57 protein-coding genes, 1 tRNA gene and 1 pseudogene are annotated in these 57,382 nt (G+C 35.8%); 56 read left to right on the top strand and 3 right to left on the bottom strand.

Translation table 11 applies throughout. From position 1 onward, the window contains the following. Positions 1-14: 14 nt before the first annotated feature. Positions 15-218, bottom strand: coding sequence for a sigma factor G inhibitor Gin (locus tag BCI01S_RS22385; protein WP_047944345.1), 204 nt, complete (start codon positions 216-218; stop codon positions 15-17). Positions 219-466: 248 nt separating this feature from the next. Between BCI01S_RS22385 and BCI01S_RS22380 the strand changes: the two genes are divergently transcribed. From BCI01S_RS22380 to rsmI, 10 genes and pseudogenes are all read left to right on the top strand, one after another. After that, positions 467-1,903, top strand: a complete 1,437-nt coding sequence (locus tag BCI01S_RS22380; protein ID WP_061801129.1) for an aminotransferase class I/II-fold pyridoxal phosphate-dependent enzyme — start codon at positions 467-469, stop codon at positions 1,901-1,903. Positions 1,904-1,923: 20 nt separating this feature from the next. Continuing rightward, positions 1,924-2,553 carry a dTMP kinase gene (tmk, locus tag BCI01S_RS22375; protein WP_061801128.1) on the top strand — a complete coding sequence of 210 codons (630 nt, stop codon included), beginning with the start codon at positions 1,924-1,926 and terminating at the stop codon, positions 2,551-2,553. Positions 2,554-2,727: 174 nt separating this feature from the next. Continuing rightward, positions 2,728-3,057 (top strand): cyclic di-AMP receptor DarA, encoded by a 330-nt coding sequence (gene darA, locus BCI01S_RS22370; protein WP_016204713.1) that lies wholly within the window; start codon positions 2,728-2,730, stop codon positions 3,055-3,057. 337 nt (positions 3,058-3,394) lie between these two features. Further along, positions 3,395-3,493 (top strand): annotated as a pseudogene (locus BCI01S_RS26400) (hypothetical protein); the annotation flags it as partial. A gap of 126 nt (positions 3,494-3,619) precedes the next feature. Next, a complete protein-coding gene (gene holB, locus BCI01S_RS22365) occupies positions 3,620-4,627 on the top strand; it encodes a DNA polymerase III subunit delta' (RefSeq protein WP_047944349.1) in 1,008 nt (335 codons plus the stop codon). Continuing rightward, positions 4,620-5,447, top strand: a complete 828-nt coding sequence (locus BCI01S_RS22360; RefSeq protein WP_047944350.1) for a PSP1 domain-containing protein — start codon at positions 4,620-4,622, stop codon at positions 5,445-5,447. The genes holB and BCI01S_RS22360 overlap by 8 nt, the downstream gene beginning before the upstream one ends. Positions 5,448-5,459: 12 nt before the next feature. After that, positions 5,460-5,837, top strand: a complete 378-nt coding sequence (yabA, locus tag BCI01S_RS22355; RefSeq protein WP_047944351.1) for a DNA replication initiation control protein YabA — start codon at positions 5,460-5,462, stop codon at positions 5,835-5,837. 127 nt (positions 5,838-5,964) lie between these two features. Next, positions 5,965-6,708, top strand: coding sequence for a tRNA1(Val) (adenine(37)-N6)-methyltransferase (locus BCI01S_RS22350; RefSeq protein ID WP_047944352.1), 744 nt, complete (start codon positions 5,965-5,967; stop codon positions 6,706-6,708). Then, entirely contained in the window at positions 6,698-6,985 is a 288-nt protein-coding gene (locus BCI01S_RS22345; RefSeq protein WP_047944353.1) for a GIY-YIG nuclease family protein, read from the top strand. Before BCI01S_RS22350 ends, BCI01S_RS22345 begins: the two co-directional genes overlap by 11 nt. After that, the gene (gene rsmI / locus BCI01S_RS22340) at positions 6,963-7,826 is read left to right on the top strand and encodes a 16S rRNA (cytidine(1402)-2'-O)-methyltransferase (protein ID WP_047944354.1); all 864 of its coding nucleotides are present in this window, start codon (positions 6,963-6,965) and stop codon (positions 7,824-7,826) included. Before BCI01S_RS22345 ends, rsmI begins: the two co-directional genes overlap by 23 nt. Positions 7,827-7,995: 169 nt before the next feature. Here rsmI and abrB read toward each other — a convergent pair whose 3' ends face one another. Continuing rightward, positions 7,996-8,280 carry a transition state genes transcriptional regulator AbrB gene (abrB, locus tag BCI01S_RS22335; RefSeq protein WP_047944355.1) on the bottom strand — a complete coding sequence of 95 codons (285 nt, stop codon included), beginning with the start codon at positions 8,278-8,280 and terminating at the stop codon, positions 7,996-7,998. Positions 8,281-8,748: 468 nt separating this feature from the next. On the opposite strand from abrB, the gene metG reads away from it, so the two are divergent. The 28 genes from metG (at position 8,749) to BCI01S_RS22195 (ending at position 37,048) form a co-directional block, all read left to right on the top strand. Beyond that, positions 8,749-10,737 (top strand): methionine--tRNA ligase, encoded by a 1,989-nt coding sequence (gene metG / locus BCI01S_RS22330; RefSeq protein ID WP_047944356.1) that lies wholly within the window; start codon positions 8,749-8,751, stop codon positions 10,735-10,737. Positions 10,738-10,933: 196 nt separating this feature from the next. After that, the gene (locus BCI01S_RS22325) at positions 10,934-11,701 is read left to right on the top strand and encodes a TatD family hydrolase (protein WP_061801127.1); all 768 of its coding nucleotides are present in this window, start codon (positions 10,934-10,936) and stop codon (positions 11,699-11,701) included. A 237-nt stretch (positions 11,702-11,938) separates the two neighbouring features. Next, entirely contained in the window at positions 11,939-13,120 is a 1,182-nt protein-coding gene (locus BCI01S_RS22320) for a resuscitation-promoting factor (protein ID WP_061801126.1), read from the top strand. A gap of 260 nt (positions 13,121-13,380) precedes the next feature. After that, positions 13,381-13,941 (top strand): ribonuclease M5, encoded by a 561-nt coding sequence (gene rnmV / locus BCI01S_RS22315; RefSeq protein ID WP_047944360.1) that lies wholly within the window; start codon positions 13,381-13,383, stop codon positions 13,939-13,941. Next, positions 13,934-14,815 (top strand): 16S rRNA (adenine(1518)-N(6)/adenine(1519)-N(6))-dimethyltransferase RsmA, encoded by an 882-nt coding sequence (gene rsmA / locus BCI01S_RS22310; RefSeq protein ID WP_047944362.1) that lies wholly within the window; start codon positions 13,934-13,936, stop codon positions 14,813-14,815. Before rnmV ends, rsmA begins: the two co-directional genes overlap by 8 nt. 253 nt (positions 14,816-15,068) lie before the next feature. Next, on the top strand, positions 15,069-15,953 hold the full coding sequence (gene yabG / locus BCI01S_RS22305; protein WP_047944409.1) for a sporulation peptidase YabG: 885 nt from the start codon (positions 15,069-15,071) through the stop codon (positions 15,951-15,953). A gap of 325 nt (positions 15,954-16,278) precedes the next feature. Further along, positions 16,279-16,542, top strand: a complete 264-nt coding sequence (gene veg / locus BCI01S_RS22300; protein WP_016204729.1) for a biofilm formation stimulator Veg — start codon at positions 16,279-16,281, stop codon at positions 16,540-16,542. Positions 16,543-16,741: 199 nt separating this feature from the next. Continuing rightward, complete coding sequence (locus BCI01S_RS22295; protein WP_016204730.1) at positions 16,742-16,924, top strand: small, acid-soluble spore protein, alpha/beta type; 183 nt, start codon at positions 16,742-16,744, stop codon at positions 16,922-16,924. Positions 16,925-17,343: 419 nt separating this feature from the next. After that, positions 17,344-18,213, top strand: a complete 870-nt coding sequence (gene ispE / locus BCI01S_RS22290) for a 4-(cytidine 5'-diphospho)-2-C-methyl-D-erythritol kinase (protein WP_061801131.1) — start codon at positions 17,344-17,346, stop codon at positions 18,211-18,213. A 55-nt stretch (positions 18,214-18,268) separates the two neighbouring features. Then, complete coding sequence (gene purR / locus BCI01S_RS22285) at positions 18,269-19,090, top strand: pur operon repressor (RefSeq protein ID WP_047944363.1); 822 nt, start codon at positions 18,269-18,271, stop codon at positions 19,088-19,090. 20 nt (positions 19,091-19,110) lie between these two features. Further along, entirely contained in the window at positions 19,111-19,485 is a 375-nt protein-coding gene (locus BCI01S_RS22280) for a RidA family protein (RefSeq protein WP_061801125.1), read from the top strand. Between the two features lie 184 nt (positions 19,486-19,669). Further along, positions 19,670-19,960 (top strand): septation regulator SpoVG, encoded by a 291-nt coding sequence (spoVG, locus tag BCI01S_RS22275; RefSeq protein ID WP_026574035.1) that lies wholly within the window; start codon positions 19,670-19,672, stop codon positions 19,958-19,960. A gap of 303 nt (positions 19,961-20,263) precedes the next feature. After that, entirely contained in the window at positions 20,264-21,622 is a 1,359-nt protein-coding gene (gene glmU, locus BCI01S_RS22270; RefSeq protein ID WP_047944365.1) for a bifunctional UDP-N-acetylglucosamine diphosphorylase/glucosamine-1-phosphate N-acetyltransferase GlmU, read from the top strand. An 85-nt stretch (positions 21,623-21,707) separates the two neighbouring features. Further along, entirely contained in the window at positions 21,708-22,664 is a 957-nt protein-coding gene (locus BCI01S_RS22265; RefSeq protein WP_047944366.1) for a ribose-phosphate diphosphokinase, read from the top strand. A 169-nt stretch (positions 22,665-22,833) separates the two neighbouring features. Then, positions 22,834-23,475, top strand: coding sequence for a 50S ribosomal protein L25/general stress protein Ctc (locus tag BCI01S_RS22260; RefSeq protein WP_047944368.1), 642 nt, complete (start codon positions 22,834-22,836; stop codon positions 23,473-23,475). Positions 23,476-23,631: 156 nt separating this feature from the next. Next, positions 23,632-24,195, top strand: coding sequence for an aminoacyl-tRNA hydrolase (pth, locus tag BCI01S_RS22255; protein ID WP_047944369.1), 564 nt, complete (start codon positions 23,632-23,634; stop codon positions 24,193-24,195). A gap of 89 nt (positions 24,196-24,284) precedes the next feature. Further along, positions 24,285-24,515, top strand: a complete 231-nt coding sequence (gene fin, locus BCI01S_RS22250) for an anti-sigma-F factor Fin (protein WP_047944370.1) — start codon at positions 24,285-24,287, stop codon at positions 24,513-24,515. Positions 24,516-24,930: 415 nt separating this feature from the next. Continuing rightward, a complete protein-coding gene (gene mfd, locus BCI01S_RS22245; RefSeq protein ID WP_047944371.1) occupies positions 24,931-28,470 on the top strand; it encodes a transcription-repair coupling factor in 3,540 nt (1,179 codons plus the stop codon). A 624-nt stretch (positions 28,471-29,094) separates the two neighbouring features. Beyond that, positions 29,095-29,631 carry a stage V sporulation protein T gene (gene spoVT, locus BCI01S_RS22240; protein WP_047944373.1) on the top strand — a complete coding sequence of 179 codons (537 nt, stop codon included), beginning with the start codon at positions 29,095-29,097 and terminating at the stop codon, positions 29,629-29,631. 168 nt (positions 29,632-29,799) lie between these two features. Next, complete coding sequence (locus BCI01S_RS22235) at positions 29,800-30,183, top strand: GntR family transcriptional regulator (protein ID WP_309325926.1); 384 nt, start codon at positions 29,800-29,802, stop codon at positions 30,181-30,183. Between the two features lie 3 nt (positions 30,184-30,186). Further along, positions 30,187-31,287: a DUF1648 domain-containing protein gene (locus tag BCI01S_RS22230; protein ID WP_235844559.1), complete on the top strand. Its 1,101-nt coding sequence runs from the start codon at positions 30,187-30,189 to the stop codon at positions 31,285-31,287. 362 nt (positions 31,288-31,649) lie between these two features. Then, a complete protein-coding gene (locus tag BCI01S_RS22225; RefSeq protein WP_082810124.1) occupies positions 31,650-33,260 on the top strand; it encodes a putative polysaccharide biosynthesis protein in 1,611 nt (536 codons plus the stop codon). 1 nt (position 33,261) lies between these two features. Next, the gene (gene yabN, locus BCI01S_RS22220; protein ID WP_061801122.1) at positions 33,262-34,719 is read left to right on the top strand and encodes a bifunctional methyltransferase/pyrophosphohydrolase YabN; all 1,458 of its coding nucleotides are present in this window, start codon (positions 33,262-33,264) and stop codon (positions 34,717-34,719) included. Between the two features lie 21 nt (positions 34,720-34,740). Next, a complete protein-coding gene (locus BCI01S_RS22215) occupies positions 34,741-34,998 on the top strand; it encodes an RNA-binding S4 domain-containing protein (RefSeq protein WP_016204747.1) in 258 nt (85 codons plus the stop codon). Between the two features lie 135 nt (positions 34,999-35,133). Then, a complete protein-coding gene (gene yabP, locus BCI01S_RS22210) occupies positions 35,134-35,436 on the top strand; it encodes a sporulation protein YabP (RefSeq protein ID WP_047944382.1) in 303 nt (100 codons plus the stop codon). Further along, positions 35,433-36,056: a spore cortex biosynthesis protein YabQ gene (gene yabQ, locus BCI01S_RS22205; protein ID WP_047944383.1), complete on the top strand. Its 624-nt coding sequence runs from the start codon at positions 35,433-35,435 to the stop codon at positions 36,054-36,056. The genes yabP and yabQ overlap by 4 nt, the downstream gene beginning before the upstream one ends. Before the next feature lie 19 nt (positions 36,057-36,075). Next, a complete protein-coding gene (locus tag BCI01S_RS22200; protein ID WP_061801121.1) occupies positions 36,076-36,471 on the top strand; it encodes an FtsB family cell division protein in 396 nt (131 codons plus the stop codon). 94 nt (positions 36,472-36,565) lie between these two features. Continuing rightward, on the top strand, positions 36,566-37,048 hold the full coding sequence (locus BCI01S_RS22195) for a S1 domain-containing RNA-binding protein (RefSeq protein WP_047944385.1): 483 nt from the start codon (positions 36,566-36,568) through the stop codon (positions 37,046-37,048). A 173-nt stretch (positions 37,049-37,221) separates the two neighbouring features. Here the strand turns inward: BCI01S_RS22195 and BCI01S_RS22190 are convergent. Then, a tRNA-Met gene (locus tag BCI01S_RS22190) sits at positions 37,222-37,295 on the bottom strand. 404 nt (positions 37,296-37,699) lie between these two features. Here BCI01S_RS22190 and spoIIE point away from each other — a divergent pair. The 18 genes from spoIIE to lysS all read left to right on the top strand — a co-directional run bounded on the left by spoIIE (position 37,700) and on the right by lysS (position 57,048). Then, positions 37,700-40,177, top strand: coding sequence for a stage II sporulation protein E (gene spoIIE, locus BCI01S_RS22185; RefSeq protein ID WP_047944387.1), 2,478 nt, complete (start codon positions 37,700-37,702; stop codon positions 40,175-40,177). A gap of 184 nt (positions 40,178-40,361) precedes the next feature. After that, positions 40,362-41,096 (top strand): vWA domain-containing protein, encoded by a 735-nt coding sequence (locus tag BCI01S_RS22180; protein ID WP_047944388.1) that lies wholly within the window; start codon positions 40,362-40,364, stop codon positions 41,094-41,096. Then, complete coding sequence (gene prkT / locus BCI01S_RS22175; RefSeq protein WP_280529754.1) at positions 41,065-42,072, top strand: serine/threonine protein kinase PrkT; 1,008 nt, start codon at positions 41,065-41,067, stop codon at positions 42,070-42,072. Before BCI01S_RS22180 ends, prkT begins: the two co-directional genes overlap by 32 nt. A gap of 150 nt (positions 42,073-42,222) precedes the next feature. Further along, on the top strand, positions 42,223-43,608 hold the full coding sequence (tilS, locus tag BCI01S_RS22170) for a tRNA lysidine(34) synthetase TilS (RefSeq protein WP_061801119.1): 1,386 nt from the start codon (positions 42,223-42,225) through the stop codon (positions 43,606-43,608). 22 nt (positions 43,609-43,630) lie between these two features. Next, the gene (hpt, locus tag BCI01S_RS22165) at positions 43,631-44,179 is read left to right on the top strand and encodes a hypoxanthine phosphoribosyltransferase (protein WP_047944392.1); all 549 of its coding nucleotides are present in this window, start codon (positions 43,631-43,633) and stop codon (positions 44,177-44,179) included. Between the two features lie 107 nt (positions 44,180-44,286). After that, the gene (gene ftsH / locus BCI01S_RS22160) at positions 44,287-46,194 is read left to right on the top strand and encodes an ATP-dependent zinc metalloprotease FtsH (RefSeq protein WP_061801118.1); all 1,908 of its coding nucleotides are present in this window, start codon (positions 44,287-44,289) and stop codon (positions 46,192-46,194) included. A 219-nt stretch (positions 46,195-46,413) separates the two neighbouring features. Continuing rightward, on the top strand, positions 46,414-47,190 hold the full coding sequence (locus tag BCI01S_RS22155) for a type III pantothenate kinase (RefSeq protein WP_047944396.1): 777 nt from the start codon (positions 46,414-46,416) through the stop codon (positions 47,188-47,190). Between the two features lie 60 nt (positions 47,191-47,250). After that, on the top strand, positions 47,251-48,129 hold the full coding sequence (gene hslO, locus BCI01S_RS22150) for an Hsp33 family molecular chaperone HslO (protein ID WP_061801117.1): 879 nt from the start codon (positions 47,251-47,253) through the stop codon (positions 48,127-48,129). 363 nt (positions 48,130-48,492) lie between these two features. After that, the gene (gene cysK / locus BCI01S_RS22140) at positions 48,493-49,425 is read left to right on the top strand and encodes a cysteine synthase A (protein ID WP_047944399.1); all 933 of its coding nucleotides are present in this window, start codon (positions 48,493-48,495) and stop codon (positions 49,423-49,425) included. A gap of 170 nt (positions 49,426-49,595) precedes the next feature. Continuing rightward, positions 49,596-51,017 carry an anthranilate synthase component I family protein gene (locus tag BCI01S_RS22135; protein WP_061801115.1) on the top strand — a complete coding sequence of 474 codons (1,422 nt, stop codon included), beginning with the start codon at positions 49,596-49,598 and terminating at the stop codon, positions 51,015-51,017. Next, entirely contained in the window at positions 51,005-51,586 is a 582-nt protein-coding gene (gene pabA, locus BCI01S_RS22130; RefSeq protein WP_061801114.1) for an aminodeoxychorismate/anthranilate synthase component II, read from the top strand. Before BCI01S_RS22135 ends, pabA begins: the two co-directional genes overlap by 13 nt. 3 nt (positions 51,587-51,589) lie before the next feature. Continuing rightward, positions 51,590-52,465: an aminodeoxychorismate lyase gene (pabC, locus tag BCI01S_RS22125; protein ID WP_061801113.1), complete on the top strand. Its 876-nt coding sequence runs from the start codon at positions 51,590-51,592 to the stop codon at positions 52,463-52,465. Next, entirely contained in the window at positions 52,459-53,292 is an 834-nt protein-coding gene (gene folP / locus BCI01S_RS22120; protein ID WP_061801112.1) for a dihydropteroate synthase, read from the top strand. Before pabC ends, folP begins: the two co-directional genes overlap by 7 nt. Next, entirely contained in the window at positions 53,285-53,650 is a 366-nt protein-coding gene (gene folB, locus BCI01S_RS22115; protein WP_047944404.1) for a dihydroneopterin aldolase, read from the top strand. The genes folP and folB overlap by 8 nt, the downstream gene beginning before the upstream one ends. Further along, complete coding sequence (gene folK / locus BCI01S_RS22110) at positions 53,647-54,174, top strand: 2-amino-4-hydroxy-6-hydroxymethyldihydropteridine diphosphokinase (protein ID WP_047944405.1); 528 nt, start codon at positions 53,647-53,649, stop codon at positions 54,172-54,174. The genes folB and folK overlap by 4 nt, the downstream gene beginning before the upstream one ends. After that, positions 54,123-54,338, top strand: coding sequence for a helix-turn-helix domain-containing protein (locus tag BCI01S_RS22105; protein WP_047944406.1), 216 nt, complete (start codon positions 54,123-54,125; stop codon positions 54,336-54,338). The genes folK and BCI01S_RS22105 overlap by 52 nt, the downstream gene beginning before the upstream one ends. 26 nt (positions 54,339-54,364) lie before the next feature. Then, entirely contained in the window at positions 54,365-55,366 is a 1,002-nt protein-coding gene (gene dusB / locus BCI01S_RS22100) for a tRNA dihydrouridine synthase DusB (protein ID WP_047944407.1), read from the top strand. Between the two features lie 191 nt (positions 55,367-55,557). Beyond that, positions 55,558-57,048, top strand: coding sequence for a lysine--tRNA ligase (lysS, locus tag BCI01S_RS22095; RefSeq protein ID WP_047944408.1), 1,491 nt, complete (start codon positions 55,558-55,560; stop codon positions 57,046-57,048). Positions 57,049-57,382 lie beyond the last annotated feature (334 nt).

Below are 57,382 nucleotides of genomic sequence, written 5' to 3'. Positions count from 1 at the left end.
TTTTTTATTTATATCTAAGCTTGTCGTCTTTCCTGAAGAGTTCGTGCTTTTCCCATTTGATGAACAAAAAATCGATATTTGGGATCATTTGTCTTCGTATTAACAATCTCTCTTTCGCAATCCATACATATAAAGGATTCGAATAGATGAATGCCTTCTAATTTATATTCTTCGCATATGAGACAGGCTTCTGCTCTACTTGATTGATACTTCCCCATTTCTCCACCTCCATAGACATTATTCTAACCATTTTAGTAATCACGCATACCTTTATTCTTGAAAACTACTAAACTAAAATATTACTAATAAGAAAGACTAAAGGGGTATTGATAAATAGCCCAGTATGAATGAATAAGGGATTTATATTATCTAAAATTAAATAAGAAAATAGAAAGAAGCGTAAATTACTTCCTATAAAGAAAAAATGATAAAATAAATAGAGTGAAAAAAGAAAAGAGGAATACAATTGCAAGAAAACACACCGTTATATTCTAAACTTTTGCAATTTCAGTCGAAAAATAATATTTCTTTTCATGTACCTGGTCATAAGAATGGAGAATTAATTTCTCCGGAAGATGAGTGGAAAGGACCTTTATGGAATTTTGATGTGACAGAGCTTAATGGCTTAGATGATTTACATGCACCAACTGGTGTTATTGCAGATGCAGAAAAACTACTAACAGATTTTTATGGAGTTAAGAAAAGTTATTTTCTTGTAAATGGGAGTACTGTTGGTAATTTAGCAATGATATTAGCCACCTTAACAGCGGGTGACAAAGTATTTGTACAAAGGAATAGCCATAAATCAATTATGAATGGAATAAAGTTAGCAAAGGCACAGCCCATTTTACTTAGCCCGGATTATGAGGAAGATTGGAAAGTCGATACAGTCCTTTCGAAAAAAACAATTGAGCAGGCAATTGCACGATTTCCAGAAGTCAAAACGCTTATTTTAACTTCTCCTAATTATTATGGAATGGTTGGAAATTTACCAGAGATTATTGACTTAGCCCATGCTAATGGAATTTGTGTATTAGTAGATGAAGCGCATGGGGCTCATTTTAAAGGAAATTCAAATTTTCCACCTTCAGCAGTTGAGTCAGGTGCAGATATAGTTGTTCAATCAGCACATAAGACGCTTCCAGCATTAACAATGGGTGCTTATTTACATTATAATACGGCATTCGTTCAACAAGAGGATGTTAAACATTACTTAGACATTTTACAGTCCAGCAGTCCCTCTTACCTTATTATGGCCTCCCTAGATAAGGCTAGGCATTATATAGCAAACTATAGCATGGAGGATTGGGAATACCTACATACAATGGTAACTTTTTTTCGGGAACAACTTCATACAATTCCTCAGCTAAACGTACTAAACTATCCTTATGATGGAGATCCTTTAAAAATTACTATTCAATCAACAGAAAATAGAAGCGGATTTGAATTACAAAAAGAATTAGAAAAAGAGGGTATATATACGGAGTTAGCTGATTCAAATAATATATTATTTGTCTTTCCATTGTTAAAGAAAGGAATCTCTTATCCTTTAGAGAAGATTATTTTTAAAATAAAAAGGGCGCTTCTTAAAAATATACATACTCATTCTGCTCAGAGTGAGACAGTTGAATCTATAAAAAAGCGTGAGGATATAGTAGAATTAAAACTTAGTGAAAAAGAACAAGCCACACGAAGTAAGGTGGAAGTTTCATTAAGTGAAGCTTTACATGCAGTTTGTGCAGAAACAATTATTCCATATCCACCAGGAATTCCTATTTTAATGCCTGGAGAGGAAATAACGAACTATCATATTAAACAAATAACGAACTTATTAAAGGATGGAGCAAGATTTCAAGGAAGCCCATCTATATATAAAAATAAAATTACCATTTTTGAGAAATGACAACTTAGGAGGACAATAAGGTGACAAAAGGTATCTTTATTACATTAGAAGGACCAGAGGGAGCGGGAAAGACAACCGTTATTGATATGTTGTTAAATTATTATCAAGAAAAAGAACTACAGATTATAAAGACAAGGGAGCCAGGTGGTATTCCTATTTCAGAAAAAATTAGAAATATTATATTAGATCCTAAGCATACTGAAATGGATGCGCGAACAGAAGCATTGCTTTATGCAGCTGCTAGAAGACAGCATTTAGTAGAGAAGGTCATTCCAGCTTTAAACGACGGAGCGATTGTATTATGTGACCGTTTCATTGATAGTTCATTGGCATATCAAGGGCATGCAAGAGGAATTGATATGGATGAAATTTGGGAAATTAATCAATTTGCAATTGGAGATACCATGCCTGAGCTAACCATTTATTTTGATTTAGATCCAAGGGTTGGTTTAGCAAGAATTAGTAATACGAGTGATAGAGAAATTAACCGTTTGGATTTAGAAAAGATTGAATTCCATGAAAAAGTACAAGAAGGCTATTATAAGGTAATAGAAAGATTTCCAGAGAGAATCATAAAAGTAGATGCATCGAAACCATTAGAACAGGTTTTGGAGGATACAGTAGATATTATTAATCGTTTTTTAAAGTAGAAGTGCGTTGCTATTTAAATAATAGGGTATTATGCATATAGTGATGACAAAATAAAAAATGGATAGGCTCTCAAAGAATTATTTTTTCTTTCAGCTGTTTGTTTTTATATTTATTGCTATAATAGGAACAAGTTATAAAATCATTCGGAAACTATAATAAGGGGCGGGATAAAAATGAAATTAATTCTAACAGTCATTCAAGATAAAGATAGTAACAAATTACTTAATGCACTAGTTGAAAATAATTTTAGAGCGACAAAGCTTGCAAGTACTGGCGGATTCTTGAAATCTGGAAATACCACCTTTATGATAGGAACGGAAGATATACGTGTGGAAAAGGCATTACAAATCATTAAAGAAAATTGTCAATCAAGAGACCAATTAGTAGCACCTGTATCGCCAATGGGAGGAAATGCAGATTCTTATGTCCCTTATCCAGTAGAAGTAGAAGTTGGCGGAGCAACAGTCTTTGTATTACCTGTAGAGCAATTTAAACAATTTTAAGCTGTACATCGGTAACTTCTGTTACCGATGTACTTTCATAGTTAAATGATAAAAGTTAAAAAGTAGGATACGCATATCCTTTTCTAATAAGTAGCAGACCACTCTTCAGGAGGAAAAATAGAAGTTAATAAAGAGATTTGAATCAATCTGGAAAATAGATTAGAAACAAAGGTAGTCTTAGGAGCTTCTAAATTTCAGATATGTCCAACAACAAAATGAGAAATTAAAGGTCGATCAGCTTCAAAATTGTTGAAAAACATCGATGATATTAAAGCAATAGGTTAGGGAAACCCAAAATTTCAAAGACTTAACTAAATATAAATCTCTTGTTAAACAGTTTGTAAAAGAAGCTGTTGAATTTGGGATGAAAGGTAAAAAGTACAACGCGAGGGATCAGTTTGGCCTAGGAAAATTCGCGTGTTGTACAGGTAATTGATGATAAGTTAGTATAATCAACAGAAGAAGTAATCGCGAATGAGAAAAATGGCATAAATACCTTAGATAAAAATGGTAAAATTAAAGGTCTACTAATTAATATATATATGTAAATGGAGTGATTGTCTTGACAAGGACGTGGGAACAGCTTGAAGGGACACAACCCATTGTTTTAAAGATGCTAAAAAACAGCTTGAAAAAAGAGCGATTAGCTCATGCTTATCTTTTTGAAGGAATGAAGGGAACAGGTAAAAGGGAAATAAGTCTAGTTCTCACTAAGAGCATTTTATGTGAAAATACTATAGAAGGATATGTTCCATGTGAAACATGTTCAAATTGCAAGCGGATAAATAATGGTAACCATCCTGATGTGCATTTACTTGAGCCAGATGGATTATCCATAAAGAAGCATCAAATACAAAGCCTACAAGAAGAGTTTTCCAAGACTGGAGTAGAGTCAAAGCAAAAGGTGTATATTCTTGTTCATGCAGATAAAATGACTACAAATGCGGCTAACAGTTTACTGAAGTTTTTAGAGGAACCGAATGCAGAAACAACGGCCATTTTAATAACAGAACAAATTCAGCAAATATTGCCGACTATTTTGTCTCGGTGTCAGGTCCTTTCCTTTACACCATTATCCCCAAATGAAATGGCTAAAGAACTAGTAAGAAATGGAATAAAACCAAATGAAGCCCCTTTACTTGCGCAAATTACCAATAATTTTGAAGAGGCATTGTCACTTAGTACGGATGAATGGTTTGTACAAGCGCAAAAAATAGTGGTAAAATTATATGAGGCTCTTAAAGGAGCTCCTTTAGAAGCATTAGTAGCTCTTCAAAGAGACTGGTTTTCTCAATTTAAAGAAAAGGACCAGTTTGATAGAGGACTTGATTTATTATTGCTGCTTTATAAAGATTTATTATATATACAGCTTGGCAAGCACGATCAGATTGTATACGTTAGCGAAAAGGGACGATTAGATACTTACGCTTTAAGAACTTCTAACAGACGCTTAACGGAACAAATGACAGCTATTTTTGAAGCAAAGCGAAAGCTGCAGGGGAATATGAATCCACAGTTATTGATGGAGCAGCTGGTGCTAGAGCTGCAGGAGGGATCTTCAGTTGTATGATGTTGTAGGAATCCGCTTTAAAAAAGCTGGAAAAATATATTATTTTGATCCAAATGAATTAATCATTCAAAAGGGAGACTTCGTCATCGTCGAAACTGTTCGGGGTGTAGAATTCGGGAGAGTAGTTATTGGACCGAAAAAAGTAGATGAAAATGATGTAGTTTTACCTTTGAAAAAAGTATTAAGAATCGCGGATCATAAAGATCAGATGATTGTAGCCGAAAACAAGGTTGCAGCAAAAGAGGCTTATGATGTTTGTTGTGAGAAAGTGACGCTGCATGAATTAGATATGAAATTAGTGGATGTAGAATATACATTTGACCGTAATAAAATCATTTTTTATTTTACCGCAGATGGTCGAGTAGACTTTAGGGAATTGGTAAAAGATTTAGCTTCCATTTTTCGAACAAGAATTGAACTTCGTCAGATTGGTGTAAGAGATGAAGCGAAAATGCTAGGCGGGATTGGTCCTTGTGGAAGAATGTTATGCTGTTCGACTTTCTTAGGGGATTTCGAACCAGTATCTATTAAGATGGCAAAAGACCAAAACCTTTCCTTAAACCCAACGAAAATTTCCGGATTATGCGGGCGACTAATGTGTTGTTTAAAATATGAGAATGACGATTATGAAGCTGCAAAGGAACTTTTACCAGACTTAGGTGATTGGATTGATACACCGGATGGAAAGGGAAAAGTTGTTGGTTTAAATATTTTAGAACGTGTACTCCAAGTGGAAATTTCTGAACAAGAACGAGTGCTTGAATATACATTAGATGAGATACTGCAAGAGGATGCTGTTTCAGTTCAATCCACAGATTAATGAGGTGGAAGAGTGGATAAAAAAGAAGTTTTTGAATCAGTAATAAATATGGAAAGTCAAATTGGTAATTTATATAAGCAATTAGGTGATCTTAAACAGCATGTAGCAGAGCTTATTGAAGAGAATAATAGGCTGCAGCTAGAAAATGAAAATCTAAGAAGGCACTTAGAGGATATACCAAGAGAAAAGGATTCGAAACAAGATAAAAATAAAAGAAGGAACATAAAACAAGGTAAGATGATAGAGGAGAAAAATATTGATATAGGGGAAGGGTATGACAACCTGGCAAGACTATATCAAGAAGGTTTTCATATTTGTAATCTTCATTTTGGAAGTCCTCGAAAAGATGGAGATTGTCTTTTTTGTTTATCGTTTCTTAATAAAAAATAAGGATGTCTCAAAGAAATTATTGCCCGAGTATGTAAGCAATACAACCAATGTATTGTCAGGGGATGACTCTTCTTCTTGAGACATCTCTTTTTCTATGCAGGAAATAGGAAAGATGGAGGTATAAAGAGTGGTTCCATTAATTGGAGATGAAAGATTAGATTATTTGCTGGATGAACGATTAAGAATTATTCAAAGTCCATCTGTTTTCTCCTTCTCATTAGATGCAGTATTATTAGCGGATTTTGTCTCTATTCCTGTGAAAAGGGGGGCGATTGTTGATTTATGTAGTGGGAATGGAGTAATTCCACTCTTTTTGTCGCTTCGAACAGAGGGAGATATTGTAGGAGTAGAAATACAAGCAAGATTATATGATATGGCAAATAGAAGCATTCAGTATAATCGTTTAGAGCAAAAGATAAAAATGATTCATGGTGATATTAAGGATGCTCCTGGTTTACTTGGGTATGAGAAATATGACGCAGTGACGTGTAATCCACCTTACTTTAAGAAGACTAATTCAGTGGAAGAGATTAATGGTAATGAGCATCTTGCTATTGCGAGACATGAGATCCTCTGTACGCTAGAGGATACAATTAGTATATCCAGTCAATTGGTTAAACAAGGTGGAAAAGTAGCTTTTGTTCATCGACCAGGAAGACTATTAGATATTATTACATTAATGAGGGCAAATCGATTGGAACCAAAGCGTATCCGATTTGTTTATCCAAAGGAAGGAAAAGAAGCGAATATTTTATTAGTTGAAGCGATAAAAGATGGGAAACCAGATTTAAAAGTTCTCCCTCCGTTATTTGTTTATAAAGATGGCAACAATTATACAGAGGAAATGAGCAGAATACTGTATGGAAAATAAGAGTCATTATTTTTATGTATTAATGTGTAAGGATGGCAGCTATTATGCTGGCTATACAAATGACCTTCAAAAGCGCGTAAAAACGCATAATGAAGGTAAAGGAGCAAAATATACAAGAGGACGTTTACCGGTATCTGTTATTTACTATGAGGAATTTCAGACAAAACAAGAAGCCATGAAAGCAGAGTATGCTTTTAAACAGCTAGATAGAAAGAAGAAGGAAAAGTTTTTATGGAAGGAAGTAGGTGAAGGAAATGAAACAACAAAAAAGCTTTAAAGAAAAAGGGGGAGCGTTGTATTTAGTCCCTACTCCTATCGGGAATTTAGAAGATATGAGTTTTCGAGCAATTAGAATTTTGAAAGAGGCAGATATTATTGCTGCAGAAGATACACGTAATACAAAAAAACTATGCAATTATTTTGAAATTGCTACTCCAGTAGTCAGCTATCATGAACATAATAAAGAGGCTAGTGGTCAAAAGCTAATACAAGCTTTGAAAGAGGATAAAATAATCGCATTAGTAAGTGATGCGGGAATGCCAACCATTGCAGATCCAGGATATGAACTAGCTATAGATGCTATTAATCAAGAAATACCAGTTATTCCTCTTCCAGGAGCGAATGCAGCATTAACAGCACTGATTGCTTCGGGGCTTCCGACACATCCTTTCTACTTTTATGGTTTCCTTAATCGCCAAAAGAAGGAGAAGAAAAAGGAGTTGCTTTTTCTAAAGAACGTTCCAGGCACGCTGCTCTTATATGAATCCCCGCATCGTTTAAAAGAAACATTGGTTTTAATAAGGGAGATTCTCGGTAATAGAAAGATTACATTATGTAGAGAGCTGACAAAGATATATGAGGAATTTATTCGTGGAACTCTAGAGGAAGCAATTGCTTGGTCTCAATCAGAAGAAATAAGAGGAGAGTTTTGTTTAGTTATTGAACAAGGAGAATTACAAACAGAAGAAAATAATTGGTGGGAAGACTTGTCTATTGTTCAACATGTAGATCACTATGTGGAAAAAGAGGGAATTACGGTAAAAGAAGCAATTAAAAAGACTGCATTAGATAGAGAAATGCAAAAAAGAGACATATATCAAGAATATCATATTCAATAAGAAAAAGGGCTGCTGCCTTAAATCGGAACATCAAAAATATGATGGTGTTCCCCTTTAAGGCGGCAGTCCTTTAGTTTATAAAAAGAACGAATAAGTATTTCTCTTAATTTTTTTCAAGAAGCTACGAATCAATAAAGAGTGATGTACTTACACATTGCTTACTTTATTTTTATTTTGCAAGTTCAAAATTGCTTTTGATTTCCGCGATTAATTGCTCTGCACCTTCACGGCTAAGGATTAATTTACCACCAGCTAAAGATAGATTATCATCTGATACTTCGCCAGTAACTTGGCAAGTCATGTTTGGTTTATATTTTTTTAAGATGATTTTTTCATCATCTACATAAATTTCTAGAGCATCCTTTTCAGCAATTCCTAATGTACGTCTTAATTCGATTGGAATAACCACACGACCTAATTCATCAACTTTACGAACAATACCTGTAGATTTCATTTTCTTTTCTCCTCCCAAAAGTAAGTATTTATATTTTTTTCGCTAATTTTCGACAAATTTCTTTGTATGTTTATTATAATACCAGCCATTCCCATAAACGTCAATTATTTTATTTTGAAATTATTGTATTTTAAAAACCTTATTAAATTAGGCTTTTCAGGAGAATAAATTGATAAATAAACATAGGATGGGATAAATTGGTATAGTCTTTTTGTTCTATTTTTATTATTTTTTCGACAAAAAACAACATTTTTATTTCTCATTCTTTCTTCCAAAACATCGCTGTTGCATTACTAATTATTTTTAGGTATATTTTGATGGGATAAAAGGAAAAATGGCATTAATTATGCGGTTTATAAATGTTCTTATACTTTTTTGTTTCGATAAAAAAGAAGAATGGTTACAATAGTAATAGCAGTTATCTTACTAAAGGTACATATTATATACATATATATAGGAGGAAATTAAGTGAAGGATCAAGAAAAAACTTTTTATATTACTACGCCAATCTATTATCCAAGTGGCAATTTACATATTGGACATGCTTACACAACAGTTGCTGGAGATGCAATGGCTCGTTATAAAAGAATGAGAGGATATGAAGTTCGTTACTTAACTGGAACGGATGAACATGGGCAAAAAATTCAGCGCAAAGCAGAAGAAGCAGGAATTACACCTATTCAGTATGTAGATGAAATTGTGGCAGGAATAAAGGAATTATGGGATAAGCTTGATATTTCCTATGATGATTTTATCCGTACAACAGAAAAACGACATACAGATGTTGTCGAAAAAATGTTTAAGAAATTAGTGGATCAAGGAGATATTTATTTAGATGAATATCAAGGATGGTATTCTGTTTCTGATGAAACATATTATACAGAACTGCAGTTGGTTGATCCTATTTACGATGAACATGGCAAAATAATTGGAGGGAAAAGCCCCGACAGTGGTCATGCCGTTGAACTAGTAAAAGAGGAATCATATTTCTTTAGAATGGGAAAATATGCAGATCGCTTGTTAGCATTTTACGAGGAAAATCCAGAATTTATCCAGCCAGAATCTCGCAAGAACGAGATGATCAATAACTTTATTAAGCCTGGATTGGAAGACTTAGCAGTATCAAGAACTACTTTTGATTGGGGAATTAAAGTGCCAGGGGATCCGAAGCATGTGGTATATGTATGGATCGATGCCCTTTCCAATTATATTACTGCGCTAGGATATGGCTCTGATGATGAGAGTCTATATAAAAAGTTTTGGCCGGCAAATGTACATTTAGTTGGGAAGGAAATTGTTCGTTTCCACACGATATATTGGCCAATCATGCTTATGGCATTAGATCTACCATTGCCAAAGAAAGTCTTTGCACATGGCTGGATTCTAATGAAAGATGGCAAAATGTCTAAATCAAAAGGAAATGTGGTTAATCCAGTGACGTTAATTGACCGTTATGGATTAGATGCTCTTCGTTATTATTTATTAAGAGAAGTACCATTTGGCTCTGATGGTGTGTTTACTCCTGAAGCGTTTGTAGAGAGAGTAAATTTCGATTTAGCAAATGACTTAGGGAATTTATTAAATCGTACAGTGGCGATGATTAATAAGTACTTTAATGGTGAAATTCCTACCTATAAAAATTCAGAAGGCACTTTTGAAAAGTCACTTGTGGAAGCACATCAAGAAACGGTTAAGAAATATGCGGAGCATATGGAGAATATGGAGTTCTCTGTTGTACTAACAACATTATGGCAATTAGTCAGCAGAAATAATAAATATATCGATGAAACACAGCCATGGGTATTAGCGAAAGAGGAAAAGACAGAAGAATTAGCAGTTGTGATGAATCATTTAGCAGAATCTTTAAGAAGAATCGCCATTTTGTTAAAACCATTTTTAACAAGAACACCTGACAAGATTTTTAGACAGTTGAACATACAAGACGAATCCTTACAGACATGGGACAGCCTGGAACGTTTTGGTGTCATTCCTGCGGGTACTATAGTAGAGAAGGGAGATCCTATTTTCCCTAGATTAGACATTCAAGAAGAAGTGGAATTTATCAAAAGCGAAATGAAGGGACCTCAAATGGAAGAGGAAAAGAAACAAGAGGTTCAAGAAGTTCCGGACGTAGAGGAAATTACAATAGATGACTTTATGAAAGTAGACTTACGTGTAGCACAAGTACTGGAAGCTGAACCTGTAAAAAAAGCGGACAAGTTATTGAAGTTACAATTGGATCTAGGTTATGAAAAAAGACAAGTTGTTTCTGGAATCGCTAAATATTATTCTCCTGAAGACTTGGTAGGACGAAAAGTTATTTGTGTAACAAATTTAAAACCAGTTAAATTAAGAGGCGAGCTTTCACAGGGAATGATTTTAGCTGGAAGTCATGACGGTGAATTGTCTCTAGCGACAATCGCAGAGGCTTTACCACTCGGTGCAAAAGTAAAATAAAATGATATAAAAAACATGGAGATGTTTTAATGGGGAAATCGCCAAGATCTTTTATGGAGAAGAATGGGCGGGGAAATTCCATATTTTAATCATCTCTATGTTTTTTCTTCTTTCATTAAGACTGTGGCGCAAGGATAGAACGGTCTTAAAAAATAAAGTGTAAATATATCTAACAGATGATGGAGGGATGTTTATCATGTTATTTGATACACATACACATATTAACGCAAATGAGTTTCAAGATGATATAGAAGAAGTGATACAACGGGCACTTGATGTAGGAATGGAAAAAATGGTAGTGGTGGGGTTTGATAGACCTACTATTACAAAGGCGATGGAGCTTATTGAGCAGTATGATTTTGTTTATGCAAGCATAGGATGGCATCCTGTAGATGCTATCGATATGGTAGATGAAGATTTGGCTTGGATTGAAGAATTGGCAAAGCATCCAAAGGTCATTGCAATAGGAGAAATGGGACTAGATTATCATTGGGATAAATCGCCAAAAGATATTCAAAAAGAAGTATTTAGAAAGCAAATTCAATTAGCAAAAAAAGTAAAACTCCCGATAATTATTCATAACCGTGAAGCGACTGCTGATATTGTTGAAATCTTAAAAGAGGAGGATGCAAAAGAGGTAGGCGGGATTATGCATTGTTATGGAGGAAGCGTAGAAACTGCACTGGAATGCATAAATATGAATTTTTATATTTCGCTTGGTGGAACGGTTACTTTTAAAAATGCACGAAAGCCAAAGGAAGTTGCAGAAGCCATTTCGTTAGATCATTTATTAATCGAAACGGACTGCCCATATTTGGCTCCGACCCCTTTTAGAGGAAAACGCAATGAACCTAGTTATGTAAAACTAGTAGCAGAAGAGATAGCTGCTATTAAAGGGATTTCCTATGAAGAGGTGGCATCAAAAACAACTGAAAACGCAAAAAAATTATTCGGCATAAACTGATAAGGTTTTTTGTCGAATGCAGAAAGAGCTTGTCCGAACTTCCTCTTATTTTTAATGGTTCTACATTGCTTCCTTTTCTCATAGACTAATTATGTCGAGATTTCTTTCTTTCCTTTCGCTGGTTTTTTTTGCATAATAGGATATACGTTCAGAGATTCTAAAGGGTTGACAGCGGACATGATACTCTATATAATCACTCCGAGAGAAAAGGAGGCGTTTTTCATCGTAATCAAAAACATGAAAAACCTGTTTTCAAAATCTTTGAGCAAGAAGAAAGTGTCTATCTTTTTAGCTAGTTTCATCGTTTTTGCGAGTAGTATTGGATTTATAATTTATGAAACTACTAAAAGTACTGTGGCACTAACGCTAAATGGTAAAGAACAAATCATCGAGACGCACTCATCTACTATACAACAAATATTTGATGATTTAGGCATTACCGTTGGCTCAGAAGATTATGTGTTTCCCTCGTTAAACACAAAGGTGACAGATAACTTAGAAGTTGTCTGGAAAGAAGCTAAACAGGTTGAATTGCAAAAAGACGACGAGAAGAAAACGGTTTGGACAACAGTCGATACTGTTAAGGAGTTTTTAGAAGAACAAAAAATTTCTTTGAACGAGCATGATCAGATCAATCAGAAAGAAAATAACCCTATAGAACATAAAATGGAAGTTGTCGTACATACAGCATTTCCAGTAACACTAGTAGACGCAGGAAAGAAAAAGCAAGTATGGTCCACTTCGACTACGGTCGCTGACTTTTTAACACAACAGAAGATCTCACTTGATAAATTAGACCGAGTTGAACCAGCTCTAAAGGAAAAAGTGAAAGACGAAGCTATTGTTAATATAACAAGAATAGAAAAGGTCACCGATGTAGTGGAACAACCGATTAATTTTGCCGTAATCACCCAAAAGGACGATGATCTTCCACACGGAACAGAAAAAGTACTTAAAGAGGGAACAGAAGGAGTGGTTTCTAAAAAGTATGAGGTGACGAAGGAAAACGGCAAAGAGATTTCCCGAAAATTGCTAAGTGAAACAACAGTGAAAGAAAAGCAGGATAAAATTGTATCTGTTGGAACAAAAGACGACGTCATTCAACTTGCATCACGTGGTGAAGAAAATGGGCAAGAAGTGTTCGTCAATTCAACAGCATATACTGCTAGCTGTAATGGATGTTCTGGCCGAACGGCTACTGGTATTGATCTGAAAGCTAATCCGAATGCAAAAGTAATCGCTGTCGACCCAAGTTTTATCCCTTTAGGAACAAAAGTTTATGTTGAAGGCTATGGCTACGCTGTTGCCGCAGATACTGGCGGAAGTGTAAAAGGGCAGAAAATAGATGTTTTCTTTTCCACGAAAGCCGAAGCTTACCGTTGGGGTAACAGGCAAGTTAAGATAAAAATAATTAATTAGGTAAAATAGAAATCTCGACATTTTATCATCTAATATTGATGATAGAAAGATAGCTGATTTGGCAGAGGAAGCATCTCCTCTGTCTTTTTTATGGTTCAATATCTGTTAATTAACTTGCAAAGAGTCAGCCATTTGTTTAAACATAAATATTAGCTATAATGATAATAATTAAAATATTTCTCTCTCTGTATATATAGACGATTCATGTTACAATTATGTTTCATTTTTTTTTCAAATTTTAAATATTTTTTGGAGGTTCCATGAAGATTAAAGAAATAATAGTAGTGGAAGGTCGAGATGATACCACCGCTATTAAGCGAGCGGTTGATGCAGATACAATTGAAACAAACGGTTCAGCCATTAATCAAGAGACATTAGATAAAATAAAGCTAGCACAAAAAACAAGAGGAGTTATTGTTTTGACTGACCCAGACTATCCAGGTCAAAAAATTCGTCATACAATTGAAATGCATATTCCTGAATGCAAGCATGCCTTTATCCCGAAGGAGCTTGCTATCCATAAGCATGGTAAAGGTGTTGGGGTGGAACATGCATCAGTAGAAGTAATTAGAGAAGCATTAAAAGAAGCACATTTGATGCAGGAAACAATAAAGGAAGAAATTACGAAAGAAGATTTAATTGATGCAGGCTTAATTGGCGGTGCTGATTCTAAGGAGCGAAGAGAACAGTTAGGTAGGCTGCTTAAAATTGGGTATACAAATGGAAAACAGCTTTATAAACGATTACTGATGTTTCATATTACAAAGGCAGAGTTTGCACAAGCGATTAAGGAAATACGCCAGGAGGATAAGCATGTATAAAGATATAGCAACACCCGCGAGGACGAGAGCAATACTAGATAAATATGGATTTTCCTTTAAGAAAAGCTTAGGACAGAACTTTTTAATTGATACAAACATTTTAAGGAATATTGTGGATCATGCGCAGTTAACAGAAGAATCAGGCGCAATAGAGGTTGGTCCTGGAATTGGTGCATTGACAGAACAATTAGCAAAGCGCAGCAAAAAGGTTGTAGCGTATGAGATTGATCAACGTCTATTACCGATTTTAAAAGAGACACTTGAACCATATCCTCATGCAAAAATTATCCACCAGGATATTTTAAAGGCAAATGTAAAGGAAATGTTAGACACAGAGTTTAAAGATATTAAGGATATTATGCTTGTTGCTAATTTACCTTATTATGTTACAACGCCGATTATTATGAAGATATTAGAAGAAAAATTACCCTTAAGAGGCATTGTTGTGATGCTTCAAAAAGAAGTGGCGGAACGAATTTCAGCGAAGCCAGGAACGAAGGAATATGGTTCTCTTTCAATTGCCATTCAGTATTATACAAAACCAGAAGTGGTTATGATTGTACCAAAAACTGTTTTTGTTCCTCAACCAAATGTGGATTCAGCTGTTATTCGTCTTACGATTAGAGAAACACCGTCTGTTGTAGTGAAAAACGAAGCATTCTTCTTTCAAGTAACAAGAGCAAGCTTTGCCCAAAGAAGAAAAACGATTCTCAATAACTTATCGAGCCAATTAGAGGGTGGAAAAGAAAAGAAGGCAGAAATCATAGCAGCGCTGGAACAAGCGGGAATTGAGCCTTCTAGACGCGGAGAATCATTATCTATTGAAGAGTTCGCAAAGCTAAGTGACATACTTTATGAAACGTTTGGAAAATAATGATGATAAATAGGTGTACAGATTAATTTCTCTTCCTTAAAAAATTTCAAGGAAGAGGAAGCTTTCTGTGCACCTTTTTATATGATGCTTTATTTGATAAAGGTTGTTGTTAGAAAGAGAGCAGCAGATGTTTTAATTCTTCTTTTTGAATTGCTCACAACTTTATAGACGTATGCATAATTTATCAGAGATAGATATTGAATAATAATATCCACTCAGGAGAGACATGTTTGGGTTAATTGGAGTGACAAGAGTGACTATAAATATCATGGATATCGTCGGTAGAGAGTCTTATCAATGTGATTTATTGTTTCGAATAATTGACATGAAAGAGGTAAATGGCCAAAAAATTGCCATTCTTTATGGAGAAGATTTTCGCTTGATTGCAGATGCTCCATATGAGGATTTAGTATTGATTAATCAACCGATGCAACGAAAAATTTCCCAAAAGGTTCAGTTGATGGAGGAACAATCTCTCCAATTATTTCGACAAGATGTGAATCTTTTGCGCAGAAAGCAGGAGTATCAAGTAACAGAAGCTTATAGCAAGCCTTCTAACTATTTTCAATTACCAGGTAAGGTACTCCATATTGATGGAGATCCAAACTATTTGAAAAAGTGTCTCACTTTATACGAAAAAATTGGGATACCCGTAAATGGAGTGCACTGCAATGAAAAAGAGATGCCAAGTAAAATAGGCAGTCTTTTGGATTACTATCGCCCTGACATACTAGTTATAACAGGTCATGATGCTTATTCTAAAGCGTTAGGAGATAAAAGTGATATTAATGCCTACCGACACTCGAAATACTTTGTACAGACCGTCAGAGAGGCGAGAAAGAAGCTTCCTAATCTGGATCAGTTAGTTATTTTTGCTGGTGCTTGTCAATCCCACTTTGAATCGCTTATTTATGCAGGAGCTAATTTTGCAAGTTCCCCCTCAAGAGTAAATATTCATGCCCTTGATCCAGTTTATATTGTTGCCAAGATAAGTTTTACACCATTTATGGAAAGAGTAAATGTTTGGGATGTTTTAAGGAATACATTAACGGGTGAAAAGGGGCTAGGTGGAATTGAAACAAAGGGAGTTTTGCGAACAGGCATGCCATATCATGTAGATTCAACAGAAGAGGTGTGACAAAGACAGAAGCATATACTTGGTTTAACTATTACACACAGGATAAGGTAAGCTTTTGCCCTTTAATAAGGGGGTTATGCTAGCTGGATTCTGTGTGTTTTTATCCTGAATAATCTTTATTGCAATTGAAAGATATAAGTATTTGAAAAAAATTGAAATTTTCTACATATTTATGCTCACTTTGTGCAAACTATCTTTGTTGAAAAATTGGAGAAAAATAAGAATAAAAAATATTGACAACTTCTAAAAAAGACTGTTATAATTTATGTTTTTATTTGACTCTGTTGTGTCAGTATGATATACTTTACACAGTGAGGTGGACCGAATGGCAAAAACATTATCAGATATAAAAAAAGCTCTTGATTCAAATTTAGGAAAAAGACTTATGCTGAAGGCAAATGGCGGTCGTCGGAAGACAATTGAACGTTCAGGAGTATTAGCAGAGACTTATCCATCTGTGTTTGTAGTGGAGTTAGATCAGGATGAAAATGCATTTGAACGTGTATCATACAGCTATGCAGATGTTTTAACAGAAACGGTTCAAATTACCTTCTTCGAGGATACATCAGGACAAATTGCTTTAAGCTAACTATTATTGCTTGAAAGCATTAAGCGGCAGTGAACAATTTGTTTGCTGCTTTTTTCATGGAGAAAAATAATGATATGGCAAATAAAGATGCTTATAGATGTATAAATAAGCATATGTTTTGGCAACAAATAGATAACATGAAAAACTAGTGATGGATACATACTAAGCTTACCGTGGGTGATGAAAGGGGAGATTCACTTTGGGTAGACGAAAAGGAATTATGTCCGAAGGATTAAAGGAAGAATTAGCAAAAGAGCTTGGTTTCTATGATGTGGTCCAGAAAGAGGGCTGGGGCGGTATTCGTGCAAGAGACGCAGGGAATATGGTCAAAAGGGCAATAGAAATAGCAGAGCAAAGTCTTCTTACTCAAAATAAAGAGTAACCTGTAACTTCAAAATTCACTTTACGTCCATCTTATTTGTACGATAATCAAATTGGATTTACCCACGGCAATTTATAGAATCTATCATTAGCGAATATCTATATTATCCATTAAATAGTATAGATATAAGGAGTTAATGATAGATTCTTTTTTTATTCAAGATAATGGGGAGTAAGACCGCACCTCAAATGTTGATAAATTATAGGGAAAACACAATCTCGATTGTATGTAAGAGAATAATTTGTGGTAAAATCACTATATCTATATAGAAGATTAGATGAGCATAAAGCTTGTTAGACACGGAATAAGGGTAAGATAAAGTTCGTCTAGCCTACTATTATTATCTCCTTTAAGGAAAATCCTCTTTCGTTAGTTGGAGAAAAAAGTAAATGATGAAATTTGTTAAGTGGGTGGAAATATTGAAGCTTTTGGTGAAAGCGCCAGCTAAAATCAATTTGTCATTAGATGTGCTTCATAAGAGACCAGATGGGTATCATGAAGTAGAAATGATTATGACGACAATTGATTTAGCAGATAGAATTGAGCTAGCATTGTTAAACAACGATGTAATAAAAATAGTTTCTCTTAATAGGTTTGTTCCTGATGACCAAAGAAATCTTGCTTATCAGGCAGCAAGTATATTAAAGGAAAAATTTGATGTGAAAAAAGGCGTAGAAATTAAAATTGAGAAACATATTCCTGTTGCAGCAGGTCTTGCTGGAGGAAGCAGCGATGCAGCGGCAGTATTACGTGGTTTAAATAAGTTATGGGATTTAGGGTTAACATTAGATGAATTAGCTGTCATTGGAGCTGAAATTGGGTCTGATGTGTCCTTTTGCGTCTATGGGGGCACTGCCCTTGCAACTGGAAGAGGGGAAATCATTAAGGAATTGCCTGCGCCACCAGTGTGCTGGGTTATTTTGGCAAAACCGTTTATTGGTGTATCAACAGCTGATATTTATAAAAGACTAGATACTGAGACAATACAGCATCCAAATACGGAAAAAATGATTGAGTCCATTTCAGCGAAAGATTATGATTTAATGTGTGAAAATGTCGGGAATGTGTTAGAGAATGTTACTCTAACCTTATACCCAGAGGTTGCTCAAATTAAAGAACAAATTTGCAAATTTGGTGCAGATGCTGTTCTTATGAGTGGAAGTGGACCTACTGTTTTTGGATTGATTCAACATGATTCAAGGATGAATCGTGTTTATAATGGTTTAAGAGGATTTTGTGATCAAGTATTTGCGGTTCGAATGATTGGACAGCGACATACCCTTGATTAAATCCGTATAATAATGTAAAATTGTCTTTAAATATTCGGATTTTGGGGGTTCAGTTATGAAATTTCGTCGTAGTGAGCGTTTAATAGACATGACGAATTACTTGCTGGAGCATCCTAGGCAGTTAGTATCTCTTTCTTACTTTGCAGAAAAGTACGGTGCAGCCAAGTCTTCAATCAGCGAAGATTTGGCTATTATTAAAGAAACATTTGAGCAAAGAGGAATAGGGACTTTACATACATTGCCAGGAGCAGCCGGTGGAGTAAAGTATCAAGTAAAAGTCAGTGATGAAGCAGCGAAACCATTTGTTGAAGAGCTTTGTGATTTGATAAAAAGTCCAGAAAGACTTTTGCCCGGTGGTTATCTATATATGAATGATATTCTGGGAAATACGACTATCATGCAAAAAGTGGGGAGACTGTTTGCCTCTGCCTTTGCTGATACGGATATTGATGTGGTCATGACAGTTGCTACTAAAGGAATTCCTTTGGCATATGCAGTTGGAACTTATTTAAATGTTCCTGTAGTTATGGTTAGAAGAGATAGTAAAGTAACAGAAGGTTCCACGGTGAGTATCAATTATGTTTCTGGTTCTACAAAAAGAATCCAAACGATGTTGCTTTCTAAAAGAAGTTTAGAAGATGGCTCAAAAGTTTTGATTGTGGATGACTTTATGAAAGCTGGCGGTACCATCAATGGTATGATTAGTCTATTAGAGGAATTTAATGCAAGCGTTGCAGGAATCGCAGTATTAGTAGAAGCCGAGGAAGCCGAGGAAAGACTAGTGGATGATTATTTATCACTAGTAAAATTATCCGGTGTCGATGTAAAAGAAAAGAAAATTTCTGTGGAAAATGGTAATTATTTCGATAAAAAGTAACTCTTAGGGGGAAAAGACAAATGAAAGTTGTTCAAACAAATAACGCACCAGCAGCTATCGGACCGTATTCTCAAGGGATTATTGTGAATAATTTATTTTTCAGTTCTGGTCAAATTCCTTTAACTGCAGAAGGTAACTTAGTAGAGGGAGATGTGCAGACACAGACACATCAAGTATTCAAAAACTTAGCAGCTGTTCTTAAAGAGGCAGGTGCTTCCTTTGAAACAGTTGTGAAAGCGACTGTATTTATTAAAAATATGGAAGACTTTCAAGCAATCAATGAAGTGTATGGAGAATATTTCTCTACACATAAGCCCGCTCGTTCATGTGTAGAAGTAGCTAGGCTCCCTAAAGATGTATTAGTTGAAATCGAAGTCATTGCGCTTTGTAAATAAGTTGCTTCCTGAAGGAGGATAGTCGGAGAATAAGTGGAAAAACAGAAGATTTTATCACTTTTCGGCACTTTTTCTTTATTTTATTCCTAAATATTCTAAAAAATTTCACCTAAAAGAAGGAGTTATGAAAATTCTGTTGAATTTAATAACTAGATTTTATCTTCTAGTAAAGGTGGTGAACAGGATGGAAGTAACTGATGTAAGGCTACGCCGAGTTAACACGGATGGACGTATGAGAGCTATTGCCTCTATTACACTAGATAATGAATTTGTTGTTCACGATATTAGGGTAATTGACGGAAATAACGGACTATTTGTAGCGATGCCAAGTAAACGAACTCCGGATGGTGAGTTTAGGGATATCGCTCATCCAATTAACTCTGGTACAAGAGGAAAAATCCAGGAAGCAGTTTTGGCAGAATACCACCGCCTGGGTGAATTAGAAATTGAATTTGAAGAAGCTGGAGCTTCCTAAAATAATCTGCAGCTAGAGCCTACTTCCTAAGAGTAAGGCTCTTTTTTTTATTTCTATTTCTCTCCTATTTACCCCTTGATTTTCCAATGAAAACAATTTGTTCTTTTAGTATCATAAAATAGATAAGGTTTATCACTTTCTCATGGTTGGTGAAGGTATTCTCTATAGGGAAAAAAGAAAATGTTACAATTAATAAAACAGCTTTTATAAAGAAGCATACATAAAATGTGAATCCTTCCTTGAAATCAAGATGTATTTGAGATATATTTTTTAGTGGATAAAAAGGTTATTGGAGGCCTGTGAATGACAACTCGTTACGCAGTGATTTTAGCCGCAGGACAGGGTACTAGAATGAAGTCAAAACTTTATAAAGTACTTCATCCTGTTTGTGGGAAACCGATGGTACAGCACGTTGTAGATCAAGTGGAAAAGCTACAAGTGGATTCAATCGTAACAGTAATTGGCCACGGTTCAGAAAAAGTAAAAGCACAGCTTGGTAATAGTGTGAAATACGTAAATCAAAAAGAACAGCTTGGAACGGCACATGCAGTAATACAAGCAAAAGATCTCCTTGTAGACAAAGAAGGAGTGACACTCGTTATATGCGGGGATACGCCACTTATGACAAGTGAAACGATAGAAGCACTCTTTTTACACCATGAGAAAGTAGGAGCGAAGGCAACCATTTTAACGGCAAAGGCAAGTAAGCCAGATGGGTACGGCAGAATCATTCGTAATTCAATGGGAGTAGTAGAGAAAATTGTAGAACACAAGGATGCAACGGATGAAGAAAGAAAAATAACAGAAATTAATACAGGTACCTATGTATTTGATAATGCACTGCTATTTCAGGCGTTGGCTAATGTCTCCAATGAAAATGTTCAAGGAGAGTACTATCTGCCAGACGTTATTGAGATTTTAAAAAAGCAGGGAGAAACAGTAAGTGCATTCCAAACCACAGATTTCAATGAAACAATTGGTGTGAATGACCGGATTGCTTTATCTGAAGCAGAATCAATCATGAGAAAGCGAATCAATGAACAGCATATGCGGAATGGCGTAACGATAATTGATCCGTCCAATACTTATATTGAAGCAGACGTAGCAATTAAAGAGGATACCGTTATATATCCTGGAAGTATGATTAAAGGAAATACTGTAATAGGTGCAGATTGTATTATTGGGCCAAATACAGAAATAAATAATTGTACAGTGGGAAATAATACGGCTATTAAACAATCTGTCGCCCATGATAGCAGCATTGGCTCTGATGTGAATATTGGACCGTTTGCACATATTCGTCCAGCATCCATGATTGATGATGAAGTGAAGATTGGAAACTTTGTTGAAATCAAGAAAGCGACATTTGGAAAAGGCAGTAAGGCATCTCATTTAAGTTATATTGGAGATGCGAATGTTGGTAGTGATGTCAATATTGGCTGTGGAACCATTACAGTTAATTATGATGGCAAAAATAAGTTTATGACGACGATAGAAGATGGCGCATTTATTGGATGTAATTCCAATTTGATTGCACCTGTCACAGTTGGAAAAGGTGCTTATGTTGCAGCAGGCTCCACCATTACAGATAACGTTCCTTCTGAGGCACTTTCGATTGCCCGTGCACGTCAAGTTAATAAAGAGAATTATAAACGTAAATAAATAGGTTAAAAGGAAGAATAATTCGTTTAATAGATATGTTTCATTCTTCGTACTATAAGAGGAAAAAGACCAGTGGAGGTTCAGCATGCCAGTTAAGAATTTAGATCCAAATTTGAAGGTATTCAGTTTAAACTCTAATCCAGCTTTAGCGCAGGAAATTGCCGATTCAATTGGAGTAGAATTAGGGAAATGTTCAGTAACACGTTTTAGCGATGGTGAAATTCAAATTAATATTGAGGAAAGTATCCGTGGTTGTGACGTCTATGTTATTCAGTCAACAAGTGCACCTGTTAACGAACATATTATGGAGTTATTAATCATGATTGATGCATTGAAGCGTGCCTCAGCTAAGACGATTAACCTAGTAATTCCTTATTATGGGTATGCTAGACAAGATAGAAAAGCAAGAGCACGAGAACCAATTACAGCGAAATTGGTAGCTAATTTATTAGAGACAGCTGGAGCAACTCGTGTTATTACATTAGACTTGCATGCACCACAAATTCAAGGTTTCTTTGATATTCCGATTGATCACTTAATGGGTGTGCCAATCCTTGGTAATTACTTCAGTCAACGTGAATTCGATGGAGAGCTTGTGATTGTTTCTCCAGATCATGGCGGGGTTACAAGAGCAAGAAAACTTGCAGAACGATTAAAGGCGCCAATTGCTATTATTGATAAAAGACGTCCAAAGCCAAATGTTGCGGAAGTTATGAATATTGTTGGTAATATCGAAGGGAAAATTGCTATCCTTATTGATGATATTATTGATACAGCTGGAACCATTACACTTGGTGCCAATGCTCTCGCAGAAAATGGAGCAAAAGAGGTTTATGCATGCTGTACACATCCTGTTTTGTCAGGACCTGCAATGGAAAGAATTAATAATTCTAAAATCAAAGAATTAGTTGTAACAAATTCTATCGAATTGGGTGAAAAGAAACTTTCAGCTAACGTTATTCAATTATCAGTTGCTGACCTATTAGGTGAAGCGATTTTACGTGTTCACCAAGACCAATCAGTAAGTTTCTTATTTGATTGATAGAACCCTTCATATCATTCAGATTAGTCGCTTGTCTAAAAGGCAGGCGGCTATTGGTATTGTGCCTTTCTTTTAAACAGAAAGCAAATTCTTTATGTTTAAATATCTTCCATTTAGGGCATTTTTTATATAAGAGTGTTCATTTGATAAAATAATGGAAGGTGAAATCATGACAACAACTTTACAGGCAAAAAAACGTACGATGGACAAACATTCAAGCTTAACAAAATTAAGAAATAATGGAGAAATTCCAGGTATTGTTTATGGATCAAAAATAGAAAATACGGCAATTTCCTTGAGTGAGGCTAATTTCTTGAAAACGATTCGTGAAGTTGGGAGAAATGGCGTTATTTCACTAGATATTGATGGGGAAAATTATAATGTCGTTTTAAATGAGTATGATGCTGATCCAATTAAGCGAGGCATTATACATGTGGATTTTTTAGCGGTAGACTTATCAAAGGCTATCAGTGCACCAGTAAAAGTATCTTTAGTGGGGGAAGCTGCTGGAGTAAAAGATGGCGGCGTTATGCAGCAGGCTTTACACGAAGTAACAGTGACAGCAAAGCCTAATGATATCCCATCTAGTATTGATATTGATGTAACAGAGCTTCAGGTAGGAGATACGATTACTGTCGGAGATGTGAAGGGTTATGATAAAATAGAAATTAACCACGAAAAAGAGGAAGTTATCGCATCAATTCTTGCACCAAGACAGGAAGAAGAAATTAGTACAGGAGAACAACAAGAAGAAGGTATGCCGGATAATGTGGAAGGCAGAGAAACAGAGCCAGAAACAGCTGAAGAATAATCCGATTTATCTAAATGTATTCTCCCTGTACTTTTTTAGAAAGGGATTTCTAGAAAAGCAAAAGCAAGAAAAAGGTTTGACCGATTAGCATTCTATTGGCCAAACCTTTTTCTTGTATGATATAGGAGTATAGAATGAAAAAGCAGGGGGATTCATATGAAATTAATTGTAGGTCTTGGTAACCCAGGGAAGCAATATGATAGAACAAGACATAATATTGGATTTGAAGTAATTGATTTTTTATCAAGTCATTATAATATTCCATTAGATAAGGCAAAATTCAAAGGAAATTATGGAATAGGAGTTATTGGCGGTGAAAAAATGATTTTATTAAAGCCGCTTACATATATGAATCTTTCTGGGGAGTCTATTCGTCCAATTATGGATTACTATGATCTAGAGCCAGAAGATTTAGTCGTTATTTATGATGACCTAGATCTGCCAGTCGGAAGAATCCGACTTCGACAAAAAGGAAGCTCTGGCGGACATAATGGGATTAAGTCAACTATTCTTCATGTTGGCACAGAAAAGTTCAATCGTATAAGAGTTGGAATTGATCGTCCTAAAAATGGAATGAAAGTAGTTGATTATGTCCTTGGAAAATTTACTAAAGAAGAAATGGACATATTAGAGGGAACCATAAAAAAATGTGCAGATGCGTGTGTCCAATGGGCAGAAGAACCCTTTTTACAAGTAATGAATAAATATAATATCCAGTAAGATAGAGAACCATCTGCTTATTTTGGTTATATTTACATCCGAATAGGTGAATACTAGCAATATTAATGTGCTAGTAAGGAGGCCTAGGGATGGCTATACATTATCATTGCAGACATTGTGGTGTGCATATGGGAACACTTGATACAGAGTCCATTGCAGCAAATCGCTTAGGATTTGATCATTTATCGGACGAAGATCGATCAGAAATGATTCAATATCATCAAACAGGTGATATTGAGGTAAAGTCTATTTGTGAGGACTGCCAAGAATCATTGTCAAAAAACCCAGGCTACTATGAAAATGATTATTTGATTCATTAGAGGATTGTTTTTTAATTCGGAAAAAGCTTTGGAATAATCCAAAGCATTTTTCCGTTGTCTATATATTTGTTTTCTTGCGGGTAGCAGGAATATAGGCAAGATATCTCGTATATAACAACATTAAGGAGTATTTTCTTTCATCTTTTTTTAAATGATGTCATGATAAGCATGATTCCATTCTGCTTAAGGGGCATGAGCTGAAGGATTAATAGTAACTAGTCATTAATTAGGAAATAAATAGATTGCAATCATAGATATATCGTGTAAGATAAGAACAAATTATCAGGAATGGATGCACGTTGAAAATAAAAAGAGCTAGCAAGCAGGAAGTCATATACTTTACTAAAAAATAAGAAAAAACTAGCTCAACACCATTTTATGGTGTCTTTTGCTTTCGAATGGGAGGGAAAATTTTTTGTTAGGGCTAAAACAATTATTTAAACAGCAAGAAGATATACAAAATGTCATTTCAGGACTAGATGCTGGATTACATGAACAATTAGTTTCAGGACTTTCCAATTCAGCACGTACTTTATATATGACTTCAATTTATGAAAAAACAAAGAAGCCATTATTAATTGTGACTCATAATTTATTACAGGCGCAAAAGCTATACGATGATATTACCAATATAGTGGACGAAAAGGACGTTTTTCTCTATCCTGCAAATGAATTAATTGCAGCTGAAATTAGTATTGCAAGTCCAGAATTAAAGGCTCAGCGTATAGAGGTATTGAATTATTGGGCGAAAAAAAAGTCGGGAATCATGATTGCGCCAGTAGCAGGTCTGAGAAAGCTGCTTCCTCCAAAAAAGTTATGGAAGGAAGCGCAATTAAAACTTGAAATTGGGCAAGATCTTGATTTAGAAGCTTTTTTATTAAAGCTTGTTCATATGGGATATGTACGCTCGGAGATGGTTTCATCGCCGGGAGAATTTAGTGTGCGCGGTGGAATTTTAGATATTTATCCATTAACAGAGGAAGATCCGCTCCGTATTGAATTATTTGATACAGAAATTGATTCGATTAGAGCCTTTTCGCTTGAGGATCAACGCTCGAAGGAAAAAAAGGAAAACGTAAGCATTGGACCGGCGACAGAAATTCTTTATGATGAGAATGCAGTCGGCGACTTGCTGGCTATGCTGGAAAAAGGCTTAGCCCAAAGCTTAAAAAAAATAAAAGATGAAGCGACAAGAACGTTACTGACACAGAATATTAGCAGGGAAATGGAACAGCTAAGAAATGGGCAAAAGCCAGAACAACTATATAAATACTTATCCATTCTCTATGGAGAACATGTCAGTTTAATAGATTATTTACCGAGTAACGGTTTTTTAATTGTCGATGAAATTAGTAGAGTGCAAGAAATGAATGACACGCTTGAGAAAGAAGAAGCTGATTGGTATACAAGCTTGTTAGGTGAGGGAGAAATTATTCATGGGTTAACCTTATCTCAAAGTATCAATCATCTTTTACATCAGGCAAAACAGCCAATTGTCTATTTATCTTTATTCTTACGCCATGTTCCAAATACTAATCCGCAAAATATCATAAATGTATCCTGTAAACAAATGCAGAATTTCCACGGGCAAATGAATGTTTTGAAGACAGAAATGGAAAGATGGAAAAAAAATCATTACACCGTTGTTCTGCTTGGTAATAGTGAGGAGCGCTTAGAAAAGTTAGAGCAAGTTCTTCAAGATTATGATATGGAAGTAATGATTCAAAAAAACGCTAAGAAGATTTCCGAAGGGAAAATTCAATTATTAGAAGGTCATCTGCAGTCAGGATTTGAGCTTCCTATCCTAAAACTAGCGGTAATAACAGAAGAAGAACTATTTAAGACAAAGACTAAAAAGTTATCCAAAAGAAGACAAAAACTAACAAATGCAGAGCGTATAAAGAGTTACTCTGAGTTAAATGTTGGTGACTATGTAGTCCATGTTAACCATGGTATTGGTAAATACCTTGGGATTGAAACACTTCAAATTAATGGTGTCCACAAGGATTACCTACATTTACGATATCAAGGAAATGATAAGTTATACGTTCCTGTTGAGCAGATTGATTTGGTCCAAAAATATGTTGGATCAGAGAGCAAAGAACCAAAGATATACAAATTAGGCGGTAACGATTGGAAGAAAGTAAAGAAAAAGGTAGAGTCTTCTGTTCAAGATATAGCGGATGATCTTATTAAGCTGTATGCGGAAAGAGAGGCTTCTGTTGGTTATGCCTTCTCTCCAGACGGGGAAATGCAGCGAGAATTTGAAGCGGCATTTGCCTACCAGGAAACAGAGGATCAATTACGGTCTATTCATGAAATCAAAAAAGACATGGAAAGAGAAAGACCGATGGATCGTCTTCTTTGCGGAGATGTTGGTTACGGGAAAACAGAGGTTGCAATCAGAGCGGCTTTTAAAGCGATAGCGGATGGAAAGCAAGTAGCTTTCTTGGTTCCAACAACTATTTTAGCGCAGCAGCATTATGAAACGTTGAGAGAGCGTTTTCAAGATTATCCAATTGAAATTGGCTTACTCAGCAGATTTAGAACGAGAAAACAGCAAAATGACACGCTAAAAGGACTTAAAGCAGGAACCATTGATATTGTCGTAGGAACGCATCGGATTTTATCAAAGGATATCTCTTATCGAGATTTAGGTTTATTGATTATCGATGAGGAACAACGCTTTGGTGTAACGCATAAAGAGAAAATAAAACAATTAAAAACGAATATTGATGTATTGACGCTAACGGCTACACCAATTCCAAGAACACTCCATATGTCTATGCTTGGTGTACGTGACTTATCCGTTATCGAGACCCCTCCTGAAAATAGATTCCCTATTCAAACCTATGTAATGGAGTATAATGGTGGACTTGTAAGAGAAGCGATTGAAAGAGAACTTGCCAGAAATGGCCAAATTTATTTTCTGTATAACCGAGTTGAAGACATTGAGAGAAAGGCTGAGGAAATTTCAATGTTGGTGCCTGACGCCAGAGTTACTTATGCTCACGGGAAAATGACAGAAAATGAATTAGAATCAGTAATGCTTGGGTTTTTAGAAGGGGAATATGACGTTTTAGTAAGTACGACGATTATTGAAACAGGAGTAGATATACCAAATGTAAATACACTAATTGTCCAGGATGCAGACCGTATGGGGCTGTCGCAATTATACCAATTACGAGGCAGGGTTGGACGTTCGAATCGAGTAGCTTATGCGTATTTTACGTATAAGAAGGATAAAGTTCTAACAGAGGTCGCAGAAAAGAGATTGCAGGCAATCAAAGAGTTTACGGAATTAGGATCTGGCTTTAAAATTGCCATGCGCGATTTGACTATTCGTGGTGCAGGAAATCTTCTCGGTGCCCAACAACATGGATTTATTGATTCAGTCGGGTTTGACTTATACTCTCAAATGCTAAAAGAAGCTATTGAAGAGAGAAAAGGAACAATTAGTGAAGAACTAAGGCAGACGATTGAAATTGACTTAGATATAGATGCCTATATTCCTGATTTTTACATTAATGATGGACAGCAAAAAATTGAAATGTATAAGCGTTTTAGAGGTGTTACTTCCTTAGAGGATATGGAAGAGCTAAGAGAAGAATTAATTGATCGTTTTGGAGACTATCCAGAAGAAGTTTCGTATCTTTTCAAAATTACAGAAATGAAGATTTATGGAAAGCAAGCAGGAGTAGAGTTGATCAAGCAGACGAAGGATGAAGTACTTATTTTATTATCGGAACATGGAAGCGACCGTATGGATGGCCAAAAAATATTTGAGAAGAGTTCTAAGTATGGTCGAATGATTGGTCTTGGTATGGAAGGAAGAAAATTAAAAATGATCTTCCATGTAAAGGGTGTTGAAAAAGAAAAGTGGCTGAAGGCTTGCCATGAAATGGTAGAAGCATTAAATACATTTAAAAAAGAACCAGAACAAGTTACTAAATAATAGGGATGAGTTTCCTTATATAGTCTTGTGATTGGAATGTAAGTATTCCCACCAAGGAGAAACCCGAATGATTATACGGATGCTAATAACATTTCGTATAATCATTTGGTTTTTTTGTTTTCAAAGATCTAAAATCCTCTAATTTGGAAAGTGTTCTCCACAATTGGCTTATAAATACTATATGAGAAACCAGTCTTTATTGAAATCGTTATATAGATTACCCATCTTTCCACATTAGCTATTTTTTGTGCACCTTCCTTTCCATTTCCCCATTTTTTAAAGAAAATAGCGTGAATAGGATGTTTAATATAGGGGGACAAGGGTATAAACAATATAGATAACAATAGTAGATTTTCTTTGGAATGACATCTAAGTAAACACAAGAATAAATAAATGGTTTATCCCAATCTGGGAAGTAAAATTGATAATATGGTAAATCATCTTTTTCCTTCTTGAAATATTCAAAAAGGAAAATAAAGCTACCTAGAGAAAATTTTGCATGATTAATGTATAGAACTTACCATATGAAAGATACTATGTTTAAATATGGTGAACATTTCATGTATAGTGAGAATGCTTTCGCCAATTTAAAAAAATCATCTGATGAAAGTGAGGCAACACGGAATGAAAGCAACTGGAATTGTGCGTCGAATCGATGATTTGGGTCGTGTCGTTATCCCAAAAGAAATCAGAAGAACATTACGAATTCGCGAAGGGGATCCATTAGAGATTTTTGTTGATCGAGATGGAGAAGTAATTTTAAAGAAATATTCACCTATAAGTGAATTAAGCGATTTTGCTAAGGAATATGCTGAGGCTCTCTATGATAGTTTAGGAAATGCTGTGCTAATTTGTGATAGAGATTCTTACATCGCTGTTTCGGGTGGATCGAAAAAGGACTATTTAAATAAGAACATTAGTAGTGTAGTGGAAAAGGCAATGGAGGATAGAGGGTCCATACTGATGAATCAACAAGACCAAGTATCCTTAGTTGATGGTACTACTGAAACGATTTCTGCCTATACCATTGGTCCTATTATTGCAAATGGTGATCCAATTGGGGCAGTTGTCATTTTCGCAAAAGAGGATTCACTTGGTGATGTAGAGAAAAAGGCAGTTGAAACCGCAGCAGGATTTTTAGCTCGCCAAATGGAATCATAAGGTTTGCCTAACATTTTTACTAAACCATATATTTTAAAAGTCGACAAACTCGGAAAAGAGCTGTCGACTTTTTTGTTTATGGAAAGAATAGCACTCTATGATGAAAATTGTTCTACTAAAAATAGAACAATTCTGTTATAATAAGAATATAACAGTATGAGGTGATTAATGATGTATATACAAATAAATCCTGAATTGGAAATGCCCATCTATGAACAACTTACTATGCAAATCATGATAGGGATAATTAGGCAAGAATTACAGGATGGTGATGTGTTACCATCTGTTCGTTCACTGGCCGCTGATTTAGGTGTCAATATGCATACTGTGAATAAAAGTTATCATGCTCTCGAAAAAAAGGGGCTTATTCAAATTATTCCTAAATCTGGTGCAATCATTCGAACAAACAATGGGATTCCAACCCAAGAAGAGCAGAGCAGAATTTCAAATAGCTTAAAACCAATGATTGTGGAAGCGTTAGTAATAGGAATGAAGGAAAAAGAAATAACAGGGTTAATACAATCCATTATCCATAAATTAAAGGAGGAATAAAAAATGGAAACCATTATTTTTATTAGCATGATTATCATTACTGTTTTTTTTGAAGCGGCTATGCCTTTTCTAGTACGAAAAACAGTTGTATTTGGGGTAACCATTCCCAACAAACAAGTAAATAATCCGCAAATTTCAACCTATAAAAGACGATATTCTATCTTCGTTATCGTTCCTTCTCTTATTGGGATTATAGCTTATTATATTTGGCAAGCTGCGAATAACACTCAAACAGATCAAGTAGCATTTGCTGGAACCATTTTGTTGTTTGCTATTTTGTTCTGGAGCTTAAGTCTCTATTTTTACTTTCACGGAAAAATGATAGCAATAAAAGCAGCGCATAAGTGGGAGGAGGAGTTAAAAGAGATAAGCATAACAGAGATTGGGGTTAGACAAAAAGATGAGATGCTCCCATGGTATGTTTTTCTTATTCCAATAATAATTACGGTAGGATTCCTTCTCTTTATAGCAACACAATATCATGTATTGCCAGCAGAAATACCTGTGCATTGGGGAGTGGATGGTACACCAGATCAATTTACAAAGAAGACGCCCATATCCTCTGTGTCCATGCTGCTGGTGTTATTAACGATGCAGGTTATGTTCTTAGGCATAAACAGCGCCACTAAAAAATCAGGGATTAAAATGATTGCCAATAATAAACAAGCATCCAAACTAAGACAGCTAAAGTACCGCAAATATTCAAGCTGGTTTCTTCTGCTTACGTCTATTGCTATTACGGTTCTTTTTATCGTGCTACAATTAACCACTTTATACCCTAATATTTTCAGTGATCACTTAGTTTTTCTTATGCCACTTCTTATTACCCTATTAATATTAATTGGCACGATGCTATTTACGTTTAAGTTAGAAAGATTAAATCGCGGATTGGAGGGAGAAGAACAGGACACAAAAGAAATCTCATCTTTTGATGGAGATAGCTATTGGAAAGGTGGTTTATTTTATTTTAATAAAAGCGATCCTTCTATTTTTGTGGAGAAGCGTTTTGGAGTTGGCTGGACATTGAACTTTGCTAATCCAATTGGCTATGTTCTTGTTTTTCTTCCATTGCTAATTATTATCGTGCTAAGCATTATGGAATAAAGGAATTTGTTTTTTAGGTGGCTGGGACAAAACGAAATATATAATGAATAAAGATGAACAACCACTAATACGCTACAGACACTCTATGTGCCGAGGAGGCTTGGTGCTCGCCCCATGGAAAGCGAAGTGTATTCAGTCTGCGAGTGATTACGACAACCCCTCTTTCTTAAAATAGAAAAAACCCGGACAATTATACGAATTTTGTTTACGTATAATTGTTCGGGGTTAAATTTGACTTAAACAATTATGTCCCCCTCCTCTTTTTATGTTAATTTATGGAAAAAGTGTTATGTGCAAGGATACATCTTCCATCTAACTATGCTATAATACTAGTGAAAGTAATTATGGAAGGAGCTAGACATGTGAAGACTTCGCAATCAAATGTCTGGTTTAAAGGCGCTTTTATTCTCATGATAGCTGCCTTAATAACTAAAGTACTAAGTGCTGTATATCGAATACCGTTTCAAAATATTGTTGGTGATAAAGGCTTTTATATCTATCAGCAAGTTTATCCTTTTTATGGGGTAATTATTGCTTTATCTACATATGGTTTTCCAGTCGTACTATCAAAATTGTATATGGAAATGAAAGTAGAGGGGAATCAATCAGGTATAAATAGACTTGTGAGTTCCTCTTTTTTCTTATTTGTTCCCATTGGCATGATAGCTTTTCTAGCTCTATTTTTTAATGCAGGAAGACTTGCCTCTTGGATGGGAGATCCTCATCTGGCATCCTTAATGAAAGTTATTTCTTTTGCGTTTCTGTTTTCCCCTTTGATTGCTATTTTGAGAGGGATTTTCCAAGGGGAAGGAAATATGATTCCGACAGCAGTTTCACAGGTGGGCGAACAATTAATCAGAGTAGGGATTATTCTGTTCGTTGCTGTGTTTTTTTCTTATCAAGGTTACTCCTTATATGCCATTGGGGCAGGTGCTATGTTTGGCTCTGTTGTCGGGGGCTTACTCTCCTTGTTCGTCTTAATTTATTTTTATAGGAAATCCGCCCTTTCTTTTTCGCTTTTTCACTTTTCGCTTCTTTTTGAAAGGGAGAATCGTATTCTTTGTAAAAGAGTAATATATGAGGGCATAACTATTTCTATTAGTAGTATGCTTTTAGTGTTATTGCAACTAGCAGATTCATTGAATTTATATTCCTTATTAATGGAAAATGGCATGGCTGATGAAAAGGCCAAAGTGATGAAAGGAATTTATGATAGAGGGCAGCCGCTCATACAAATTGGAAGTATCATTTCTACTTCGATGGCTTTAAGTATTGTCCCGCTTATTACAAAGAATCGCCAAAAGACAAGTAAGAGGGATCTTATGAGAAATATCCATTTCTCTCTTTTAGTCAGTTTTTTTATTGGACTTGGAGCGACTGTAGGGCTAATTGGGATTATTCGAGAGACAAACAGCATGCTGTTTAAGAATGATGCCGGTTCAGAAGTGCTTACTGTTCTGTTTTTTGTAATATTCCTTAATGCTATTATTGCAACGATAATGGCCGTTCTTCAAGGCTTAGGGCAATCTTTCTATCCAGCCCTTTTGATTGTATTAGGTTTTATAGGGAAGTATGTTCTTAACATTGTGCTCATTCCTGCCTTTGGGATAGATGGAGCAGCCTATGCATCGCTTATTGTATTATCTATCATTCTAATTTTAATGGCAGTAAAATTGAAAAAAATAGTCAAAGAACCGCTTATTAGTTTAAAACAGATAATGATTATAAGTGGTGCGAGTCTAGTTATGTTACTTGTACTGAGAGGATATATACCACTTACTTCTATACTGCTTGAAGGGATCGAGCATGACCGGATTAAAAGCGCTATTCAAGCAGTATCCGGGGTAGTAATAGGTGGAATAATATATGTGGCAATCGTGTTGCGAGGAAATGTTTTTAAAGAAAAGGAATTATCATTATTACCATTAGGAAGTAAACTAAAATGGTTTTTACCGAAAAAAGGAAGGAAATAAAATGAGTCAAATAAAAATTATTGGATTAGGAGCTGGGGATATAGACCAGCTGTCGTTAGGTGTCTATCGCAGCTTAATTGATGACAATAAAACTGTATATGTCCGGACGAAGGATCATCCCGTTATCTCAACGCTTAAGCAAGAGGGAATAACCTTTTATTCCTTTGATTCTATTTATGAAAAACATAATCAATTTGAAGCCGTATATGAGGAGATTGTTGAATTCCTTTTAGAAAAAGCAAAAGAGATGGATATTGTCTATGCTGTTCCAGGTCACCCGCTTGTTGCAGAGAAAACAGTACAACTCTTAATAGAAAAAGATAAAGAAGGAATTGCCTCTATCGAAATTGCTGGTGGTCAAAGCTTTTTAGACAGTATTTTTCAGGCATTGCGAATTGATCCAATTGAGGGCTTTCAGCTGCTAGACGGAACTGCTCTTAATCGAGCAAGTATTCAGCTTAGAAATCATTTGATTATTGGCCAGGTATATGATACTTTTTCTGCATCGGAAGTGAAGTTAACCTTAATGGATATGCTGCCATATGATTATCCAATTAAGATTGTCACTGCAGCGGGAAGCAGTCTAGAAAAGATAAAAGAAATAGAGCTGCATGAGTTGGATAGAGAGGTAGATTTAAATAATTTAACAAGCATATATGTGCCTCCTGTTCAGGAAGAAAAATTCTTATATAAAGAATTTTCTCAGCTGAGGCAGATAATAGCAGAGCTTCGTGGACCAAATGGCTGCCCATGGGATAAAAAGCAAACCCATGAAAGCTTACGGAAATATTTACTGGAAGAAAGCTATGAATTAATTGAAGCCATTAATGAAGGAGATATTGACCACATTATTGAAGAGCTTGGAGACGTGTTATTGCAAGTGATGCTTCATAGTCAAATCGGAGAAGATGAGGGTTATTTTTCTATTGATGATGTATTGGAAGGGATTTCCGATAAAATGATTCGTAGACATCCACATGTATTTGGAGAAGAACAAGCAGATTCTGTTGATGATGTGATGAAACATTGGCAAAATGCGAAAAAACAAGAAGCGAAAACGGACAGGGAGTCTGTTTTAGAGGGAATAAATAGTGCGTTGCCTAACTTAATGCAAGCTTATGAACTGCAAAAAAGAGCGGCAAAGATAGGATTTGATTGGCCGAATGTAGAAGGAGCTTGGGAAAAGGTAAAAGAGGAAATTCTGGAGTTTCAAGAGGAATTAAAAGAGGTTAATAATAATGAACAAATAGAAAGTGAATTTGGTGATATTTTGTTTTCGCTTGTAAATATTGCTAGGTTTTATAAAGTGGATCCAGAATTAGCCATCTTCCGGACAAATAAAAAGTTTATACAGCGCTTTTCTTATATAGAAGAAAGGGTAAAAGAGTCTGGGAAGGAATGGAGCCAAATGAATTTAGAAGAATTAGACCAATTTTGGAATGAAGCAAAGAAAAAATAACAATATGAAGGAGCTATTAGGATGAGACTGGATAAATTCTTGAAAATTTCGCGCTTAATTAAACGAAGAACATTGGCAAAGGAAGTTGCGGATCAAGGAAGAATTTTAGTGAATGGACAGCAGGCGAAAGCAAGCACAAATGTGAAGGTCGGCGATGAGCTGCAGGTTCGTTTTGGGCAAAAGCTAGTTACAGCTAAGGTGGAAATGTTGCAGGAATCCACGAAAAAAGAAGATGCTGCCAATATGTATAAAATAATTAAAGAAGAAACACTTTCTTAAGTTTAGTAATCGATATAGATGGCAATAAACAAAGTAGGGTTATTTTCTTCGCTTATAAGGCTTGTTCTAAAATAAGGATTCCTCACATATATTTGTACAAGTAGAGATTGTACTAATGGATTGTGAGGGATAATGATGAGCCAATATCATGAATCAAATATGACCAAAAGTAATACTGTAGACCATGATGTGATTATGAGAGGAAGAAAGCTGCTTGATATTACGGGTGTAAAGCAAGTAGAGAGTTTTGATAACGAAGAATTCATATTAGAAACAGTAATGGGATTTTTATCTATTCGCGGTCAAAATCTGCAAATGAAAAACCTTGATGTAGAAAAGGGAATCGTCTCTATTAAAGGTAAGGTATTTGATTTAGTTTATGTGGACGATCAAAGTGGAGATAAGGCTAAGGGATTCTTTAGCAAGATATTCCGATGACACTATCTACACAATTTATGACCATGCTGGCAATGGTTAGCATGGGTCTATTCTTTGGAATAAGTTTAGATACATATCAATACTTCTTGAAAAGGCCAAAAAGGAAAAGAAGTATTGTTTTTATCCATGATATCCTTTTTTGGGTTTTGCAAGCTCTTCTTATGTTTTATGTTCTTTTTCTAGTAAACAAAGGAGAAGTTCGCATTTACTTGGCTTTAGCATTGCTATTAGGTTTTGCTATGTACAAAAGTTTATTTCAAACTCTTTACCTTCAATTATTAAAAGGAATTATTTCTTTTTGTGTCCATGCTTATCGTTTTCTCCTTAGAATAGGTGTAAATATTGTATATAAGCCAATTAAATCTATCATTTTCTTCCTTTTGTCGATAATAATTGCTCTAGGTAAGGGACTTATGGCACTTGTCAATGGTATAATTAGGACATTAAGATTTATCATAGGAATACTCTTTAAACCAATTGAATGGCTTTTATCCCTGCTGTGGCTAATTGTGCCGAAAAAGGGTAAATTATTCGTCGAGAGAATTTTTAATAAATTGGCAGGATATTACTTTGAAATAAAGAACTATTTGAAACAATGGATGGCTAAAAGAAAAAAATAATGGAAAGGAGGAGCCTCATATGAGTGCCATAAGAAAAACAGATGTTACAACATTTCCAACAGAATATAATTTACAGCATCAAGCTAATAGTCTTAGTGGAGCTAGAAAGAAAAAGCTATTGATGCGCAGGCTGACAACGTTCTTTGTATGTGCTGCTGTTATTGGCTTTATCATGATTTCCACACTCATATCACAAAGCTCCACTTTAAAAGAGAAAAGAGCAGAGAAAGAAAAGTTAGATGGACAACTTGTTGCATTAGAAAAGAAAGAGGCAGACCTAAAAGACCAAATTGCTAAGTTAAATGATGAAGAGTATTTAGCTAAATTAGCAAGGAAAGACTTATTACTTTCACAAAAAGGGGAAATTATTTTTAATATCCCTGAAAAAGATGCAAAAAACACAACTGGAAAATAATAAGGTCAGCAGTAATATTGACACTCTTTTTTTCCATTCTGTATAATATAAGTAAGTACGATTTTTTATATCCTTAAGGAGGCAAAACTTTTTTATGTCAATCGAAGTAGGCAGCAAGTTACAAGGAAAGGTAACAGGAATTACTAATTTTGGTGCGTTTGTTGAGCTCCCAGAAGGCGCAACAGGTCTTGTTCATATTAGTGAGGTCGCAGACAATTATGTAAAAGACATTAATGATCACTTAAAAGTAGGCGATGAAGTCGAAGTGAAAGTGATTAATGTCGAGAAAGATGGAAAAATTGGACTATCTATTAAGAAAGCAAAAGATAGACCAGAAAGACCTGAGAGACCAGAAAGACCACAATACGAACGCGGAGAAAGAAGAGAATCAAGAGGCGGCTATTCCGGAGGGAATTCTCAAAGGTCACGTAATGCAAAATCAAATGAAAATCGTGCTCCTAAGGAGAATTTCGAATCTAAAATGGCTCGTTTCTTAAAAGACAGTGAAGATCGATTAGCTTCTCTGAAACGAAATACTGAGTCGAAACGCGGGGGAAGAGGCGCTAGACGAGGGTAACTTGCTGCTGAATAACCAAATAGATAGCAGGGTTTATCGTTTATATATTCCCATAGCTTAGGCAAGCCAATTTGGCTTGCTTTTTATATTTTTATAGGAAGTTTGTCTGTTCAGCTATGCAGTAAAAAAGAATACAAAAAAACCACGTAAATTTTTTTACGTGGTTTTTTGGATAGCGGCGGAGGGGATCGAACCCCCGACCTCACGGGTATGAACCGTACGCTCTAGCCAGCTGAGCTACACCGCCATAATATTAACAAGACAAGTAATATAATACAAATAAATAATCGCAATGTCAATAGATTTTAGACATTTATTTAATAGGGTAGTTTAATGTATGTTTAAGCACTTGTTAATGAGTAGAAAGACCAAAAAGCATATTGCATTAAATGACAAAAACAAGCAAGAAATATAAAAAAAGTGACAGTAGAAAAGACCATTTATATTAAGCTTGTCTGTTGATAAGGCTCACTAATTATAAAGTAACTACTTTTTCCTGGATAGAAGGAATCTATCGAATTTTGTATTTCCATAAAAAATTGGAGGAAAGAAGTCGAGCGAAAGATTGGAACTGCTTCGTTATTTTGACAAACTTTTAAATAGCTACCTTCTATAATGTGGAGCAACGATACTTGTTAGGGAGTGTGGTTTATGGAGAAAGTGGAAAGGGATATAATCGATCCGATTGGTGAAGTTGATTTTGGGAAGTCACGGGATAGCTTCAGTTCATTAGTTCATAAATTTTATACAAAAGTAGAAAACTTCTTTTTAGTAAAAGGCTTTTTACTATTAATTCTCGGTTTTTTACTTGGACGAGCCTTAATATTAGGACAACTTACTCCTTTTGCTCTTCCATTTTTTGCAGCAGTATATCTATCAAGGAAAGATAAAGCACCACTCGCGCTTATTGGATTAATAGCCGGTGCTGCTACTTTAGGGGTAACAGAGGCAGCTTCTAATTTTGTCTTGTCTTTCTTCTTTTTGATTAGCTATAAAATCATTTTAAATTGGAAAAATAAAGAGCAGCAACTTGTACCATTATTTGTGTTTGGACTAGTCTTTTTAGGCAGCTTAGTGAAAGCCTATCTTTTAACAAATGGTTTTACACTGTATGGTGGAATGTTAGCGTTTGTAGAAGGAAGTCTTGGCTATATACTTACATTAATTTTTTTACAAAGTCTGCCGTTACTCACGGTCAATAAAAGAAGACAAGCCCTTAAAACAGAAGAAATTGTCTGTCTTATCATTATGCTAGCTTCTATTATGACGGGAACAATTGGCTGGGCTGTTTATGGCTTATCGATTGAACATATTATGTCTCGTTATTTAGTTCTCCTCTTTTCCTTTATTGCAGGGGCCACTATTGGCTCGACTGTTGGCGTTGTTACCGGATTAATTTTTAGTCTTGCAAGCATCTCTAGCTTCTATCATATGAGCTTATTGGCTTTTTCTGGTCTTCTAGGTGGATTGCTGAAAGAAGGAAAGAAAATCGGTGTAGCACTTGGTTTATTTATTGCTACTCTCCTTATTGGCATGTATGGAGAAGGTGGGGGCGTCCTATCTGTTTCATTGATGGAAACAACTATAGCTGTTTTCCTATTTCTTATGACACCGAGAAGTTTAACCTCACGCATAGCAAAGCATATACCAGGAACAGCAGAATATTCCCAAGAACAACAGCAATATATGAGAAAAATGAGAGATGTAACAGCTCAAAGAGTATCTCAGTTTTCCAATGTATTTCAAGCACTCTCTAAAAGTTTTTCTCCCACAAATATAAGTGAAATGATAGAGGAAGAAGACAAGGAGCTAGACTACTTTTTAAGCAATGTGACAGAAAAGACGTGTCAGACATGTTTTCGTAAAGAACATTGCTGGGCACGTAACTTTAATACAACCTATGACTATATGAAAGATATTATGACTGAAATGGCTGATACTGGTGGGAATATTTCCTCTAGCCTTCAAAGGGAGTGGGATAAGCATTGTACAAGGTCGAAGAAGGTGACAGATGCAATCCATCAAGAATTGACATTGTATCAGGCAAATCAAAAATTAAAAAAACAAGTACAGGAAAGCAGAAAATTAGTTGCAGATCAATTGCTCGGTGTTTCTGAGGTAATGGGTGATTTTGCGAAAGAAATTCAAAGAGAAAGAGAAAATCACTACAAGCAGGAGGAATTAATCCTAGAAGCTATTCAAGAGTTTGGCATTCATATTGAAAATGTTGAAATATACAGCTTGGAACAAGGAAATGTAGATATCGATATCACTATTCCATACAATACAGGCTACGGAGAATGTGAAAAACTAATTGCACCAATGCTATCCGATATTCTTGGCGAGACCATTATTGTAAATAAAGAGGAGGTTTCTGAGTATTCCAAAGACTATAGTCATGCAACATTCCGGTCAGCAAAAGCTTATACAATAGAGACTGGTGTTGCGCATGCAGCAAAGGATGGCGGGTTTATTTCAGGAGATAGCTACTCTACTATTGAACTAGGTTTAGGTAAATACGCTATGGCAATTAGTGATGGAATGGGGAATGGGAAGCGGGCACATGTAGAAAGTGAAGAGACCCTTCAATTATTGCAAAAAATTCTGCAATCAGGGATTGAAGAACAAGTAGCGATAAAATCAATTAATTCTATTCTTTCTTTGCGAACAACGGATGAAATTTTTTCCACACTGGATTTAGCAATGATTGATCTCCAAAACGCAGCAGTTAAATTTCTGAAAATTGGCTCTACACCTAGTTTCATCAAAAGAGGGTCAAAGGTTATGAAAATACAGGCAAGTAATTTGCCAATGGGAATCCTGCAAGAATTTGATGTGGATGTTGTGAGTGAACAATTAAAGGCTGGAGATCTTCTCATTATGATGAGTGATGGTGTGTTTGAAGGACCAAAACATGTTGAAAACTTTGAGATTTGGATGAAGAGAAAAATTAAGGAATTAAAAACAGAGAACCCTCAAGAGGTAGCAGATTTAATTATGGAGGAGGTTATCCGCTCCCGCTTAGGGTTAATTGAAGACGACATGACCGTATTAGTTGCGAAAATCGACCATAATATTCCAAAGTGGGCGTCCATTCCAGTAAAAGGCTTTAAGCAAATTGCAAACTAAATTTGTCAGTTTAAAATGGTCCTTCTAGTTCTATAAAAATTTAAATGGACTAACATTCAGTAGGAGAAAAATACTGTTTGTTAGTTTTTTATTATACTAATCTGTTTATCCTTCAGAACAGGTATAAATACTTCTCTTTTCGTCGAGAATGGGACTAACTCATAAAGATGGAGGGGAGATATTTATGAAAACAGGTACGTTAAAGCAGATTTTGCTTATCACAGATGGATGTTCTAATAAAGGAGAAGATCCTGTCGCAATGGCAGCATTAGCAAATGAACAAGGAATTACAGTAAATGTTATTGGGGTAATGGAACAAGATACAATTGATGAGCAGGGGATGAAAGAAATTGAAGGCATTGCACTCTCTGGAGGCGGTGTTAGTCAAGTGGTTTATGCACAGCAGTTAAGTCAGACTGTCCAAATGGTAACAAAAAAGGCGATGACCCAAACACTCCAAGGGGTAGTAAATAAAGAGCTTCAGCAAATATTAGGTTCCTCTAAGACGATGGAGGATCTTCCTCCCGAAAAAAGAGGAGAGGTAATGGAGGTTGTGGACGAACTGGGGGAAACTGTTGAGCTGGAAGTGCTAGTATTACTAGATACAAGCGCTAGTATGAAACATAAACTACCAACTGTAAAAGAAGCTTTGCTTGATCTATCTTTAAGCTTGAATGCTCGATCTGGCGAGAATCGCTACTCTGTGTTTGTATTTCCCGGGAAAAAGAAAGATGTCGAAAAATTAATGGATTGGACACCTCGTCTTGAATCTTTAACAAGTATCTTTCCAAAGTTATCGACAGGAGGCATTACACCAACAGGTCCAGCTTTAAAGGAAGCCATTCGTTACTTTAAGCATAAGCGCTCATTAAGGAGCTTGATTTCAAGTGATGATGAATACATCGAAGAGTCAATTTAAAATAAATAGTGGAACAGTAATAAAAGGAAAGTGGCATAACAAGCAATATACAATCTTAAAGGAACTTGGCTATGGAGCGAATGGGACAGTTTTTTTAGCAGATTCCAAAATAGGAAGAGTTGCTTTGAAATTAAGCAACAACAGTGTATCTATAACTTCTGAAGTAAATGTTTTGAAATCCTTCGCAAAGGTCCAAGGTTATAGCCTTGGACCTTCTTTAATAGATGTAGATGATTGGGTAACAAATAGAGGAACTATTTCTTTTTATGTAATGGAGTATATTAATGGACCTGATTTACTAACCTTTATCCATAATAAGGAAGACTTATGGATCGATGTGCTAATGATCCAATTATTAAAGGACTTACAAAATCTTCATGAAAATAATTGGGTGTTTGGAGATTTAAAACCAGAAAACCTGATTATTACAGGACCTCCAACGAGAATTAGATGTATTGATGTAGGGGGGACAACCATAAAAGGGAGAGCGATTAAAGAATTTACCGAGTTCTTTGATAGAGGATACTGGGGGGCAGGCACAAGAAAGGCAGAGCCAAGCTATGATTTGTTTGCTGTTGCGATGATTATACTGAATCTTTATTATCCAAAGCGCTTTAATAAAAAAGAGGGCGGGATCAAACAGCTGCATATGATGATTCGACAAAAGCAGGAATTAATGCGTTTCGAGGGGATTCTACTAAATGCGTTAACAGGAAAATATCTATCGGCAAAAGAAATGCGATTAGATTATTTAAAATTAACAAGTGGAGAATCAAAAAAAACAAGTAGAAGCACGATAACAGCTGGAACAAATAGAAGTAAAGCTCGCCAAGCGAACAGTCAACCTGCTCCATCTGCTCAAACAAGAAGTAAATTGGTTAAAAAGAAGAAAAAGGCAGGATGGGCTGAATCTATACTCATCATTATCCTTATCTCTATTTGTTATATTTTGTATATATATGGTCAATTAACTTGAAAAGAGGATTTTCAGCAATTTTTAGAGAATAGTCTTTGGTATCACTTTTAAAAAAGTGATATCCTTGACTATAGTAACTACAACCTCTGATGAAAAAGTAATAACATCAAGGCCGGTAGAATAGTGATAGTGATAAGGAAGTAATGAAAAATGCTTGAGGATCAAATTTTAAATTACCTGCAAGGAAAAAATATGAACCTAGAAGGTAAGAAAATCTTGGTTGGAGTTTCTGGAGGACCAGATTCTTTAGCGCTTCTTCATTTTTTATGGACAAAACAAAAAGAATGGAAAATCAAGGTTTTTGCTGGACATGTGGATCATATGTTTAGAGGGGAGGAGTCGCTCGATGAAGCTGAGTTTGTAAAATCGTTCTGTGAAGAAAGAAACATTCCTTTTTCTTGGGAGCGAATAGATTTACCAGCATTTATCCAAAAAACAGGAATGAATTCACAAAAAGCAGCAAGAGAATGCAGGTATTCCTTCTATGAAAAAGTAATGAAAAGGCATAACTTAGATTACTTAGCGTTAGGTCATCATGGAGATGACCAAATAGAAACTATCTTAATGCGATTAACGAGAGGAAGTTTAGGGAAAGCAAGGGCTGGAATTCCTTTTATGCGTCCTTTTGGTACAGGGAAAATTATTCGTCCCTTTTTATGTTTAGAAAGGGAAGACATTGAGGAATATTGTAAAGTACATAATCTTAATCCAAGAAGAGATCCAAGCAATGAAAAAGATACCTATAGCCGCAATAGATACAGAAAACACGTTGTGCCCTTTTTAAAAAAAGAAAATATTCATGCGGCGAAGCATTTTCAACGGTTTAGTGAAGAATTAACAGACGATGAAACCTATTTAATGAAGCAGGCTGAAGAAAAGCTTTCTGATGTAATGGTTGAAAAAAAGGCTGCGGAAGTAGTAGTTGATATTAATCGTTTTCTTTTAATAGCTATTCCTTTACAAAGAAGATGTATTCAACTAATATTAAATTATCTCTATGACGAGATACCTATTTCATTATCCGCATTACATACTGAGCAAATGATGATATTACTTAAGAGTCCTCATTCTTCTGGAAATATTGATCTCCCGAATGGTTTGAAAGTGAAAAAGTCGTATCATTTTCTTCATTTTCAACTTAATTTTTCTCCAGCACAATCCTTTTATTATGAATTATCAAAAATGGGAGAGTTATTATTACCAAATGGGTACAATATTAAGGTAGAATATATAGACGGTGAAACGATTATTGATGACCATTGTATTCTTTTGGATGCATCTTCTATTTCCTTTCCTCTTATTATCCGTACTAGAAGAGATGGCGATAGAATTCATTTGAAAGGGATGGATGGGAAAAAAAAAGTGAACCGTATTTTTATCGATGAAAAGATTCCAATCCATAAGAGGGAGAATTGGCCGATCGTTACGGATAGCAAAGGTGAAATTCTTTGGATTCCAGGACTAAAAAAATCGATATATTCTCATAGTAATACGAATAGTGGTAGTAATCTATTAATAACATATAAAAAGCAATGATCTTCTAGGGGGCACACAAGAAATGAAACACGATATTGAAAAAATATTGATATCTGAAGAGGAAATACAAGGTAAAATCAAAGATTTGGCATTTCAGCTTACAGAGGAATATCAAGATAAATTTCCTTTGGCAATTGGAGTATTAAAAGGTGCTATGCCCTTTATGGCAGATCTTTTAAAGCGCGTGGATACATACCTTGAAATGGATTTTATGGATGTGTCAAGCTACGGTAATTCTACTGTATCTTCTGGAGAAGTAAAAATCTTAAAAGATTTGGATACTTCTGTGGAAGGAAGAGACATACTAATTATCGAGGACATTATTGATAGTGGTTTAACTTTAAGCTATCTTGTAGAGTTGTTCCGTTATCGTAAAGCAAAATCAATCAAAATTGTGACACTTCTTGATAAACCAACTGGTAGAAAGACAGATCTTAAAGCTGATTATGTAGGATTTATCGTACCAGACGCTTTTGTTGTTGGCTATGGATTAGACTACGCGGAAAGGTATCGAAATCTACCATATATTGGTGTTTTAAAACCGGAAGTTTATACGAGTGACAGTGAATAAGTACATGAAAAGAGGAATTCTAGCCCGGAGAGGGTAATTCCTTGAATTTACTTAATTTTCTATGTTACTATACTCTATAGTTTGTTTACCGTGGGAGGAGGTAAGGGATGAACCGTATTTTTCGTAATACCATTTTTTATTTATTAATATTTTTAGTAATTATCGGTGTGGTTAGTTTTTTCAATGGAAATAATCAGCCTACCAAGCAATTAACATATACTGAATTAATAAATCACCTTGATGCTGGTGATGTTGCCGAAATAACGCAGCAGCCTGAAAGAGGTGTCCTTGAAATACGCGGGAAATTAAAAGGCTATAAAGAAAATGAAACGTTTGTTTCCTATGTAACTAATAATGAAACAAATGCTCAAGTGATCTTAAAGGCTGCTACAGAAGGTTCCAAAATCGATGTCAAGCCTGCACAAGAAACAAGTGGATGGATCACATTCTTTACTTCAATTATTCCGTTTGTGATTATTTTTATCTTATTTTTCTTCTTGTTAAATCAAGCCCAAGGTGGCGGCGGCGGCCGTGTAATGAACTTTGGTAAGAGTAAAGCAAAACTGTACAATGAAGAAAAGAAAAAGGTTCGCTTTAATGATGTAGCGGGCGCAGATGAAGAAAAGCAAGAGCTGGTAGAAGTGGTGGAATTCTTAAAAGATCCACGGAAATTTGCTGAGCTAGGTGCTAGAATACCAAAAGGTGTCCTGCTTAATGGACCTCCAGGAACAGGTAAAACATTACTTGCTAGAGCTGTAGCGGGAGAAGCTGGTGTACCTTTCTTCTCTATCAGTGGTTCTGACTTCGTGGAAATGTTTGTTGGGGTAGGGGCTTCTCGAGTTCGTGATTTATTTGAAAATGCGAAGAAAAATGCTCCTTGTATTATCTTTATTGATGAAATCGATGCTGTAGGTCGTCAGCGTGGCGCTGGTTTAGGCGGAGGACACGATGAACGTGAACAAACGTTAAACCAACTATTAGTTGAAATGGATGGATTCGGTGCAAATGAAGGGATTATTATCATTGCTGCTACAAACCGTCCTGATATTCTTGACCCTGCATTGTTACGTCCAGGTCGTTTTGACCGACAAATTACGGTAGATAGACCAGATGTTAATGGTCGTGAGGCGGTATTACGTGTACATGCTCGTAATAAGCCGTTAGATGAGTCTGTTAATTTAAAAAGCATCGCTCAACGTACTCCAGGATTCTCTGGTGCGGATTTAGAAAACCTTCTAAATGAAGCTGCACTTGTTGCAGCGAGAGCGGATAAAAAGAAAATCGACATGGAAGACATGGATGAAGCGACAGATCGTGTTATTGCTGGACCTTCCAAGAAAAGTCGTGTTATTTCCAAAAAAGAAAGAAACATTGTTTCTTACCATGAAGCTGGACATACGATTATTGGTGTTGTATTAGATGAGGCGGATATGGTTCATAAAGTAACAATCGTACCTAGAGGCCAAGCTGGTGGATATGCAGTTATGCTTCCTAAGGAAGATCGTTTCTTAATGACGAAACAAGAGCTTCTTGATAAGATTACTGGATTACTTGGCGGTCGTGTTGCTGAGGATATCGTATTTGGGGAAGTAAGTACTGGAGCTCATAATGATTTCCAACGAGCTACAGGTATTGCCCGTAAAATGGTAACAGAATATGGAATGAGTGATAAACTTGGACCATTACAATTTGGTCAAGTGCAAAGTCAAGTATTCCTAGGTCGTGACTTAAATAATGAACAAAATTATTCAGATGCAATTGCATATGACATTGATTTAGAGATTCAACGAATTATAAAAGAATGTTACGAAAGAGCAAAACAAATTCTTACAGAAAACCGTGAGAAGTTGAACTTAATCGCTGAAACACTTCTTGAAATTGAAACGTTGGATGCAGAACAAATCAATAGCTTATACAAAGATGGTGTCTTGCCTGACCGTACGAAAAAGGCCGATACTACCTTAGGCACGGAAGATCTAAAAGTAAATATTAACAAAAAAGATGATAACGAGTAATCGTTGGAAAAAGATGCGCTTTCGAGCGTGTCTTTTTTTTGTCAAAACCTTTACAACCGTATCTTTTCGAAGCAGTCATTGCTTTAGGCTTTGTCTCTTTCTGGTTGTATGTTATGATATTTCCAGTATTGGATAGACTCTAGGTATAGCTTTCCTAAGTAAATAAAGTGATACGAGATAATGACGGGAAAATGAAATTAATAAAAAGTGGTGACTATAATGATTTTTGTCTTTGATATTGGAAATACAAATATAGTATTAGGTGTTTATGATAAAGAAGAATTAAAGCATCATTGGAGAATTGAAACAAATCGTTATAAAACGGAAGATGAATATGGTATGATCATTAAATCCCTATTTGATCATGTCGGTTTAACGTTTTCAGATATTGATGGAATAATTATTTCTTCCGTTGTTCCTCCAATTATGTTTTCTTTAGAAAGAATGTGTCAAAAGTATTTTCACTTAAAACCGTTAGTTGTGGGTCCAGGAACAAAAACGGGACTAAACATAAAATATGATAATCCTAAGGAAGTCGGAGCTGATCGAATTGTTAATGCAGTTGCGGCTATTCATGAATATGGGAGCCCGTTGATTATTGTTGATTTCGGGACTGCTACAACATTTTGTTATATAAATGAGCAAAAGCAATACATGGGTGGAGCGATAGCGCCTGGTATTAATATTGCGACAGAGGCATTGTATTCAAAAGCGGCCAAATTACCGCGTATTGAAATTGCAAGACCAGAAGGAGTAATTGGTAAAAATACCGTTTCAGCTATGCAGTCAGGAATTCTTTTTGGGTATGTAGGCCAGGTGGAAGGCATTGTGAAAAGGATGAAGGCAGAAAGCAATTTACAACCAAAGGTTATTGCTACAGGTGGATTAGCGAACCTTATTGCAAAAGAGTCAAATATTATTGATGAAGTAGACCCATTTCTTACTTTAAAAGGGTTACAGCTTATTTATAAGAAGAATAAGGATACACTAAAATAAAATATGTTTAAACGGAACTTTCATTCCGTTCATTAACTGATTAAAGATAAGGAGTAAACAATGAGCGATTATTTAGTAAAAGCGTTAGCGTTTGATGGTGAAGTTCGTGCATATGCAGTCAGAAGTACAGAAACAGTAGGAGAAGGACAAAGAAGACATCATACTTGGCCAACAGCATCAGCTGCTCTAGGAAGATCATTAACAGCTACAGCAATGCTAGGAGCTATGCTAAAGGGAGATCAAAAACTAACAGTGAAAATCGATGGCGGTGGTCCGATTGGTCTTATCCTAGTAGACGGAAATGCTAAAGGGGAAGTACGCGGCTACGTTACTAACCCGCAAATTCATTTCGATTTAAATGAACATGGAAAATTAGATGTTAAACGAGCTGTAGGAACAGAGGGCACACTATCTGTTGTAAAGGATATTGGAATGCGTGATTACTTCACTGGACAGGTGCCGATTGTTTCTGGAGAGCTTGGAGAGGATTTTACTTATTACTTGTTTAATTCAGAACAGGTGCCTTCCTCTGTTGGAGTAGGAGTTTTAGTAAACCCAGATAACAGCATTTTAGCTGCTGGCGGTTTCATTATTCAATTAATGCCTGGAGCGAAAGATGAAACGATTACAAAGATTGAACAAAGATTAAGTGAAATTCCGCCCATTTCGAAATTAATTGAAAAAGGTTTAACGCCAGAAGAGCTTTTAGAAGAAATTTGCGGAAAAGATAATGTGAAAATAATTGAAAATATGCCAATTTCCTTTACATGCACATGTTCGAAAGAAAGATTTTCAAGTGCAATTATTAGTTTAGGTCAAGCAGAAATCGAAGATATTATCAACACAGACGGACAAGCCGAAGCAGAATGCCATTTTTGTAATGAGAAATATCTGTTTACAAAGGATGAGCTAGAAACATTATTAGAAGAAGCAAAATAGTTATTAGACACCTGCAGAATTGGGATTCATTATTCCTTGCAGGTGTTTTTTATGAAGAATGTTTTCCGTTTTTGTAATGGGGTGGAGATGATGTGGTTGGTTAAAAAAAGGAAATTTTTGTCTGGAAGTCCAATGGCTTGGTTGAAAAACAAATTTGGTTTATATACTCAACGATTTGGCTCTTACTTCCATGTGTTTAACCACTTTGTCCCTGATTTAAGTAAAAACTTCGACAGAACCGAACTAATGATTAATTTTTCCGAAAATACAAACATATCGATTGACAAACAAAGGAGGTATTTGGTAAATTAATATTATAAAACCAATTAAAATACTCGGAATAAAGATAAGGGGAGATAGAAAATGTCAAGAATCGCAAATTCTGTAGTAGATCTTATCGGTGGCACACCCATTGTTAAATTAAATCGTTTAGTGGACGATTCAAGTGCAGATGTTTATTTGAAGTTAGAATATATGAATCCAGGAAGCAGTGTAAAAGACCGAATTGCGCTTGCGATGATTGAAGCTGCGGAAAAAAGCGGGGATTTAAAACCAGGCAGTACGATTATTGAACCAACAAGTGGAAATACTGGTATTGGCCTTGCGATGGTTGCTGCGGCAAAAGGTTACCGTGCGATTTTAGTTATGCCTGAAACGATGAGTGTGGAACGTCGACGACTATTGAAAGCTTACGGTGCTGAATTAGTATTAACTCCTGGACCAGAGGGCATGGGTGGAGCTATTCGTAAAGCGGAAGAATTAGCAAAAGAAAATGGTTACTTTATTCCGCAGCAGTTTAAAAATATCTCTAATCCTGAAGTACATAGATTAACAACTGGACCTGAAATTGTGGAGGCCTTTGGTGAGGAAGGCTTAGATGCGTTTATTGCTGGTATCGGTACAGGTGGAACCATTACTGGTGCTGGGGAAGTACTAAAAGAAAAATATAGCGATATTAAAATATATGCAGTAGAACCTGCTGATTCTCCTGTACTATCAGGTGGAAAACCAGGACCGCATAAAATCCAAGGTATCGGTGCTGGATTTGTTCCGGAAATTTTAAATAGTGAAGTTTATGACGGTATTATTAAGGTTACAAATGAAGACGCTTTTGAATATGCTCGTCGTGCAGGGAAAGAAGAAGGCGTATTAGGTGGAATTTCTTCTGGTGCGGCTATTTATGCAGCATTACAAGTTGCAAAAGAGCTAGGAAAAGGTAAAAAAGTACTTGCAATTATCCCAAGTAATGGAGAACGTTACCTAAGCACACCTCTTTATCAATTTGATGAAGAATAAGGATAAAAATCAGCCTTGGAAATAGGCCTCCTTTGAAAAGGGGGCTTTTTGTTTTTTTTGATTAAAAAACTCCTGTTATGCAGCTATCTGGCAAATAGGTGATTTTTTTGTATTTCTCTCGGTACATCTTGTATGATGAGAACAGATAAAAGATAAGGAGCGAAGTCTGTTTGAAAAATTACAAAGTATATAGTAAGACTATTCCTCTATCATATGACCAGTTTTTTAGGCGCTTTTTGACCCTTGCTGAAGATAAGTCCCATTATGTTCTATTAGAAAGTGGACGTGGTGGCAGGTATAGTATTGGCGGAATTTCACCTATAGTGAAAATGATAGGCAGAAATAATGGTTTAGAAGTGATAGACGGAAAAGGAACTGTACGAATCGAAGGAAATCCCCTTCATTCTATAAAAGAAGTGATGAATAAGTATGTTGTAGAGACTAATCCAGAGCTGCCAGATTTCCAAGGTGGAGCGATAGGATTCATTAGTTATGATTATATCCGTTATATTGAAAAAATCCCCAACCTGACGACAGATGATATGGAAATACCAGATGTTTTCTTTTTGTTATTCGAAGAATGGTTTACTTATGATCATAAAGAAAATAAATTATGGATTTCAGCCTTATATGAAGAAAATCAGTTAGCGATGATTCAAGATAAAGTTGAATCCTATATGCTAGTCTGGATAGATGATGAGAAGGAAGAGATAGTTCAAGGACATGCAGAGAAATCGTCAGAATTAAAAGTATCGATGGAAGACAATGAATTTCAACAATCTGTCCGCAGAATTCAGAACTATATTTCTGAAGGAGATGTGTTTCAGGTTAACTTGTCTGTTCGGCAGGCTAAACCACTGCATGTATCTGCGCTTGATGTCTACCAGCAGCTAAGAGTTTTAAATCCTTCTCCCTATATGGGGTATTTTCATACACCTGAATTTCAGCTAGTTAGTGGATCACCAGAATTACTAGTTAAAAAGAAGGGAAAGGACGTAAGTACAAGACCTATAGCAGGAACAAGGTCCCGTGGGAGAGATGAAGCAGAGGATTCAGAGCTTGCTCGTGAATTAATCGAGAGTGAAAAGGAAAGAGCAGAGCATGTAATGTTAGTAGACCTTGAAAGAAATGATTTAGGGAGAGTATGTGCGTACGGAAGTGTTCAAGTAGACGAATTTATGGTAATAGAAAAGTATTCTCATGTTATGCATATTGTGTCTAATGTAAAAGGGCAGCTTGCGGACAATAAAGATGAGTATGATCTTATTGATAGTATGTTTCCTGGTGGAACCATTACGGGTGCGCCAAAGATAAGAACAATGGAAATTATTGAGGAACTAGAACCGGTGCGACGAGGCCCATATACCGGTTCATTAGGATGGATTGGTTTTAACCATGATATAGAATTGAATATTATGATCAGAACTATGTTGGTGAAGGAAAACCAAGCATATGTACAAGCAGGTGCGGGGATTGTAATTGATTCTATTCCTGCAAATGAATATAAAGAATCGATGAAAAAGGCCAGAGCGTTATGGAATGCAAAAGAATTAGCAGAAGAGAAATTAGGTGATGGCAATTGGTTTATATGATTGATAATTATGATTCCTTCACCTATAATCTAGTCCAATACTTAGGTTCATTAGGGCAGGAACTGCAAGTGAAAAGAAATGATGAGACTTCTATCGAGGAGATTAAAGGGGAAAAGCCGATGTACTTAATGGTTTCTCCTGGACCATGTACGCCCAATGATGCAGGTATTAGTTTGGAAGCGATTCGTACCCTTGCTGGTGAAATACCGATTTTTGGTGTGTGCCTTGGTCATCAAGCAATTGGACAGGTTTTTGGAGGAGAGGTTGTGAAAGCGACCAATTTAATGCATGGAAAGACATCCCTTATTTATCATGATAATCAAACAATTTTTCATGGTTTACCTAATCCCTTCCCAGCTACGCGCTATCATTCGCTGATTGTAAAAAAGGAATCATTGCCAAAGTGTTTAGAGATCTCTGCTTGGACGGAAGAAGGAGAGATTATGGGGCTTAGACATAAAGAACTTCCTATCGAAGGAGTTCAGTTTCATCCAGAATCTATCATGACTAAGGCTGGGATGGAAATCTTACATAATTTTATCCAATTTTATCAAAAAGGAACTAAGTAGAAGATGTATATATATTTAAATGGACAAATAATTCGTCAGGAAGAAGCGGTTATCTCTGTTTTTGACCATGGATTTATGTATGGCTTAGGCTTATTTGAAACATTGCGTGTATATGATGGACATCCTTTCTTATTAGATGATCATCTTAAACGATTAAATGATGGGTTATCGGAGCTGAATATAGAAAAATTTTATGAGCGAGAAGAAGCAGTATCTATTATAAAAGCACTGCTCAGTATAAATAACATAGAAAATGCCTATATCCGCTGGAATGTTTCAGCAGGAAATGGCATGATTGGACTGCAAACAGAGCCGTATACACAACCAAATACGATTGTGTATATAAAACCTCTTCCAAAGGCAGCTGGTATGGTTGAAAAAACAGGGCAAATAGTCACAGTTCCAAGGAATACACCAGAGGGATTCTTTCGCTTAAAATCACATCATTATTTAAATAATATTCTTGCCAAGAGAGAGATTGGGCCAGAGCCGACGAAGGAAGGAATTTTTTTGACGAAGGAAGGATATTTAGCAGAAGGTATTACCTCTAATATTTTCTGGGTTGTAGATGGAGAGCTTTATACTCCTAGCTTGCAGACAGGAATATTAAATGGCATCACAAGGCAGTTTATTGTAAAACTTGCACAGGTTTATGGGGTTGCTGTGAAAGAAGGCATTTTTTCACGAGATATTCTTGCAAGTGCCAAAGAGGTATTTGCAACAAATTCCATTCAGGAAATTATTCCGATTAAAAGAATCGATAAGTATGAATATAAGGGAAAAGAGGGTCCTGTTGTTACAATGCTATATAATGAATATAGAAAACATACGAATCAATTATGGTCTGTAAAAGAGTTGGAGGGAATAAGGGAATGGTAAATAAAATTGATTGTGGTCCATATACGTTAAACTATGATCAAAAAACAATCATCATGGGAATTTTAAATGTGAATCCTGATTCTTTTTCTGATGGAGGAAAATATAACGAAATGGATAGAGCTGTTAAACATGCCGTCCAGATGGTGGAGGATGGAGCAGATATTATTGATATAGGAGGGGAATCCACCAGACCAGGTTATACAGAAATATCGATTGAAGAAGAATTAGAACGGGTAATTCCGATTATTGAACGATTAGCTAACGAAGTGAATGTTCCTCTATCGATTGATACATATAAAGGAGAAGTGGCGAGACAATCTTTACAGGCGGGTGCTCATATTATCAATGATATATGGGGAGCAAAAAGAGACCCTAGTATGGCTGAGGTTGCAGCTGAATATCAAGCTCCTATTATCTTAATGCATAATAGAGATAATCTTAGCTATACTTCTTTTTTGGAAGATGTAGTGTCTGATTTGCAGGAAAGTATTGATATGGTAAAGGGAGCTGGAGTTTCTGCGGAGAAAATCATTCTTGATCCAGGTATTGGATTTGCGAAAGATTTAAAGGGGAATTTGGACATGATGCGCGGCTTAGATAAGCTTGTTGAAATGGGCTATCCTGTCTTGTTGGGAACCTCGAGGAAATCATTGATTGGCCATGTATTAAATTTACCTGTTAGCGAACGATTAGAAGGAACAGGTGCAACTATATGCTATGGCATTCAAAAAGGATGTCAGTTAATTCGCGTTCATGATGTGAAAGAAATGACAAGAATGGCGCGGATGATGGATGCTTTGATGGGAAAGGGTGAGTACAGTGGATAAAATAATATTAAACCAAATGGAGTTCTATGGTTACCATGGTGTGTTTAAAGAAGAGACTAAGTTAGGCCAGCGTTTTATAGTGGATTTACAAGCAGATGTAGATTTAGCAAAAGCGGGAGCAACAGATGACTTACAGTATTCGGTTAATTATGGCCAGCTATTCTTCGATGTAAAGGAGATTGTGGAAGGGGAGCCATATAAATTGATTGAAGCGGTAGCGGAGAATATTGCAAAAAAATTATTAGAATCCTACTCTCTTATTGAAGGTTTAACAGTTCGGATCATTAAGCCAGATCCACCGATTCCAGGACACTATAAATCAGTTGCGGTAGAAATCACAAGGAAAAGAAAAGAATGAATAAAGTTTATTTATCTTTAGGGTCGAATATAGGAAATCGGTTGGAATATATACATGAAGCTGTACAAATGCTACATAATCAGGAAGAGATAAAGGTGGTAAATATTTCATCTGTTTATGAGACGGATCCAGTTGGATATGAGGAACAAGCACTATTTTTGAATATTGTCATACAGGTTGAAACTTCCTTAAATCCATGTTCCTTATTAGAACAATGTCAAAATATCGAAAGTGAACTTGGAAGAAAAAGGATAATTAGATGGGGGCCAAGAACAATAGACCTTGACATTTTATTGTATAATCAAGAAAATATAGTATCAGAGAAGCTGATTATTCCACATCCAAGAATAGAAGAGAGAGCATTTGTTTTAGTGCCATTAATAGAAATTGCTCCAGACATAAAGTTACCAAATAAACCAATACTTTTAAAAGAAAGTTTGCAGCTTTTGCGAGATAGAGAAGGAGTAAGGGTATGGAAACAACGGAAAAATGGGGAAGACGTATTCGGGCTTTTCGGAAGCTAAAAGGATATACACAGGAAGGTTTAGCAAAAGAGTTACTCGTTTCTGTTTCTATTTTAGGAGAGATTGAGCGAGGTAATCGGATGCCTTCAGAAGAAATGATTGATTCTATTGTAGATGTGCTAAAGATAACGAGAGAAGAGTTAGATCCACTTCAAAATAAATAAGCACGGTTCATCAGGGAGGTAAAAGATTGTTTAAAATAGGAAATGTTGAAATTAGTAACCGTGTTGTTCTTGCGCCAATGGCTGGTATTTCAAATTCTGCTTTTCGTCTAACAGTGAAGGAATTTGGAGCGGGTCTTGTTTGTGCGGAAATGATTAGTGATAAAGGGATTGTTTTAAAAAACAAAAAAACAATGAACATGCTCTATATTGATGAGCGTGAAAATCCAATGAGTTTACAGATTTTCGGCGGAGAAAAGGAAACATTAGTAGAAGCGGCGCAATTTGTTGATCAGAATACCAATGCAGATATTATCGATATTAACATGGGATGTCCGGTTCCAAAGATTACAAAATGTGATGCAGGGGCTAAATGGCTGTTAGATCCGGATAAAATTTATGATATGGTTTCTGCTGTTGTAGAAAATGTTCGTAAACCAGTAACGGTTAAAATGCGTATGGGCTGGGATGAAGACCATATATATGCAGTAAGAAATGCTCAAGCGGTTGAACGCGCAGGTGGAGCGGCGGTTGCCCTGCATGGCAGAACTCGTGTCCAGCTTTATGAAGGGACTGCAAACTGGGATATTATTCGTGAAGTAAAACAATCAATCAATATTCCTTTAATGGGGAATGGAGATGTAAATACACCCCAAGATGCGAAAAGAATGTTAGATGAAACTGGCTGTGATGGTGTTATGATTGGAAGAGCTGCGCTTGGAAATCCATGGATGATTTATAGTACGGTTAAGTATTTAGAAACGGGTGCGTTAGTTAGTGATCCATCGGTTCGAGAGAAGATGGATGTATGCATCTTGCACTTGGATCGGTTAATCCATTTAAAAGGGGAGTATGTAGCCGTTCGAGAAATGCGAAAACATGCTGCTTGGTATTTGAAGGGCATTAAAGGAAATGCGAAAACAAGAAGTGCTATTAATGAATGTGAGACTAGGGAACAATTAGTAACGATCTTGAATGCATTAGTCTTGGAAGTAGAAGCAAGAGGACATTCTGAAATCGAAGTAGGTTAATTTTGAACGTAACTGTTTAAATTTCCTGTAATATGTGTAAAAATAAAGCTGTTAGACAAAAAATCTAACAGTTTTTTTTCTTTTTTAGTGTCTGTATTCGTGACATTGTGTAGAATAATAAAGTATGTATAAATTGAACGATTCCTTTTTTAGGTGATCATACATAAAAAAGATGTTGGAGATGATTAAGCATGAGTCATGAAGAATTAAACTTAAATGACCAATTACTAGTTAGACGTAACAAAATGAATGAGTTGCGTGAACAAGGAATAGATCCGTTTGGTAAACGTTTTGATAGAACTCATTTATCTGAAGCTTTAAAAAAACAATATGAATCTCTAGATAAGGAAGAACTAGAGGAAAAGAATATCTCTGTTTCTATTGCGGGAAGAGTAATGACAAAAAGAGGAAAAGGGAAAGCTGGATTTGCTCATATTCAAGATCTTGAAGGACAAATTCAACTGTATGTTCGTAAAGACAATGTAGGCGAAGAGCAATACGCTATTTTTAACTCTGTGGATTTAGGAGATATTGTTGGTGTAGAAGGTGTTTTATTTAAAACGAACGTAGGGGAACTTTCTGTTAAGGTTCAAGATTTTACTTTACTTACAAAGGCTCTTCGTCCTTTACCTGATAAATTCCATGGTTTGAAAGATATTGAGCAACGTTATCGCCAACGATACTTAGACTTAATTTCAAGTGAAGAAAGTAAGAATACATTTATTCTGCGCAGCAAGATCATTCAATCCATGCGCCGTTATTTAGATAGCCATGGCTATCTAGAAGTAGAAACGCCAATGATGCATTCTATTGCAGGTGGAGCTTCTGCACGTCCGTTTATTACACATCATAACGCGTTAGATATGCCTTTATATATGCGTATCGCTATTGAGCTTCATTTAAAAAGATTGATAGTTGGCGGATTAGAAAAAGTATACGAAATTGGCCGCGTATTCCGTAATGAAGGAGTATCAACAAGACATAATCCAGAATTTACGATGATTGAGCTTTACGAAGCTTATGCTGATTATCGTGATATTATGAGTCTTACAGAAAACTTAGTTGCTCATATTGCACAAGAAATCCATGGCTCTACAACTGTAACATACGGAGACTACCAAGTTGATTTAAAACCAGAATGGACAAGACTTCATATGGTAGATGCGATTAAGGAATACACAGGTGTAGACTTCTGGCCAGAGATGAGTGTGGAAGAGGCTAGGAGATTAGCGAAAGAAAATGATATTGAAATTAATGAAAATATGACGTATGGCCATATTGTTAATGAGTTTTTTGAGCAAAGAGTAGAAGAAAAATTAATTCAGCCTACTTTCATTTATGGTCATCCTTTAGAGATTTCGCCATTAGCGAAGAAAAATGAAAAAGATCCTCGTTTTACAGATCGTTTTGAACTGTTCATAGTAGGAAGAGAGCATGCAAATGCCTTCACTGAATTAAATGATCCTATTGATCAACGTGAAAGATTTGAAGCACAATTAAAAGAACGTGAGCAAGGAAATGATGAAGCACACTTAATGGATGAGGATTTTGTAGAGGCATTAGAATATGGGATGCCTCCAACAGGTGGATTAGGTATTGGTATTGACCGCCTAGTAATGCTGTTAACAAATTCTCCTTCTATTAGAGATGTACTATTATTCCCGTTAATGAGACATCGCTAAATAGGATATGGCACCCTTAAAAGGTGCCGTATTTTTATATTAGTAATGATGTTGAACTATATAGAAGAGAGGGGGAAAGGGATAAGAAAAATAGTATAAGGTTAGCAGGAGAACTTATTTATCCCTTATTATATTATCTGAATAAAGAGAGAATACGCAGAAGAATAATAAGAATATTTTTTCTTTTAAAAAGTAGTTGCATAGAGAGTTAAACGGTGGTATATTAATATTCGTTGCTGAAATAAGCGACGATGAAACAAAAAAGAAAATGAAAAAAGTGTTGACATCGAAAATGGCTTCTGGTAATATTAAAAAGTCGCCGATGACGACGATG

It is taken from the genome of Niallia circulans NBRC 13626, from assembly GCF_001591585.1.
GTDB lineage: Bacteria > Bacillota > Bacilli > Bacillales > Cytobacillaceae > Niallia > Niallia circulans.
This window is presented reverse-complemented; position numbering and strand designations above follow the sequence as displayed.

Coding starts and splice junctions, on each gene's coding strand:
- BCI01S_RS22385 (WP_047944345.1), bottom strand. CDS start 218: ATGGGGAAGTATCAATCAAGTAGAGCAGAAGCCTGTCTCATATGCGAA.
- darA (WP_016204713.1), top strand. CDS start 2,728: ATGAAATTAATTCTAACAGTCATTCAAGATAAAGATAGTAACAAATTA.
- BCI01S_RS22345 (WP_047944353.1), top strand. CDS start 6,698: ATGGAAAATAAGAGTCATTATTTTTATGTATTAATGTGTAAGGATGGC.
- rsmI (WP_047944354.1), top strand. CDS start 6,963: ATGAAACAACAAAAAAGCTTTAAAGAAAAAGGGGGAGCGTTGTATTTA.
- abrB (WP_047944355.1), bottom strand. CDS start 8,280: ATGAAATCTACAGGTATTGTTCGTAAAGTTGATGAATTAGGTCGTGTG.
- BCI01S_RS22325 (WP_061801127.1), top strand. CDS start 10,934: ATGTTATTTGATACACATACACATATTAACGCAAATGAGTTTCAAGAT.
- BCI01S_RS22320 (WP_061801126.1), top strand. CDS start 11,939: ATGAAAAACCTGTTTTCAAAATCTTTGAGCAAGAAGAAAGTGTCTATC.
- rnmV (WP_047944360.1), top strand. CDS start 13,381: ATGAAGATTAAAGAAATAATAGTAGTGGAAGGTCGAGATGATACCACC.
- rsmA (WP_047944362.1), top strand. CDS start 13,934: ATGTATAAAGATATAGCAACACCCGCGAGGACGAGAGCAATACTAGAT.
- veg (WP_016204729.1), top strand. CDS start 16,279: ATGGCAAAAACATTATCAGATATAAAAAAAGCTCTTGATTCAAATTTA.
- purR (WP_047944363.1), top strand. CDS start 18,269: ATGAAATTTCGTCGTAGTGAGCGTTTAATAGACATGACGAATTACTTG.
- BCI01S_RS22280 (WP_061801125.1), top strand. CDS start 19,111: ATGAAAGTTGTTCAAACAAATAACGCACCAGCAGCTATCGGACCGTAT.
- spoVG (WP_026574035.1), top strand. CDS start 19,670: ATGGAAGTAACTGATGTAAGGCTACGCCGAGTTAACACGGATGGACGT.
- glmU (WP_047944365.1), top strand. CDS start 20,264: ATGACAACTCGTTACGCAGTGATTTTAGCCGCAGGACAGGGTACTAGA.
- BCI01S_RS22265 (WP_047944366.1), top strand. CDS start 21,708: ATGCCAGTTAAGAATTTAGATCCAAATTTGAAGGTATTCAGTTTAAAC.
- BCI01S_RS22260 (WP_047944368.1), top strand. CDS start 22,834: ATGACAACAACTTTACAGGCAAAAAAACGTACGATGGACAAACATTCA.
- pth (WP_047944369.1), top strand. CDS start 23,632: ATGAAATTAATTGTAGGTCTTGGTAACCCAGGGAAGCAATATGATAGA.
- fin (WP_047944370.1), top strand. CDS start 24,285: ATGGCTATACATTATCATTGCAGACATTGTGGTGTGCATATGGGAACA.
- spoVT (WP_047944373.1), top strand. CDS start 29,095: ATGAAAGCAACTGGAATTGTGCGTCGAATCGATGATTTGGGTCGTGTC.
- BCI01S_RS22235 (WP_309325926.1), top strand. CDS start 29,800: ATGATGTATATACAAATAAATCCTGAATTGGAAATGCCCATCTATGAA.
- BCI01S_RS22230 (WP_235844559.1), top strand. CDS start 30,187: ATGGAAACCATTATTTTTATTAGCATGATTATCATTACTGTTTTTTTT.
- yabN (WP_061801122.1), top strand. CDS start 33,262: ATGAGTCAAATAAAAATTATTGGATTAGGAGCTGGGGATATAGACCAG.
- BCI01S_RS22215 (WP_016204747.1), top strand. CDS start 34,741: ATGAGACTGGATAAATTCTTGAAAATTTCGCGCTTAATTAAACGAAGA.
- yabP (WP_047944382.1), top strand. CDS start 35,134: ATGAGCCAATATCATGAATCAAATATGACCAAAAGTAATACTGTAGAC.
- yabQ (WP_047944383.1), top strand. CDS start 35,433: ATGACACTATCTACACAATTTATGACCATGCTGGCAATGGTTAGCATG.
- BCI01S_RS22200 (WP_061801121.1), top strand. CDS start 36,076: ATGAGTGCCATAAGAAAAACAGATGTTACAACATTTCCAACAGAATAT.
- BCI01S_RS22195 (WP_047944385.1), top strand. CDS start 36,566: ATGTCAATCGAAGTAGGCAGCAAGTTACAAGGAAAGGTAACAGGAATT.
- spoIIE (WP_047944387.1), top strand. CDS start 37,700: ATGGAGAAAGTGGAAAGGGATATAATCGATCCGATTGGTGAAGTTGAT.
- BCI01S_RS22180 (WP_047944388.1), top strand. CDS start 40,362: ATGAAAACAGGTACGTTAAAGCAGATTTTGCTTATCACAGATGGATGT.
- tilS (WP_061801119.1), top strand. CDS start 42,223: ATGCTTGAGGATCAAATTTTAAATTACCTGCAAGGAAAAAATATGAAC.
- hpt (WP_047944392.1), top strand. CDS start 43,631: ATGAAACACGATATTGAAAAAATATTGATATCTGAAGAGGAAATACAA.
- ftsH (WP_061801118.1), top strand. CDS start 44,287: ATGAACCGTATTTTTCGTAATACCATTTTTTATTTATTAATATTTTTA.
- BCI01S_RS22155 (WP_047944396.1), top strand. CDS start 46,414: ATGATTTTTGTCTTTGATATTGGAAATACAAATATAGTATTAGGTGTT.
- hslO (WP_061801117.1), top strand. CDS start 47,251: ATGAGCGATTATTTAGTAAAAGCGTTAGCGTTTGATGGTGAAGTTCGT.
- cysK (WP_047944399.1), top strand. CDS start 48,493: ATGTCAAGAATCGCAAATTCTGTAGTAGATCTTATCGGTGGCACACCC.
- pabC (WP_061801113.1), top strand. CDS start 51,590: ATGTATATATATTTAAATGGACAAATAATTCGTCAGGAAGAAGCGGTT.
- folP (WP_061801112.1), top strand. CDS start 52,459: ATGGTAAATAAAATTGATTGTGGTCCATATACGTTAAACTATGATCAA.
- folK (WP_047944405.1), top strand. CDS start 53,647: ATGAATAAAGTTTATTTATCTTTAGGGTCGAATATAGGAAATCGGTTG.
- BCI01S_RS22105 (WP_047944406.1), top strand. CDS start 54,123: ATGGAAACAACGGAAAAATGGGGAAGACGTATTCGGGCTTTTCGGAAG.
- lysS (WP_047944408.1), top strand. CDS start 55,558: ATGAGTCATGAAGAATTAAACTTAAATGACCAATTACTAGTTAGACGT.